The organism is Kitasatospora sp. NPDC059973 (genome assembly GCF_042737525.1).
Lineage (GTDB): Bacteria > Actinomycetota > Actinomycetes > Streptomycetales > Streptomycetaceae > Kitasatospora.
Genome location: NZ_JBHWUI010000010.1, coordinates 1 through 51,467 on the forward strand (window position 1 = coordinate 1; position 51,467 = coordinate 51,467).

Genomic DNA, 51,467 nt, shown 5'->3' on the forward strand with positions numbered 1-51,467 from the left:
CCCTACGGGCCTTCGGCCCTCCGTTCGCCACCGCCCTTCGGGCGGTGGACGGACCCGCTCCGCGTGTCCGTTGACCTGACCTTCGGTCAGGTCGGCCCGTGCTCCGCACGGGCCGGCACCACTCCGCTTCGCTCCATGATGCCGGTGGGCTGATGCCAGATCACACAGTTGAACTGGGTTTTTGGCTGAACTCAAGACAGGCTGACTGGGAGGGGGGGTGGCCGGCGGGGGGCGCGTGCGGGTCGGCTTCACTCCCGCCAGATTGGTCTAGACCTTGCTCCAGGCCATGGAATCGCCACCACGAAGCGCCCGGGTGCGCTACCGTGGTCTGGTGTCGCCGCGCCTGATGTATCAACTTGGATTGTCAGCGGATCCTGCCGGATCGGCCCTCCCGATCCGCCCCGAGGGGCAGTTTTCGAGAATTCGGGAACCGGCTGGTATTCGGGTTGGTATTTCGGGTGTGAGGCGAATTGGATTCACCGGCCGGTAACTCCCGGGTTTTCGGCTGCTGAATGTATCAGGGTCGCTGCGCCAGGGAATCCCGCGCGGTGCGGTGTGCGGGTTCGGAATTCGGGTGAGGGGAGAGGGTCCGTGGGTGCTGTAAAGCCGGGTCTGCTGGCGGTGGAGGCCTCGAAGGGGGTCAAGCTGCGGGGGCACCAGGAGGAGGCGGTGGCGGCGATCGTGCGGGGTCTGACGCTGCGGCCGGGGCAGGTGGCGCCGAACGGGCTGCGGGTGACGGTGCAGATGGCCACCGGCACCGGGAAGAGCTACGTGGGCGCGTTCGCAGCCCAGCGCCTGGCCCCGCAGGGCGTGGTCCTGGTGGTGGTGCCCACCCTGAACCTGCTGACCCAGATGGTCGGGTCCTGGCGGGCGGCGGGGCGCTCGGGTGAGATGCGGGCGGTGTGCTCCCTGGTTCAGGACGAGCTGCCGGTGGGGGTGCAGGCCTCAACCAACGGTCTGATGGTCGCCTCCTGGATCGCCGACGCGGTCCGGGGCCGGCGGCCGTTGACCCTGTTCGCCACCTACGCCTCGGTGGGCGCGGTGGCCGACGCCTACCAGTTCTGGGCCCGGGCCAAGGGGGAGCTGCTGGCGCCGCTGGACCTGATGGTCTGCGACGAGGCGCACCGCTCCTCCGGGCACGTCGAAAAGAGCTGGACGCTGGTGCACGACCAGGCGCTGATCCCGGCGGCCAGGCGCGCGTACTGCACGGCTACGCCGCGGATCTGGGCACCGCCCAAGAAGGCGCTCAAGGCCTCCACCGGCCGCAAGGGAGCGCACCAGCCGCTGCCGGAGGAGCTGGCGGTGTCGATGGATGACGTGCGGATCTACGGCCCGATGGTGTTCTCCATGGGCTTGGCCGAGGCAGTCGAAAAATCGCTGCTCGCCCCGTTCGAGGTGGTGGTGATCGAGCTGCGGGACCCGCGCTCGGACCGGGATGCCGCAAAGGCGCAGCCGGTCCCTTGGGGCGCCGGGGTCGGTGAGGCGGTGGACGGCAGTGAGGACGAGGTGCCGGCCGAGCAGCTCGCGGCGATGCAGGCCGGGCTGCTCAAGATCGCTGCCGAGCGGAACCTGAAGCGCACCATCACTTTCCACAACCGCACCTTGGAGGCCCGGTATTTCTCCGAGACGTTGAACCAGACGGTGGAGCGGCTTCACGAGCAGGATCCGGATAAATACCCGGCTGAGGTCTGGTCGCAGTGGCTCTCCGGGGAGCACTCGGTGGGTTTCCGGGAGGAGGTCATCGGGGAGTTCGGATTGACCGAGGAGGATGACGGTCTGGGGTACCGGGTGATCGCCCAGTGCAAGATCCTCGGCGAGGGAGTCGATATCCCGAATGCGGATTCGGTTCTGATTTCCGGCAGGGGCAGCATGGTCGATATCGTCCAGGCCGTCGGCCGGGCTCTTCGGATCAGGCCCGGGGAGAAGAAGACGGCGAGCCTTATCGTGCCCGTCTTCCTGAAGCCCGGGGAGAAGCCAGGGGATATTCTGGAGTCTGACAGCTATAACGGGCTCGTCAAAATTCTGGCCGCTTTGAGGTCACATGACGAACGCATGGTGGAGGCTCTCGCGGTGCCGCAGCGCAGCGGCCGCCGCACCACCGGGCGCAGCGCCGAGGCCGCTTATGCCCCTGGTGAGGGGCATGGTGGAGGCGATGGCGGTGTGGGTGGTGCGGGGGCGTTCACGCTGCCGGTCCGCTTCGAGTCCGCCCCCGAGGACGACGTCCTGGCTCTGTTCATCGCATCCCGTGTGTTGACCGGTGAAACGCAGTTGTGGCGTGAGGCGATCGGTCACGTGCGCAATTGGTACAAGGAGCACGGGCACCTGAACGTGCCCTATGCGGCCCTGGTCGGGGAGAACGGAAACTATCCGCTGGGGCGGTGGCTTTCGGACCGCCGGGTGGAGAATGCGGCCGGTGAACTGGCGCCATGGCGGGTGGACCAGCTCAACGGGTTCGGCATGATCTGGTCCGTGTCGGACGCCCGCTTCGAGGCCGGCCTCTCCTGGGCGAAGGTCTGGGCGAAGGACCACGGCGGGAGCTTGGCGGCCCCGGCCCGGGCCTCCATCGGCGGGTACGCCATCGGCACCTGGCTCGCTGAGCTGCGCTCCGCCGCGCAGGTCCCGGACGGGCAGCCGGGGTCGCTGGCGCCGGAGCGCAGGCGGGCGTTGGAGGAGATCGACCCGTGGTGGTGCCCGGCCTGGCCGATCGCCTGGCAGCGCGCCTACGCCGCGGCCAGGTCGTGGTGGCTGGAGTCCGACGGGAAGGTCGACTGGGCCGCGCTGCCCGAGGAGACCCTCTTCGAGGGTGAGCAGCTCGGCCGGTGGGTGCTCGCCCAGCGGGCCGGCCACCCCGGGCTGGAGGCGGAGCAGCGGGAGCTGCTGGCCGCGATCGGCATCGAAGCCGACCCCGAACTGGTCGCCGCGAAAGCCGCGGCCGACGCCCGGCCGCGCGTCTCCCGCACCGACCGGTTCGCGCTCGGCGTCGCGGCCTTGGCCGCGTTCGTCGCCGAGCACCGGCATCCGCGGGTTCCGCGCCCGCACCGCCAGGTGGTGGAGGTGGTGGAGGCCGGCCCCGACGGCGAGGAGAACGTGCTGGTCCAGGAGGTCGCCTTGGGCGCGTTCCTGAACAACGCCAAGGCCAGGCGGGGCAAGTTGACCCCGGATCAGCTCGCGCAGCTCGCCGCGCACGGCGTCGAATGGGCGGTGGCTGGGGCGTAGGACGACACGGATGGGCGGTGGCCGGCTGCTTCTGTCTTGGCGTCAGCTGTTGTTCGGAAGGCTGGGGTTGTGGGTTCTGGGATCTTCTGTGTGGCTCCGCTGGCTGGGGAGACGGTCTGGTCGCTGATGGGACGGGTCGCGGATCGGTACGGCGTGCCGGTGGCTGAGCTGCGGGCGTTGTGGGAGTGGAAGAACCAGCCGCCGCGCTCCCCCGGCGTCGGTGGGATCCGCCCTGACGCCGAGGTTCTCCTGTCCCCCGCCGGCCAGGACCTGCTGGCCGCGGTGTGCCGCGCTGAGCGGCGCAGTCTGGAGAGGGCGCTGCCCGCCTGGTCGGCCGGGCCAGAGGTTTTCGCTGGAGTGTCGTCGGGCGGGCAGCCTGAGGCTCGGTGGCAGTTGGGTGGGGCGGTGCATGGTCTGGTCGTGCACGCGTGCCGGTTGTGCACGGCTTGGCGCAGTGGTCGGGATGTGGCCGCCGCGCGGTACCGGGAGAGGTGGCAACGGGTCTGCTCGCGGCACGGGCGGTGGCTGTTGGGCGCGGGAGACGGTCACCGCCTGGAGCACCTCGGCATCGTCGGCTGCCCGGAGATCGCACTGGCGCAGCGGCGGTGGCCGGGGGTGGCTGCGCGGGCGGTGGCGGTGGGGGTGGAGCCGGCGGCGGTGTTCTCGGTGGCGTGGGCGGTGGTGTGCCAGTGGTGGGAGCTGGCGCTGGGGTGGGAGCGGGAGCGGGTGTGGCCGGGGCGTCTGCACGCGCTGGCCGGTGGGGATGCGGGGGCGGGCGAGGGGTTTTGGTGGTGGCGGGTGGTGGCGCGTGAGGCGGCTGTCTTTCCTGAGGTCGTCGCTGTGGCCGGGGCCTTGGTCGATCCTGGGGTCGCGGAGATGGTGTGGCGGGACAGCGGGGGTGAGCGCGTGCGTGCCTTCCCGGCTGACGGTGAGTTCGCCCAGGAGCTGGGGCGCAGGGTCGGGCGGCCGTGGCTGGGTGAGGTGGACGCGGTTGCCGGCAGTGGTGCTCTGGTGCGGTGGCGGGGTGCGGTGGTGCGTCGGCGCCGCGGCGGCGGGCAGGTCGGCGAGCGGGGGATGGATCCGTGGTGGCTTCCGCGCGAGGAGCAGCCGGTCTCCGTGGCCGCGCAGTTGAGGACGTTGGCGCAGCGCGCGGACGGCAGCATCAGCTGGCGGGCGAGCGTGCCCAGGGAGGAGCGCGGGTGGATTGGCGAGAAGGTCCGTGAGGCCGCCGATGTGTTGAGCTGGCTGGACGTGCACGGCACTGCGGCTGTGGCCGCCGGCGCGCGGGAGTTGATCGTCGGGCTGCTGCAGAGCGTTGCGGTGCTCGATGAGGCGGTCGTGGCGGTCGCGAGCGCGGCGCACCAGGCGGGTGTTCCGCTGGACAGCTTGAGTGGGTGGGCGGGTGTTCCTGTGGAGGAGCTCTCGCGGGATGTCGTGCGGCACCGGGCGGACTTGGAGCAGCGGTATGGCTGAGGGGTGGTGGTAGCACGGTGGTGGGGCTTGGTGGGGTGGTTTCGGCGGGTCGTCGCCCGTGCGGGTGGGGTGGTGGCTGTCTCGCTCTATGTGTGGTGTTCTCACGTACTTGACTGGCCGTCATGGCGGACATGAGCGTGCCGGGACTGGCTGTCGGGGCGGAGGGCTTCGAGGCGGTCTTCGCCGTTGACGGCAGCCTTGAGCAGGAGCGGTGGGAGCGGGCGGCGTCGCGGGTGCGGTTCGAGGAGCTGCGGCCGGTGTCGGCGTTCCCGGTCATTCCTGGCAAGCGGTGGGGGCCGGGCTGGTGGTGGTCGGCCACGGCGGGTGGTCATGTGGCACACGGGTCGGCGGCCATGGTCGTGCAGTTGATGCTGCTTGACCGCGACCCCCAAGTGGTGGGGATCTCCGGGCGTCCGCTGCGGGTGCTGTGGCGCGAGCGGGACGGCCGGGTGCGCTCCTGGGTGCCGCAGGTGTTCGCCCGGTACGCGGACGGGACGGCGATGCTGGCCGACTGCCCAGGTGTTCCTGGGGCCGGCGGGGTGGCGGCGCAGCGGGCGGGCGCGGCAGTGGGGCTGGCGTGTGCGCGGGTGGGGTGGGTGTACCGGCGGCTGCGGGCACCGGATCCGGTGGTGGTGGGCAATGTGCGGTGGCTGGCCGGGTACCGGCAGCCGCGCTTTCGTGGCGCGGCCGAGGTGGAGGAGGCGGTGTTGGAGGCGTTTGCGTGTCCGCGGCCGCTGGTGGAGGGGGTGCGGGCGGTGGGCAATCCACTGGTGGTGCTGCCGGTGGTCTATCACGCGTTGTGGGCTCACCGGCTGCGGGCGCCGTTGGACCGCCCTCTGCACGGCGGGACGGTCCTTCGCCCGGGGCCGGCTTGGGCCGTTCGTGGGCCGGGGCCGGCTGCTGCTGCCGGTTCTGAGGCTGGGGGTGTGGGCGGCAGCCGGGCCGCTGGGGGTCGGGCAGGCGGCTTTGGTGGTCTGGGCGCGGGTGCGGGGGTGGGGTGGTGAGCCGGGCTGCGGGGAGTCGGCCGGTGCTGGCGGTGGGCGCGCACGTGGTCTTCGAGGGCCGGAGCTGGCAGGTCGTCGGCGTGCTGGGGCAGCAGGTGCGGCTGGTCGACGGACAGGGAGGCGCGGTGACGCTGCTGGCGAACTACCTGTTCGCCGACGACGACTTCGCCCTGGTCGGCGAGACGCTGGCGGCGGTGCCGCAGTGGGGGCTGTTCGCGACGGTGCCGCTGCGCGAGCAGGAGCGGGCCCTGGCCTGGCAGCGCCACATCCGGGAAGTGGAGACCGGACAGCTCGAGGTGGCGGGCGAGCTCAGGCGGGAGCCGCGGCCGGAGTACGACCCGGTCACCCGCACCCTGGCCCAGCGTGAGCTGGCCAAGGCGCAGGAGCTGACCGCGGTCGGGTTCGGGAGGATCACGCGCACCAAGGTGCAGCGCATGCGCCTGGAATACCGCAAGAAGGGTCTGTGGGGGTTGGTGGACCATCGCTCCACCCGCACGCACAGTCCGACGGGGCGCGCGGACGACCAGGTCGTGGCGGCGGTCCTGGAGGCGATGCGGCGCCAGCGCGGCCGCTCCAAGGGAACGGTCAAGGGACTGCGGCAGCTGACCGCGCAGGTGTTGGAGGAACGGCACGGGTCCGGCGGTGTGCGTGTGCCGCCGATGGCGACGTTCTACCGGCTGGTGAACGCGCTGGCCGATCCGGGCGAGCGCCCGGGTAGCCCAGCGCGCACCGCCCGCGGGCCCGCACGCCCCTTCCATCCGACTCAGGTCCTGCGCCCCGGCGAACAGGTCATGCTCGACACCACCCGCCTGGACGTCTTCGCGGTCTTCGACAACGGCAGCGTCGGCCGGCCCGAACTCACGATCGCTTTGGATGTCGCGTCCCGTTCGATCCTGGCCGCCGTCCTGCGCCCGCACAGCACCAAGGGCGTGGACGCCGCGCTGCTGCTGGCCGAGATGGCCACCCCGCACCCCGCCCGCCCCACCTGGCCGCGGGCGCTGGAGATGTCGCGGGCACCGGTGCCCTACGACCTCATGGTCGACGCCGACGACCGGCTGCGGGACGTGGCGGCACGGCCGGTGGCGGTGCCCGAGACGGTGGTCATCGACCGCGGCCGGGTGTTCGTCTCCGAGGCGTTCTTGGCCGCCGCCCAGACGCTGGGCATCAGCGTGCAGCCCGCTCCCCCGCGCCAGCCTGCCGCCAAGGGCCCCGTCGAGCGCACCTTCGGCTCGGTGAACACCCTGTTCTGCCAGCACGTCGCCGGCCACACCGGCGCCAGCCCGGCTCGGCGCGGAGCCAACGCCGAGAGCGAGGCAAGGTGGAGCGTGGCGCAGCTGCAGGACCTGCTGGACGAGTGGATCGCCGTCGAGTGGCAGAACCGGCCGCACGAGGGGCTGCGGCATCCGTCGATGCCGGCCGTCGCACTGTCCCCGAACGAGATGTGGGGCGCGCTGCTGGCCGCCTGTGGCCACGTCCCGGTGCCGCTGGGCAAGGCCGACTACGTGGAGCTGCTGCCGGTGGTGTGGAAGCCGATCACCGAGCGCGGGATCCGAATCGACCACCGCACCTACGACGACCACTGGCTGAACCCGTTGCGGGGCGAGTCCTCCGGTGTGAGTGCGCAGCGGGGGCGGTGGGAGGTCCATCACAATCCGCACGATCTGCGGCAGGTGTGGGTGCGCCGTCCCGATGGGCGGTTCGAGGCGGTGCCGTGGATCCACGGTGAGTACGTCCACCGCCCACTCGGCGATGACCTGTGGCAGCACCTGAAGGAGACGGTTCAGCGCCGCGGCAGCAGGGAGCAGCACGAGGCCGACCTGGCGCAGGCCCTTGCCGATCTGCTGCTCAGGGTCCGCACCGGTGAAGCCACCGCCCGTGAGCAGCAGCTGGCCTCCCGGCAGGCGCCCCTGGCGATCCCCCATGACCTTGGTACGGGCACCGCAGCCGAGGTGCCGGCTGCGCGCCGGGGCGTGGAGGCCCGGGCGGGTGCGGAGGGAGCCCGCGGCGGCCGAGGGCGGCCCCGCCGGAGCGAACAGGACCCCGCCGCTGGTGAGTCTGGTGTGGGCGGTGAGGACTGGCGGGTAGCGGTGGTGCTTGCCGGCGGGCGGCCCGGGTCTGCGGGACCGCGGACCGTGTCGTTGCCAGGCGCGCCCGACGCTGGCGGCAGCGCTGGCTCGGCGTTGGCCGACTGGCCGGGTGAGGAGAGCTTGGAGGACCTCGGCGAGGACGAGGACGGGGAGGCTCTGGGCGACGCCGCGTGGCCGGATGAGGAGGAGGGCGGGTTCGCCCTGTACGACGCCCGTAAGGAGGCCGAGCTGTGGTGAACGACAACCCCGCCGAGCGGGCTGGGCAGGACCGGGATGCTTCCCCGACGACGTGGGAGTCGTTTCGCCGCTTCGCCGACGAGCCGCCCTTGGTGCCGCCCGCGCCCGGTGATCCGCCGCGCAGCGTGGAGGAGCGGCTGGCCTACCACTCCCGGTTCGTGACGGTGCGCACCCCCGCCGTCGTCAAGACGCTGGTGGAGGTGCGGACCCTGATGGCGCTGGGGCGCTACCAGCAGGCGACCGCGAGGCCCTCGCTGATCGTCACCGGGCCGCCGACCACGGGCAAGACCACCACGCTGCTGGAGGTCGGGCGCACCTGGCACCTCGCCGAGCAGGCGCAGGCCAGCCGTGGCGCGAGCCAGGTGCCCGTCGCCTACCTGCTGGTGCCGCCCGGCGCCAGCGCCAAAGCCCTCGCGCTGGAGTTCGCCCGCTACCTCGGCATCCCCGTCTCCTCCCGCATGACCCAGGCCCAGATCGCCGCGTCGGTGTGCCACACGTACAACACCGCGGGAGTGCGGCTGGTGATGATCGACGAGATCCACCGGCTCAACCCGCGCACCAGCACGGGGGCGGAGGCGGCCGACTTCCTCAAGGACCTCACGGAGCGGATCTCGGCGACGTTCGTGTACGCGGGTATCGATGTGACCGCCACCGCGCTGTTCAGCGGTACCGCGGGTGCCCAGCTCGCCGGGCGGGCGGAGTTGATCGACTGCGACCCCCTGCCGGTGGCGGCCCGCACCAGCATGGCCAGGGCCGGCGGCATGGGGCCCGGTGCGACAGGACGGGGCCGGCGCGGCGGCGACCGCAGCCGACCTGGTGACGGCCGGGGAAGGTCGGGTGACGATGGCGACGGCCGAGAAGCCGAGGGTGGTTCGGCCGGCAGCGGGCAGGGGACAGGCGCAAGAAGCTCGGGAGGCACCGTCGGCAGGAACAGTGCCGGAGGCGGCGGAAGGAGCGGAAGCAGTGCCGGCGCGAGCGGGGGCGCGGGGAAGGCAGGCGGCACGGTGCTGATCCGGCCCTTCCGTGAGACGGTCGCCGCGATGGAGATGGCCCTGGACCTGCAGCAGCACCGCCCCGGCACCCTCGTTCGGCTGGCTCCCTACCTGCACGAGCGCACCGCGGGGCGTATCGGCAGCCTCTCCCGCCTGCTTCGGCGGGCCGCGATCACCGCCATCCTCGACGGGCGCGAGAAGATCACCCGCGCCGGCCTGGACGCCATCGCCCTGGACCACCTCGCCGAAGAGCACTACCGGCCCCGCCACCCCGCCCGCCGAAGCCCCCGCGCCAACACGTCCGCGCGGCATACCCAGTGACGCCCCGTCGGATGAGACGCCCGGTCAGGCCGCACGACGGGCCCGGCGTCCTGGTCCTGGAAGCTCTCGCAGCGGCCGAGGCACGCTCACCCGGCACCGCCACCACCCCTCCCCCGGCGGCCCGGGAACAGCCCCGCACACCGCGGCCGCTCAGCCCTACCAACCCGCCGACGGCCGGAGCCCTGCGGGTGCGGCCGATCCCCCACGAGAGCACCGCTTCCTACCTGGAGCGCCTCGCCGGCGCCTACCGCACCACCACCGCCCACCTCCTCGACAGTCTCGGCATCGCCCTCACCCACCCCCGCAACAGCCGCGGCGGCTCCGCAGGCTCCGAGCTCCGCCTCGACCCTGCGGCCCAGCACCGGCTGGCAGTCTTCGCCCGCACCCCGCTCGAGGACCTCAGGCGAGCCCTGCCCCGCCTGACCGCCAACCCCACCCACCACCACTCCCCCGACGCCCGCGCCAATAGCGGCGCTCACCACACAACAGCCGCCGGCGAACCGCGGCCGCCCACCGCCACGTGGCAACGGTGCGAGCCCGACGAACACCCCGTCCTGGCCTGCCCCGCCTGCACCCTGCGCCACACCCGAGGAGCCACCAGCCGCGCCCACGTCCACCCACCCGCCCACCAGAGGCTGTGCCCGCTGCACCGGCACTGGAGCCTGGATCCGGACCACCACCTCACCACCGTGGCCCTGCCCGAACTCCACCGGGCCCACCGCGAGCACCAGTACCTGCTGCGCCACCCGCAGGCCGGCGACGCCACCACCTGGGCCAGGGCGATCACCACCCGCTGGTACGACCAGCAGAGCATCCTCGCCACCCGCTGGCAGCACCGCCTCAAGCGCCTGGCCGGCTCCAACCCCCACGCCGCACCGGCCGGAAAGTCCTGGGCCCTGCACGCACGCGCCCTGATCACCTACCCGGAGACGATCGTCCTCGCCCGGACCCTGGCCACCACCAACTTGCCCCAGCAATCACGGCAAGGCACCGACCCCGGCCCGCACCCCGCGATCACCGCTCTCTGCCGCACCACCGCTCACCGTCTGGGCATCGCCCGCCTCACACCCCCGCCCGGCGACCTGTGGTGGACCTGGATCCACCACACCACCACCCCCGCCACCAAACACCGATCCCGAACCACCTGGTAAACCCGGCCACCAGCCCACACGGGCGATGGCCCACGCTCATGGGCCATCCACTTCCCGCCGCACACCGCTACGGTGCTCCACCACCTCATGGCGCAGCGGAACCGTGAGCTGCGTCTTCTGGGCCCACGACCGGGCGTAGACGAGGGTGTGGAAGCCGCCGGCGTGGTACCCGCCGCTGGAGATCACCACCTCGGCATCGGTGACCGCCACGGTTAGCGTGCGCCGTGCTCCCCACTCGCCCACCAGGTAGTCGCTGCCCGCGGCCCGCACGTACCCGGCGGAATCCGGCCGCACCCGGAGGCTGCGGCTCCCCGGAGGCGGCCGGAGCAGCGGATGGGTATCCGAAGGGCCCGTCTGCGGGGCGGCCTCGTCGGCTGAAGGGCTCCTGAGCAGGGCAGCGCGCTCGGCGGCCCAGCGTGCTGCCCTGCCGGGAGCCCACGCGGTGTGGAAGTTCTCCATCCACGTCTGCAAGGCGGCGGCAAGGTCGTCCGGTGAGGTGAAGGGACGACCTGGCGGGCAGGCTGCCGCCAGGTGCTCGCGCACGACCGTCAGCAGAGCCGGCTCAGTGAGACCCTCGCGGAAGAACTCGACCGTGGTGCTGCCCAACTCGGCCTGCGCCTGGTAGGCGGACCAGCCAACACCCTCCTCCCAGCTCCATGACGGCGCATCGATGCCCTCAAGGTCCCATCGCACCGTATGCGGCACACCGTCCCACTCCTGGAAGAGGCGGTACTGAGCGGCCCACACATCCGACAGGCTCGAGGTGACTGCCACCCGAGCTGCCAGCCGCCCGGAATGGCCGGCAACCATCAGCACGACCGGGCAGCGGCGCTGCTGCCCTGCCCCCACCTCGACCGGAGCCTCGGGCAGCCACAGACCGCACTCCACCCAGCCAGGTGCTAGCTCTGGCAGAAGTCGTGGCTGCGCCGCAGGTGCCGGCACCTGGGGGCGAAGGCGTGCAACCTCGGCCCGTAGCAGGCTCGCCGAGCCCGGCCATCTGATTCTGCGGCCGATATCCGCAGCGGACCGGTAGGGCCGCTCCTGCAGCGCACTCAGAATCCTGGCTTCGAACCGGGCCGCGAGCGACGGGCGCGGCCGGCGCTGGTAGCGGGGGGCCTCCTCCGCCTTGAGAAGGCGGCGCACCGTGTTCGGCGCCATCCTCTCACTGCGGGCGATCTGCTTGATCGGCATGCCGCCCTCATGCAGACCGCGCACCCGGGCCCAGGTCTCAGGGGAGAACACGGCGCTCGCCCTCCTCGCCCTGATCCTCCGTTTCGATGACACGGCGCCCCGGCTCCCGCCAGGCCCGGCGCACCTCACTCCACGCGACGATGACAGGAACCACCGCCAGCAGCAGGGCCTCCAACCCCCTCAGCACCCGACGGCTCAGGTAGTACAAGGCCGCGAGAACGCCCCCGACAGCCGTCACTATCCCGGCAACCTCGCTCAGGGTCATGCGGCACCGCCACAGCGGCAAGTTACGACTGCAACCAGACGACCGGTAGATGCGGGTCCCACTGCGCACTCCTTCATGCAGCATCCACGCGGGCCCCACGTCAAAGGCCCGCCCTGCCAGCGCACATGGATCTCCATTAGCGCGAGCAGGACGGGCCATCACGTCCAACAACTACTCTCCCCAGCCGGTGTGACAAACCCCCGCACAACCGCCAACCGAAAACTGAACCCCTCTCCCACCGACAAGCCGACCAACACACCTTCCTCGGGCATGGATCAGGCCACAGGCGCCAAGCCCTCAAGTCCGACGGTGCGGTCCCGGATGGCCTCCTGCGGGGCTACCAGTGAACCCGTGAAAGGTCCCATCGGATCTCTACCAACCCGCGATTCCCAGTGCACCGGCCATATCCGCAGTTCAGAAGGCGGTCTCCTGGTTGTCCCCGACCAAGACGATCAAGCTTCCGGCACCCGACCTCACCTCACCAGGGCCATCACGTTCCCACACCACCCACAACACCCCACCCCCGCAACGAACCCGGACAACTAAAAAGACGAGCCGTCACAACAACAACAAGCCGCCAACAGCCCTGACGACCTCTCACTTAACCCGCAAAACACACCCAAAAACAAGATCAAAAATCAGAACCAGCGGGACCTCATAATGGCCGATCTGAAACGCGATCTCCGAAATCTGGTAGCACCTAGCAAATGGGCCCTAACCGCCGAGCATCAGGGCCCATTTGCTCGACCCGATAACTCCTACATGAACTGCCGTACTGCCTCCATCATAACTTCCCCAATCGGCTTAGCAACCCCCGAGATCAAAGCCGGGATGACATATTTAAGGACCAATTCCTGCACCTTTCTGGCGTAGGCATCTTTCGCTGGAACATAAGGCTTCTTCTTCGGCATGCCTCTACCGTGTCATCCAGGAACGGAAGCAGCCGTAAAGTACTCACTTCCAGCCGAACTCTGGCGGTATCTGACAAGCCCTTGCATCGCCTGTCTGGCATCTTTACGATTCCCGACAGTTGCTTACAGGGAGGGAACAGTGAGCGGTACCGCACTCAGCCTGCTGCAGGAGCGTCTGCGACGTGCACACTTGGAGGCAGGGGAGATCAGCACCCGAGAGATAGCTAAGCGGTCACATGGTGCGGTCAGCCACACCACGGCCAGCCAGGTACTGCGCGGTGGAGGCATGGCGCCCTCATGGCGGTCCCTGGGAGCAGTGGTGGCAGCCCTCGGGGCAGACCTCAGCGAGTTCAAATCTTTGTGGATGCGGGCGCGAAACGAAATCAGCGACACGAGTAAGGGCCCTGAGGAAGCTTCGATCAGGCACCATGAAGCTCTTCCGCCAAGTATCGCCGGCGCAATCAACCTGGCTGGGTATTACCGAATCAGAAGGGAAGTACAGAAAAGCTTTGACGTGCTTACTGCATCCATCAAAAACAACCCCTATGGCAAGATCGAGCTGGTCATAGAACTCCGCAGGCGCCACTATGACAAGTGGGAAGAAGCTAGTTCTCACTATGGCGAAGTTATAGATTTCTTTCTTGAGCGCGGGGATCTAACGGATATTTACCGCTCCAGCACGGCTGGCGACTTTGCCGAACGTTGTCTCCACAGGGGGGCGCCTTATAGGGCACTGCAATTCATCCACAAAGCTCTCAGCCTAAGCCCTCTCGACGCCCTACTCATGGAGACGCACGGGGACATTCTGCTGGCCCTAGGAAAGTATGAGGAAGCAGAAGAGGTACTCCTAAGGTCCCACGCCCTGCGTCCGGGTCTCTATATTTGTCGATACTCCCCCTTGGGAGCCGCGCTGAAAATCGGCGGAAAGTTCGAGAAACTAGAGAGTATCGTCTTTTCTGCCCTCGCGCAGGAAACTGACGAGCAGGACAGGTTCGCCCGCCTCGCGGACTACGTACACGTGCTCGTGCTGCGGGGAAAGCTCGCAGAAGCCGAGAAATTCCAGCGCGAATTGCTACAACTATCCGATGCCGGCGAGGAAGACTTCATCCAACTGGTCGAAATCTTGTCTTCCCAAGGCCGGCGAAGTGAGGCCATTGAAGAGCTGAAGAAACACGCGATATACGAGACTAGCCAAGCGCTTCAAACGGCTTATGCGAATCTGCTGCTCCATAATAACGAGACCCATGAGGCTGGCATCCGTATGCTGGCCGCCCAGATCCCGTGGTAGATGCGGCGCCGGCGTGGTTCGGTCCACTCCATTCCAGGTGGGCGATGGTGCCGCGCGCGTGGAGGTTAGGCGCTGGTGGCCGTGGTCGAGAAGGCACGGTAGTCGTCGCCGGGGGTTGCAGGCCGCGTCCAGGATGGGGAGCGGGGTCTAGGCAGGTCCGGGGGCCCGGTGGCCGGGCCGTCCACGGCAGCTGTTGCCGGGTCCGATGGCGCGGGCGGGGCATCCGCCAATCTGGGCACCCCCGGAGAGCCGATCGACACCACACCGCGTGCCTCACCCGCAGCCGGACCCGCCTTGCGCGGGCTGGTGAACCGTGGCGGTGCTGATAGATCGGCATCTCCATGGCCGCATGCTGCCCCCGCTGGCGGGCCGCTGTTCCGCCCGTTCTGGCGCGGCCTGGAGTGTCTAGAACGGCGGCGCCCCATTGCCGTCGATGCGCACCTGAGTACGGTCCCGGCCTCGGAACAGCACCTGTCCGACCTGTCCGTCGACGACGAGTTCCCTGTCGCTGGCGAACTCGAAGGCTTCAGCGTCGGTCTCGTCGGGGCTGACCCTGGGCCCTGCCCAGAGTCAGCCCCGAGTGTCGGCGAAGGTGATGGCGAAGGCGTCGGGGTCGTCGTCCTCGTCGAGGTGGTAGGTGGCGCTGGCGTAGGCGTCGGCGAGGCGGATGCGGCGGGCCTTGGGGTCGGCGGGGTCACCGGCGATCAGGATGACGTCCTGGTGGGTGCTGGTGGTGTCGCCGTCCTTCAGCGGTACGGGGTGGAAGTGATGCGGGGGCTGGGAGCCGGAGAGGAGCCACCGATCTCGTGGGTGTACGAGCGGCGCCAGGTGTCGGAGCTGCCTTCTGCGTGGCATTCGAGGGTGAACCGGACCGACGACGTGCGCCGCCTCGTGGGCCCGACCTTGACGATCACCTCGACCGTGCCTCCCTTGCTGACCGGGCCGACCTCCGTACCGGGCTGTAGCGAGAACCGCCCCTCGGCGTCAAGTGTCCGCCGGTCGTACACACCGCGGACCTCGTCGCCGGCTGCGCTGATGCGGATCGTCTGGAGTGCCGGACCGGATTCCTGGGTGAAGACGAAGTGCACCCTGCGCTCATCCCGGCCCAGGGCCAGCCGCCACCGATGGCTGAACTCGGGGCCGCGGGCCTCGTGGCGCTCGGTGTCCTCGGCGTCGAGCTGGCGGCGCAGGAGTACGACCTGGTCGTCGGCGGCGTCGGCCTGGCGGCGGGCTAGGTCCGCGGTGTGCTGGGCGATGGCGGCCTGGCGGCGGGCGATCAGGGCCTGCCAGACGGCGATGCCCGCCGCTCCTGCGCCGAGGATGCCCGTGGCGAGCGCGATCGTCTCCCCGATGTCCACCCTTGTTCTCCCCTCCGGTCCGCGGCGGTCGCGGACGCGCGGTGAGCCTAGCGGCAGGGAAGGGAAGGGAGGGTAGCCGTCATTATCCTTCCCTTTCCCCGGGGCCTCCTCTCGTCAGGTCAGCTGATCAGCTTGTGCAGCCCCATCACACTCGCGCCGAACGCCGCCAGGCCAGCCGCCGCCGCAGCGGCGCCGTGACCGGCGTCGAGGAAGATCAGCCCGGCGACGACCAGGCCAATGACGGCCGCGGCCAGGAGGATGAGGAGGGTGCGCGCCGGCAGGAAAGGCCTGGGCTCCGGCGCCGGGTTCTGGGCGGACGGATCGAACAAGGTCATGGTCTCCTCCATCAGGTGTGGGACGGGGGTGGGCTCGCCGGTTCGGCAGGCACCGGCTGACAGGAGGAGCATGCGGTTGTCCTGCGCAGTCCCAAAGCGACAGAGGCATTACTGCAGGTAAGGTCTGAACAACCAAGAGTTGTCCTGGGGGGTTCCAGGACAACAAGCCGTGCGCAAGACGGGGTGTGGGGGATGTTGAAGCGAAGCAAGGGCGGCAGGCCGTGGGGGGAAGTTCGGGCGGAGACGCCCGAGGGCAAGGCCTTGGTGGTCTTCCTTCGCGGGCTGGTCGATGCCAGCCCACTGACTGTGAGTCAAGTCGCCGAGGGAGTGGGCTACTCCTCCTCCCGGACCAGCGCGCTTCTGTCCGGCAATCCGCTGCCCATGTCCAGCTTCGTGACTGCCGTGGTGCGGGTGACGGTGCCCGAACCCCGGGCACGTGCCGCGCGCCAAACCGAAGCCGCACAGCTGCTTGAGAGGGCGAACAATCCCTCCTCGGTCCGCACCGTCGGCGTGCGGCCCCATGATGACGCCGCACTTCAGGTCGCACTCATCACGGCGGAGGCCGAGAAGCAGGCCACCATTCTCAGAGCTGAGGGCGAGGCCCAGGCGGCCGTGATTCGGGCGGACGGCGAGGCCTCTGCCCGGCGCACTCTGTGGGAGGCCGAGCAGGCTCTCCAGCCTCCTATGGCGTCCCAGCCATGGGCTGTTCCTCCCGAGGACCAGCCCGATTGGACCGAGTACGCCGACGAGGTCGCAAAGGACTCCCGTGCTCCCACCACCCAGGACAGGGAGGACCCGACAACGTTGGCCACTGCCGTTGTCCGGGCTGCCTACGAGGCGTACACGGCGTGGGTGGAACTCGACGATCACGATGCCGACTTTGCCGTCGACCCGTTTGCGCCGGCCGAGGAAGTCGAATTCGAAGCAATTTGCGACCCCGAGCTCGGACGTCGGCGGGTCTACCGGTACACCCTTCTTGAGCTTCAGCTCACGCTCAAGGCGCTTGCCCCCTACCAGCTGATCTTCATGAGCCGCTACCCGACACAGGAAGAACTGGCCTCGGTGACGGAGAAGGCCCAGCAGTTCCGCAGCCAGTGCAGCGACTAGACAGAGGCAGGTCGACAAGGGTCGGCTGATCCACGCTCATACCCGCCGACCCTAAGCGTTTCGTTGCACCGCCCCCGAAACCGGGCCTCTCTCGCCGGGACCATCGGGACCCGGCCGCCGGGCCGTGCAACACGGGGGCGGGTTTCGTTGCGGCAACGGAACCCGGGCGCTGCACCCGCAAACGTAGCCACCCGCCCCGAGGACGTCGCGGCTCTCCGGCACGACCTAGCCCCGACGATCCAGGTAGGCCGCTGCGGCTCTGAGGCGAGCCGGATCGTCGTCGAACATGCCTAGGGCTAGATTGCAGCGGTGGCACAGGACACCTCTGACGCACGCTCCACAGCTCTTCTTGCCCGGGCAGCAGGCGTGGTCGTGGTCGATGTGGGTGGTCTTGGTGCTCTCCAGTGCCAGCTTGCAGATCGCGCAGCCGCCTCCCTGTGCCTCGACCAGTGCGTCGAGCTGCGCGGGCGTGATGCCGTAGCGCTCGTTGAGGGCGTGCTCGCGTCGCTTCCAGGGGTGGGCTTCTCGCCAGAGCCGGGCGCGTTCGACGTTGGCGGCGCGGACGGCGGGGTCGGCCTGCCGTCGTTCGTACCGGCGCCGGTCTGCTTCCTGGACTGCGGGGTCCGCGCGGCGCGCCTGCTGGTAGGCGAGGGTCTTCTCCCGGTTGGCCTGGTAGTAGGCGCGCTGCTTCTCGGGGTCCCGCTTGGTGGCGCTCTCCGTGTTCCGGCACTCCTTGCAGATGGCGGTGCGTCCGTACTTGCCGCGGGGCGCTGCGTGGAAGTCCACGAGCTGCTTGAGGACGGCGCACCGGTTGCAGCGTTTCGCCAGAGGAACCGGGCCGCTGACGGACAGAGGCTTCCGCATGCATGCCTTGCACTCGGACCGGTAGGTGCCGGCGGCCTTGTCGCGGAAGGGGAAGTCCTCCAGCGGCTTGGTGGCTCTGCAGTTGGCGCACGTCTTCATGGTGTTGATCTCCACTGGTCCCCGGGGTGCGGTCACAGTGTGATCGGGGGTACTGACATCGTCGAACTCACTGGCCCCGAGGACGTCCTCGGGAGAGGGGGTGCCGCTCCCCGGCACGAGGGCCGGCCAGAGCCGTGACCGTCCTGGACCGGGAGCGGTTCACCGGCCATGACGACCCCCTCCTTTTCCCTCCCCCTGTCCCCACGACCCGTCTCGCAGCGCGTCGACCACTTTGCCCGGTTCGAGCCGGAGCCGGTGAGCGACGCCGTACTCGAGGCCGTCGCCGGCGCGGCCACCGTCGGCGAGCGGACCGCCGTCTGGGTCGAGACGCTCGCGGCCCGCCAGGATGACCAGCGCCACCGGCGGGTGCTCGAGCTGTTCGCCGAAGCGGTGCGGCAGGTGCTGGGCCGCGAGATCATCCCGAACGGCGAGGGCGAGGTCGGCGAGGAACTGCGCTACCGCCTGGACGCGCACGTGGTGCTCGGCGCCCCCGGCACGGGGTGCGCCCCGGAGCTGTCCACCGCCGAGCAGCTCGCCCTGGCCGTCGCCGGCGCCGCCGTCAGCGCACCGGCAACCATCCTGGGGGATATCGAGCTCGACCTGCCCGCACTGTGTTCCGTCATCGAGAGCGCCCTGGTCCTCGCCGAGGCGTAGCGGGCCGGGTCCCGCAGGCCGCGGCGTGCTCAGCCGTCGGAGCCGTCAGCCGGTCCGGCGAGGGCGCCTGGCCCCAGTCGGCGGCGCCCGCCCGGCGCGGCCTCGGACACGGCAATGTCGTCGAGGGCCGGCTCCAGGAACGGGGCCCGCTCGACAGCGAGCAGCCAGGCCCGCCCGTCGACAGGGGCGGGCGAGTCGGTGGCGGGCTCGGAGAACGGGCGGTACAGCGGGCAGCGGTCGGAAATCATGATCACAGTCTGGCAGCGCGGGCAGCCCGCCGGGCACAGTCCGGCAGGCCGGGCCCGGCCGGCTACGGCGGGGCCGCTCCACCGTCCGGTCGGGCCGGGTGCAGCCAGCGGACCGGGACGGTCATCGGGGTGGCGGTCATCAGCTCGACCGGGGTGCCGGTCAGGTCGGTCAGGGTGCCGGTGACGACGTAGCCGACGCCGGGCGGCAGGCCGAGCTCGACGGCCTGGTCGTCGGTGAGCTTCACCCGGACCCCGCAGTGCGGGGCGACCAGGACGCCAGCGACCATGTGCTCACCGTCCGGCTCGGGCAGGTCGGTCACGGTCAGCTCGAAGGCCTCGCCGGCGCGCAGCAGGCGTCGCCAGTGCAGCAGGACCGCCTCCGGGTCGGTGGTGTCCGGCGGGAACCGCTCGTACGGGAGGCGGGCCGGTACGCGCACCAGGTAGGTCTCTCCGACCCGCACCTGCGCCGCCCACGCCCTGACCGCCTCCTGGTCCGCTCACCTTTCATGGTGCGCCTGTCGGGACGTGAGCGTTGCGCGGCCTGACACCGTTCACCGCGGCGAGCCCGGCACCGCTTCGGGGCCGGGCTCACGACGCGTGCATCTGGTCAGACTGCTTCGGCCTCGCGGATGCGCTTGTGCACTGCGGTCAGGAATTTCGGGTACTGGCCGGCGGTGCGGGCATCGTCGAAGGCCTGGTGCTCGCCCGCTCTCTTCCACGCGGCGCCGGCCTCCTCCCGTAGCCGCCACAGCCGCTCGGTGAGCTCCGTCGGCCAGAACGAGGCGGCGGGCCCGTCCTGCAGGCCACCCGCCGGCGGATCAGCCGGCCAGCACAGACGCTCCAGCCACTGTTCTGGAGCGGGGAACTTCGCACGGGCCTCGGCCGCGATCTCGGCGGAAAACTCCTCGACCGCACGCTGCGCGGCCCGGGCCGCCACCACCACGACGCAAGGAAGCGCAGACGCGACCGGGCCCGGGAGCCGGGGGAGCGCTCCCGGGCCCGGCCGGCGGGAGGCGAGCCGCACCCGGGTCATGACGCGGCTGCTCTGCCCAGCGGCCCGGTGGAAACGGTGGTGGGACTGCCGTGCCGGGAACACCAAACCCGGTGCCCAACGAGCCGCTAGGGCTGTGCCCAGGTATTTGGTACGCCGCGGCTTCCTCTCCCTCGGCCATCGGTGGCCCACAGGGCGCCACTGCTGCCGGACCAGAACTAGTCTTCGCATCCGGCCTGGTCACAGGTGCGGGCCGATCAGCAGCACGGTCACCACGCCACCGTCGCGGCCGCCGTGGTCCTGGTCGTCGCCGTCGGCCGGGCCCCAGGTCCAGAACAGGCGCCAGGCGCCGGCGCCCTGGTCGACGTACGACGTCCACGCTCGGCAGCGCTCGTGTCCGGGCAGGGCCCGGTACGGGTGGGTGCGCAGGCCTGGGTGGCGGGGGTCGACGGCCAGGTGATCGAGGGCGCGGCGAATGCGGCGCAGCCGGGCGGGGTCGGCGCGGCGGCCCTGTTCCAGGCAGGCCAGGGTGCGGGTGGCGGCGTCGGTGAGGTGCAGCTTCGGCATAGGTCTCCCCTGGCATGCGAAAGGGCCCGACTCCCGGTATGGGAGGCGGGCCCCTGTTGGGTCCGGTGGCGCTGTTCGTCGGATGCGGTCCGGCCGGGCGGGAACTGTTCAGCGCGGAACGGTGTTCTGCGGCCGCGGTCAGCCGGTGCCAGCGGCTTCGGCGGCCTGGACGCAGGCGCTCGGGCCCTGTGTGCCAGTAGCGCAGCTGGCTGTCGCCGCTCTCACCGGGCGGCGGCAGGTCGGACAGCCACGCGCCGGTGATCGGTAGGTGGCAGTCCGCGCACTGCGGCAGGCCGGCCGAGGTCGTGCCGTGAGCCTGGTCGCAGCCGACGGCGGCGCAGACGAGGTCGGGGTGGGCGTTCTGGTGGCCGGTGAGCACGCAGGTATCGCAGTGGCCGGGCAGGCCAGCGGCGTGGCGCTCCGATGAGAGTGTGCCGGTGAAGCGGGGCGCAGACGAGGTCGGGGTGACCAGCCCGCCGTCCTTCCGGTAGGCCGGCAGCTGGAAGGGCTCACCGTCGTCGTCGAGCGGCTGGATGGGCTCGTTCTCCACCCTATTTCTCCGAATTCGCAGACTGCTGTTTATGCACCGTGTTTATGAGCCTCCCCCGGGTGCTATTTCTGGTGGTCCGGGGCAGGTATTTTGGCGACACCAGAGGTGCGGGGAGGGGTCAAAGCCCTTCCAGGTCCATCCAGGACACGTCGTTGAGTTCGACGTCGAGGCCGCGGGCGCGGTGGCCGCCGTCCTTGAAGTAGTGCTCGCGCAGGCCCTCGGCGAGGATCCGCTCCTGCTCGGCCTGGCCGGCTCCGGCGTCGCGGGCCTCGTAGAGGCGGCGGGCGACCTCGCCGGGCATCTTCTGGGTGATGGTGCGGGGGCGGGGGTCGTCGGTGGAGCCGGCCGCCGAGCTGTAGCCGAACGTGCCGGAGATGTGGAGCATGAAGCCATTGGTCTCGGCGGCGTTGCGCACGCGCTGCTTGACCTTGGGCTGCCACTTCGCGCGGACCCGCTCCTCGACCTTCTTCGCGGCGGCGGGCTTCGGGGCGGCCTGGCCCTTGAGCCAGCGCTGCACGGTGCGCTGGGATACGCCCAGCTCCTGGGCGAGCTGCTTGGTGGAGCCCTTGGCGCCCTTGAGCAGGAACCGCATCCGGGCGCTCACGGACTGCGGGATCGGGCGGGTGCGCTCGGCGCGCTCCAGGCCCTCGTCGATCTCGCTCAACGTAGGTCTCCTTCCGTGGTGGTGGCGGTGGTGGGGGCCGCCCGGCGGCCGGCGCCGGGCGGCCGGGGTTCAGCGGGTCCAGCCGATGAGGGTGAGGCGGTGGCCGCGGTCTTCGAGGTCGCGGCGGGAGACGGCTTCCTCGCGGGCGTGGACCAGCGGCAGCGCCAGGTCGCCGCCGTCGCTGGTCGGGACGTCGTTCCACACGCCGCCCTGGTCGTCCAGCCACAGGGCGGTGTGGTCCTCGCTCGGCGCGGCGGGCGGCGCCACGATGCCTGCCGCCTGCGCGGCGCGCAGCCAGGTGTCGGCCTGCTCGGTCAGCTCGGCCCGGATCTCCGGCTTCAGCCGCGCCCAGGCGACGGAGTCCGGCCGGGTGTGGTTCCAGTAGGCGGCGGCGAGCCGCTCCGCGCGCGGGTCGTGCTCCGTGTGCTCGTGCTCCATGAGTTCCTCCCCTGTGTTCCGGGCCGCCGGTCCTGGCGGCCCGCTGCTGATGGGTCGTGCGGTGCGTACCCCGGCCGGGCCCGCGTGGTGCGGGTCCGGCCGGGGCACCTGCGGCCGGGGTGCGGCTACTCGTCGGCGGACACCTGGCCGCCGGTCTTGATGTGGCGGGCCGGGTTCGCGTCGTCGGCGAGCAGCTCGGCGATCTCGGTCATCGGCCGGGAGCCTTCGAACTTCACCAGGCCGGGGCTGACGCCGAGGCGTAGCGAGGTGGTGAGGGTGCCGTCGGGCTTGGTGAGGACGTCGAGTGCGCCGGGGCCGGGTGAGGCGAAGACGGCGCAGTCGGAGAGGATCGCGAAGCAGTGGAGGCCGGTGTCGCCGGCCATGCGGCGGAGCTTGCGGTGGAGGTTGACGGTGGCGGTGTCGATGACCAGGGCGCGCATCAGCGGGTCCCAGGTCGGGCGGTCGAGTGCGGCCCAGCGCTCGCCGGGCTTGTAGCCGTGACCGCGGGGGCGCTCGCGCATCTTGCCGATGGCCCCCTTCGCGGTCTGCTTGATCGCGGTCAGCACCGCCAGCTCCGCCGGGTCACCGGCCTTCAGTCCCGCCATGGCGTCCAGGAACGCGAGCGGGTCGGCGTTGAGCGGGACGCCGAGGGCGGCCATCGTCTCCAGGTACGCGGCGCGCAGGTGCTTGTGCCAGGGGTCCAGATAGGGGCCGCTCTCGTGGCGCAGCCAGCCCTCGGTGGGCTGCACCTTGGCGCCGAGCTCGATGGCGTAGGCGACCTTGGCCGTCGAGTACCAGGCCGGCCCGGTCGGCCGGGAGCCGTCGGGGGTGAACGGCGACGGGAGGAGCGGGTTGGTGTCGACACCGGACAGGTCAACCAGCCAGGAGCCCGGGATCTTCGGGTCGAACACCGGGTTCAGCTCGTGGACCGGCCCGGACAGCGGCAGCACCAGACGACCCGCGGCGGCGAGGAACGCCATGTTGACGTCCAGGCCGACCGCGAACGGCGCCGCGGCTTCCTGCTCGGTGAGCGGGCGGTGCCAGTCCCAGGCCTCGGTGACCAGCTCGCCGCCTACCTCGCGGTCCTCGGCGAGCGGGTGGATGTCTGGGACCTCCGGCGGCGCCGGGTCGAAGGCGTCCTTCGGCCGGGAGCCCTCCACGGGGCCGGAGGTCCAGCCCGTGTCGGTGCGCACCGCGCGGGTCGGCGGGCGCAGCGCGGTGACGAGCTCCAGGCCGGAGACGGCGGTGGAGCCGCGCGGGGTGAGGACGCGGGTGGCGTAGGTGCCGAGCAGGCGGGCCAGGCCGGGGGCGTCGAGGCTGTCCGGGACGGCGGACCAGTCGCGGGTGGGCAGTGCCCCCCATGCGGGGATGCACAGCTGCACGCACTGGCGTTTGCCGTCCTGGGGGGTGCGGTAGATCCGCGCCCACGGCCCGAGGCCGCGCTGGGTGAGCTGCCAGCCGGCCTTCTCCAGTGCCTTGACCGTCTTGTGGGTCTTCGGCAGCTGTCCGAGCCGGGGGACGAACTCCTTCTTCTCGTCCCGCCCGAGCGGGGGCAGGCCGAGCTCGGCGAGGGCGGCGTCGGTGAGGACGACCAGGGCGTCGCCGTCCTTGCCGTGCCGGTGCAGCCGCGGCGAGCCGAACTTCTGCTCCAGCGCCCACTCCACGACGGCAGCCAGGGTGTGCTTGGTCGGGACGGTGGCGGCCGCCGTGCCGTCGGCGAGGTAGGCCACCAGCGACCGACCGGACGGGACGACGTCCAGCACCGCCAGCGGCCCGGACGGGAAACGCGCGGCGGCGGCCTGCTCCCAATCAGCCGGCCCCTCGACGGCTGGCTTCTTCGCCGCCGCCTTCCGGGCCCGCGACGGCGCACCGACACCGGGACGGGACGAAGGCCCGCACCGAGCCGCAGCGGGCGCGGCGGCCGGGGCAGCCGGCTCGGCGGGCGCGGCCGCAGGGGCGGGCGTGACGCGCTCGCCGTCGACGACGGCCTGAACGAGCGCTGCCACCGCATCCGGAGCGGACCGGACGAGCTCGGCCACCCCGGTGTCGGCGGTGCACCAGCCGCCCATGTGCGTCGGACGGCCCTGCGCGCGGTACGGCGTCGGCCGCCCGCACCGCACACACGGCTCCGGCTGCCCGGCGACCAGGCCCCCGGCCGCGTCGCGGTCGAGCTCCACCACCTGGTCCCGCTGCTCGCCGCCGAACGCCGCCGGAACGGGAGAGGGCGCGGTCGGCGCCACGTCGACCGGGGCGGCCATCGAAGACGGCTCGGCCGCCGGGGCCGGCGCCTGGACGGCGGCGGGTGCGAGGCCCGCGGCCTGGGCCCGGCGCAGCCACTCGGTGGGCTCGACCGTGCCGTGGCGCAGCGCGAGCGCCGCCAGGAAGCGGATGTACACCTCGCGCTTGGGCGGGCGGGGCTCGGTCGTCCCGGCCTCCCAGCGCACGATCGACTCCCGGCGCGTCTTCAGCGCCTTCGCCAGCTCTTCCTGGGTGTACTCGCCCGCTGTGCGCAGCCGGGCCCGCTCGGCGGGCACCGGCAGGTCGTCCACCTGCTTCGGACGTTCCAGCAGAGCGTCGATCGACGCGAACAGGTCCTCACTCATGAACACACCTCCCCTTTCCACTCACAAGCATAGCGCGAAAGTCACTCTTGGATCGCACTCTTGGATCGCACATCACTCTTTTGAGGGATGCGCGCGGGCCAGGGGCTACAGCAACCGGGCGTCCCGCCTCAAATGATCTTGACCATTTGCCAAATGATTTTGGCGGGCCATGGGTTTCTGTCACTTGATCTTGATCGGTGGGGGCCCCGGGGCGTTCGCCGCGACGGCGACGTTGGTCGGTGGCATGACGTAGGGTCCGCGCATGATCATGCGTCCCACTGGTCAGGAAGACGGGCCATACAGTGTCGCCTTCCTCCCGCGGCAGCAGATGACCCTCAGGGCGGCCGAGCAGCCGATATCCGAACCGGTGGCCAAGCTCGGCGGTCAACCCGTGTGGCTGGACGGGCCCGCATGGCCGGTGGATCCGTCCACCGGCAGCCCGCTGGTGTTCATCGGTCAGTTCCCGGTCCCCGGAGACGCACGCCGCATGGCCTACCTCTTCGTCGACGAGGAAGACCGGATCATGGGAGGAACCAACCCGGAGGCTGGAGACGCGGTTCTGCTCGTGCAGCCCGGCGGCCGCATCCCGCCCTTCGCGGTCATCGGGCCACCGGGCACCCGGGGGCGGACGCTGTGGCGCTGGGGCCCGGACGAATCCGAAATCCCGGTCGAGTGGCATATCGACCTGCAGTCGGTAGCACCAGAGATCAACCGTTCGATCGACGACCAGGCAGCGTTCGAGCGGAGCCTGCGAGGCGAGGGACCGGCCGTCGAGGTGCCCGATGGAGAGGACCTCCACGACTACATGGGCGGCGCCGCCTGCTACCCCAACCTCTTCGCGCGAGTCGAGGCTCCGTGGCAGTTCCTCTTCAAGATCAGTGACGCACCCGATGACGAGGATCCGTACTTCCTCAACTTCGGATACGGCTACGGGTACGGCTTCGTCAGCCCCGACCACCGCGAAGGCCGCTTCTTCTGGGAGTGCTCATAGACACCCAGCCCCGCGAACCCATGGCACGTTGATCAGCCAGCCAACGCCCCACAACCCCACCAAGATCGTTTGACAATCGGTCAAGATCATCTGACACGGGACACCGGGCGGCGTTCTCCTTCGGCGCCGCACCCACCCCGCCGCCGGCCACCGCAGCTCTCCTCCTCCACCTCGCCGACCGCTGCCTCCAACTGGAGCCCGGCGCCTTCCGGGAGCGGCTGGCCGACCTCCTGGCGCACATCCCGGACCGCCGGCACCCCCGCTGGGGCAAGACCTGGAGGAACCAGCTGGCGACCTGCTCGACCATGGCCAGGGCCGAGGCCGGCGGCGTACGCCGACTTCCTGGCCCGATGACGACGGCGAGCAGGTCCGGGGCGATGAGCGTCAGCGGCGCAGGACGTTGACCTTCTCGGTGCCGAGGATCGGAGCGTCCGCGCAGCCGGCCGGGGTGACCAGGTACGGGCCCACCCAGCGGCGGGACTTGCCCTCGGGATGGTCCTTGTCGGGGTAGGTACGCCGGTGCGGCTTGACGAACCAGCGGTGCCGGTAGACCCGGCCGGCGGTCTCCTCGCTGCCGAAGTCGTCCCCGGGGGCGGGCCGGGCGGACTGGCGCAGCGTGATGTACCGCACCGTCGCGTCCAGACGTTCGGCGCCGGCACGGCGCAGGCGCTTGCGAGCGGCCGGGTCGGGCTGGATGTCCTCACTCTGCCACAAGTTGCGGCGTTCGTCGGCCGGCTGGCGGATCAGCAAGAGCGTTCCGAGCAGGGTCCTCAGCACGCGCAGCTGGTCCTCAGTGATGGTGCTGATCCCCGTGTCGCCCAGGCCGTACCGATCCTGGGCCGAGTTGCCGTTGCGGTCCAGGGACCACACTCGCTGGACCTGGTCCCAGTCGGTCTCGACGCCCAGCGGGATGACGGCGCCGAAGGCGACGGCCAAGTCTCCCGCGAGCGTGCTGGTGACCTGGTGGGCCCAGGTCGGATGAACCTGCCGACCTACCTCTTCCAGCGCCCGCCGGTACGGGCCGGCGTCGTCCAGGACCAGCACCCGCAGGGTCGTCGCGACCCGGGACCACAGCACCGCCCGGGGCCGGCCGAGGGTAGCCGTGTGCGCGCTCGGGTCGTCGGACCACAGCAGCAGGCCGATCGGATCCGGCAAGTCGTCCGCGTCGAACGCGCAGACCGGCAAGCCCTCGCCCACGGTGCGGGCCAGCCAGGTCATGTCGTCGTTGACGAAGTACAACTCCGCGCCGCGAACCGCCGACTGCACCAGGCGAGGGTCGGTGAACCCGTGCATCAGCACCGGCCCCGTGCCGCGATCGGCGCGCAGCACGTTCTCGTCCGCCCAGCGGACCAGGTCCTGTCGCAGCTCGGGAACGTCGCAGGCTCGTAGATGGGTCGTGGCCACGACTCAACGTAACGGGCCATCAGCGAGCCCGGCGCCGTACTCGGGCGGATGACCGCAACTGGCCGGGATCGACTGAACCTGATCGATCGACGAGGCTGGGTCCTTCGTCCTCAACGGCGTTGGGGTTCTCGTAGAGGGCGAGCTCGGCGTCGCCGCCGCAGTCGCCGAGGTTCGCGCCCGCCCCGACGTCCCGGCAGCCGAGCTGGAGGCCGGCCCCGTCCCGGACGGCATCACCGCCGAGGAGATCCTCGCCTGCCGCCGCTACGCGATCTCCGGGGACGTCCGGGCGATGGACGGCTGGTAGAACCCGCAGGTCAGCGGCGGGGCTTCTACTTTTGGGCCCTCATTTGAGGGCCGATTTTTGAACCCTCCGCAGGTCACAGAGCTGCGGTGCGGCGACCCGAAGCGGTCAGATCTGGCAGTCCGGGTCGGAGAAGGTCAGGCCGCCTGCGGCGAGCGGGCGGCGGGCCGGGGCGGGTACGGCCGCGGTCTCACCGGGCGGCTGGCGGAAGTCTGCGCCCTGCTCCACCGGCAGCAGCCGACGCTTACCGGACTGGGCAGACACGGGGGCGTCGACGGCGGGCTCGGAGAAGGCGGGCAGCGACAGGGCTCGACGGTCAGTCATGATCACAGTCTGGCAGCTCCGAGTCGCCAGGCGGGGCCGGTGCGCACGGTCCGATCCCTTCCCAGCGCATCACCGAAGCGCTCCAACCGTGCAAAACGGGGTGGGACGGTCCTGAGAGCGTCCCACCCCGTTCCCCGGGCGGCGGGGTCAGGCGGCCGGCTGGGGATCGGGGTCGCGGGTGCACAGGTGGGCGGCAGGCCGGGACGGCTCCGCGCTCCCGGCGCGGCTTGCCCGGCTTCATGTCCGGGTGTCAGCTGTACAGGCCCGCGCCGAGTTCGACGAGCTGCCAGCTCACGTGGGGGCAAGGTCGGCAGCCCCTTCTGGTACTCCCAGCTCTGGTCGTCGTGCCATGGCGCATCGACGACGAGTCGGCCGCTCGGTATGCGGATCGTCGTCAGCTCCTCGATGCCCGTCACGACCACCGGTGTGGTCGGGTCGTCGTACACCGTCCCCAGGTGAGCACCGGGTGTGAAAGCTGCCTCCAAGTACCAGGTGGCCTCAGGCCCGGCTGCCAGCCGCGGGTCCCCGACCCACTCCACGTCCCGCTCCCTCCTCGCCACCCGGCCGGGCGGTCAGCCGAAAGCTACACGGGCCCGCTGACATCGGCACTTCTTGCATCGTTGCGATTCGTGATCACTTCCCAAGACCAGTGCCATGAACCGGCTTTCGCAAATTGAGCCAGTCAAGCGCCGACCCTGATTAGCGGTGTGGTGGTGGAGGCGAAAGCGAGCTGTTCATCGAACGGTCGGCGGCTCCGCGCGTCGAGCGGGCGGCAGCGGCCGGGCAGGGCGCGGCGAGCCCGCACCGTGGGCAGGGAGGGGGTGGTGGTTCGCCACGACCTGCTCGCTGGTCACTTGGTGGCGGTGGTCGCGCTCGGCGCACCGGACGTCCCCGGCGAGCCGATCCAGTCCGGCTCGCCGGGACGTCCAGGTGTAGCGAGGTGTTGGGCTGCGAGGCCAGGCAGCGGAGGGACAGGTCCGTCGGGACGGGAGAGAACAGCTGCACAGGTCCTTCGGGGAGCTGCGGCAGTGCGGGCCCTGATCGTGCCAGGCACAGGACTCGCAGCCCGTGGATCAGAGGCTGCGGGAGATCCACGGCGGGGGTGGCCAGGCAGCGTGTGCGGTCTCGACGGAGGGCGATGCGGCCTCGACGGCCGCGCACTCGTCGCGTCCCCGGCGACGGTGCCTCGGGGGCTCCACTCGCCAGGTCCGCAGCACGGAGTGAAACAGCACCGTCGAGGGGGGGCAGGCTCGATGGTCAGGAGGTGGGGGCGCCTGCTCCGTGCTGTGAACGGCTGGTCTTGTGACCGACTCCGCGCGGGTGGACCGTCCGGGGGTCGACCGCCTCTCCGGGGGCGCCGGCGGCGTAGAGGCCGTCGGGGTCGAGGTCCCGGTCGTGGGGCAGGAGGAAGAAGACGCGGCGGCGGTAGAGGCCGCTGTCAGGGTCGGCCTCGGCGGCGTCATCGAGTTCCGCGTAGCCGACCATCCGCCCGTACCGGGCCCAGCGGGGCTTGTTGCGGCGGCGGCTGGTCTTGTCGATGGTCTGACGGACGTAGTCGAGGGGGTCGAGGGCTTCGAGCCATACGACGCTGGCCTCGTGGGAGAGATCGCCCTCTGCCAGTAGCGAACTCATGACCCGTGTCTCTCCTTCGATGTGTGCGTGCCAGGGGGCGTGGTCGTGGGGCGGCCCTTGTGTGCATGGTAGAGCGGTGGGGTGGCACTTCGGCAGTGCGCGCCCGGCGTTGTGGATCTCGATGCGGGTGGCGGGCTTGGTGGTGACGGCTGTGCGGGTACCGATCGCGTCGGAGGTGCCGGCTGGCCGGGTCCGGGTCTACTCGGCAAGGAGACCGATCCCTGGGTAGAACTTGCGACCGTTGCTCTTGATCATATCGGCGGGTGAAGCGAGTCCGAGTTCGAGGCGGACGCGGGTGGCGAAGGCGCGGGCGGTGGCGGGGCGCAGGCCTTCCTCGGTGTGGCACCAGGCCGCGTAGGCGGTGTAGAGCTGGCCCTGTTCGACGCGCAGGTCGGCGGGTTCGGGGGCGTCGCGGGTGCAGCGTTCGGTGAGGAAGCGTCCCATGTGGTCCTCGGTGACGGCGTAGGCGTCGGTGGCGACGCGGACGCGGTTGGGGCCGATGAGGGGGTCGGGGAGGCTGGCGCCCAGGTTTCGCTGGTCCTGGATGTGGCGGTAGCGGCGGGCGCCCTGGATGAGCCAGTGCAGGATGCCCGGGCCCTCGTCTCGGACGAGTTCGAGGGCGAGGTTGTCGATCTTGCGGGCGTCGGGGACGGTCCGTTCGAAGGGGATGAGGCGGATACGGCGCCAGAAGGCCATGCCGCCGGTGCTGACCTCGGGGCGGTGGTTGCCCAGGAGCCAGAGGTGGTGGGTGGGCGTGAAGGAGAAGAAGTCCTGCCGCATGCGGCGGGCCTTGAGCTTGTCGCCGCCGGTGAGGAGCTTGACGCGGGCCTCGTCGAAGCGGTCGCTCGGCTTGAGCTCGCTGCACACGACGATGCGTCGGCCGTGGAGTTCGGTGAGTTCGGTGGAGTGCTCGGCGAAGGCTCCGCGGTCCATGAGGAATCCCGGTGGGGCCGCGTCGGCGTAGTCTCCGAGGATCTGGATCATTGTGTCGAGCAGGACGCTCTTGCCGTTCTTGCCGAGCCCGTAGAGGAACGGCAGGACCTGGCCGCCGACATCGCCGGTGATGGAGTAGCCCAGCATGATGTGCAGGAAGTCGATCATCTGGCGGCCGTCGGCGTCGTCACCGAACGTGTCGGTGAGGAACCGCTCCCACCGGGGGGTGGGCATGTCGCACGGGCCGACGGTGGTGGCGCGGGAGTGGCTGCCGTTGGAGGGGTCCGGCTTGTGAAGCTCGCCGGTGCGCAGGTCGACGACGCCTTCCGGGGTGCAGAGGGCGTACGGGTCACCGTCGAGGTCGTCAGCGGCGAGTGAAAGGTCGGGTGATGCCTTGGCCTGCTCGAGCAGGGCCTTCATTCCGGCGGTGGACATGGTGCGCTTGCGGTGGAGGTAGATCTCGCGGTCGCTGGCGAAGCCGTCCGGGTCGCTGTCGGGCATCTGCTCGGCCATCTCGCCCGCGGCCCACAGCGCTGCCTTCTCCCCGCCCGCGCGCTTCCACCGGTACTGGTCCCACCGGTACCAGCCCAGGCCGTCGACGTGCCGGAACTCATCCCCGTGCAGGCGGATGAACAGCTTGGCGTTGCCACGGTCTGTGAGCATCATCGGGAGCTGCCCGTGGCCGTCCGTTCCCGGGCGCGCCGGCCCCGGCCGCTGGCTGCTCTTCTGCGCGGGAAGCGGGGCCGACGCGAGTTGCTCCTCGAACTCGATCATCTGCTGGGCCGCGGCGACCGGGTCGAAGCCGCTGGTGCTCTCGGCGGCACTCATGGGCGTCCTTTGAGGTGGAGCGGGCGGCGTGCGCCAGCCGCGAGGGCGTCGGCGATGATGTGGTCGTTCCGGGCGCGCTGGCCGGGTCTGGCCTCGTGCGCGGCGGCGTCCAGCAGGGAGAGGACGTCGTGCTCGCGCAGGTGCCCTGCCGCGACGAGGCCTCCTGCGGTGAACGCGGCCCGGTTGAGCTTCTCGGTGAAGCTGGCGCCCTGCTGCACCGCGGCGCAGGCCCGGACCTGGTCCAGGAGCGGGGCCAGGGTCCGGCCTGCGGCCGTGGGACTTCGGCGGTGCTTTGGAACGGGGAGCTCGGGCGCCGGCTCGGTGGCGGCCTGGTGGCCGGTGCGCTTCAGTTCTGCGGCGAGCCAGGTCGGCAGGGGCGCTGGCTGTCGGACATCGTCGACGGGCAGGTAGGTACCGTGCGGGGTGCGGGTGAGCGGCGCGACGATGTACCCGCCGTGGGCGCGGACGTCGTTCTGCCAGGCGAGGGCCACCTTGGTGCTGGAGCCGGTGGAGGAGCGGAACTCCTCGTTCGTGCGGTACCAGATGTGCAGGCCCCCGGAGGGCGTTCTCACTCGCAGGGTGGACGTGTCGGTGCAGGGGTTGGGCTGGCCCCGGTAGGCGGCGAGCAGTGCGAGCGTGTCGAACCCGGACGTGAGGCCGTTGAGGTCCACCTTGTCGTGGATGCGGATTCCCGGCAGGAGGCGGTCACGCGCGGGGACTTGATCGCTGTGCGCGTCGACATCGATGACGAGGAGGCCGGCAGGCCCGCAGGACACGCCGACACCGAAGCCATGGTCGGTGCCCCACCACGCGTCGAGGCGCTCGGAATCGGTGGTCGCCGCGTGGAAGCCGTGGCACCAGCGGCCGGCCGGAAGGCAGCTGCAAGCGTGCGGGTCATGTCGTTGGTCCCTGCAGTCCGCGCAGTTCGCGGCCGGCGTCTTGCGGCCGGCCGCGAGGGGGTGCACGGGCCAGCCCTGGGCGGCGCACCAGCGGGCGACGTCGTACGGGCGTACCTGTCCCGAGGTCAGCGGTGACCTGGTGTCGGCGGGGCGCGGCACGGTGGTGTCCTCGAGAGCGGTGTCGGCGGTCCGGTAGGGACCGAAGGGACTGGGTTTTCGATTTGTTCTCGGCGAGCCTAGCTGGGCGGGCGCTGTGGCCGGACCGCAGCCGGTTGTCCACTTTGCGAGTGACCGAAGGGACTGAACCTCGGAACTCTATCCCGGCAGGGGGGCGCGGGCGGGGATCTTCGCCGCTTGCTTCGGGATATCCAGAACTTGGTCCCTTCGGTCACTGACCGCGGCGCGTCCTGCGGGGTACGGGGGTGGGGGCGGCGAAGCGGTCACGCCTGGAGGCAGGGACGAGGGACTGAGGCGGCAATGGACCCTCGCGCTGGTCAGTCCCTGGACATCTTTGCAGGTCAGCGGCATTCGACTGCTGGATGCAGGGACTGGAGGGACCCAAATCCCGAGTTATGACGGGAACCGAGTATGGATCTTTTCGCGCGTACATGCACGCAAGACTCCCGCCCAGGTAGCTCATAACTGGGAAGTTTGGTCCCTTCAGTCCCTGCATCGGCCCTCACAACCCGTCTGACCTGGGAAAATACCAAGGGACTGAAAGACAGGGACTGTTCCGCCCCCAGGCCCTCGTCACCCCCCACGACCCCTCCGCCCCCTGAAGCCCCCCTTCCAGCCGGCCTCGCCGACAAGCTCCCCAGTCCCTGACCTCAGCAGCAGTCCCTGCCCAGCTGAGGTCCCGCCGCCCGCCCCCAGCCAGACAGTCCCTGTCCCTCCAAGCAGCGCCTCCGACGCGAGCCAGCTGCCGACCGTCGAAAGGATCCGCACATTCGGTCCCTTCGGTCACTCCCCCACCCGCTCCCTCGGCAAGGCGACACCGTGACCGACCAGTCCTCTGTCTGCTCTCTGGCCGACCAGCAGTCACTTCAGTCCCTGACGTGGCCCGCCCTGCCGGGCCCTCCCCTCTCCCCGACCAGGAGGAAGCTGCGATTGCAGACGCAGCGCATGCCCTGCCGAGGACTCACTACCCCCGTCGGCCGCTTCCAGGTACCACTCCAGGGCCTGCTCGGGCCTCCCGGCCTCCCGAAGAAGATCGGCCATCTCCCGCACAGCCCGCTGGTCGTAAGCCTTCACGCGCTGCCGAAGCCAGGCGATGGCCGCCTCCAGGCCCCGGTACTTCCACAGCAGCCACGCCGCCTCCCGGTGCGCATGCCGTTCCCCCACGCCGGCAGCCTGCGTGAACGCGGCGACGGCACTGTCCACCAGCTCCAGGTCGACGCCCTGCGCACTCGCGTCGCACTGGCCCCGCAAGATCAACCCGATCTGCATGAACGCCGTCCGGTCCCCCAGCTCGGCCGCCCGCCGGTACCACCGCAGCGCGTCGTCACCGCGATCGGTCATCCGATACAGCGCCGCCGCCCGCCGGATCGCCGCCAGGTCCGGCTTCGCCGCCGCCTGCAGGTAGATCGCCAGCGCTTCCTCCTGCCGTCCCTCCGTCGCCAGCAGGTCCGCCAGCGGCAGCACACTCAGGTCATCCCCCTTCAGGGCCGCCGCTCGGTACATGAAGACCGCCTCGTCGTCGCGCCCGAGCCCCTGCAGGCGCTCGGCGGCCTCCCGCCAGGCCTCCAGGTCCCCGGCCGACCCGGCGTCCGCGTAGAACCTCAGGGCCCTGGTGGTATCCCCCGACTCCCACAGCAGGTGCGCGGCCTCCCGCAACGCGATCGCGCTGCCCTCCGCGGACCGGGCCCGCAGCCACCCCACCGCCTCCTCGGTCCGGCCGTTGCGCCGCATGAGCGAGGCCACCGCCCGAAGCGCGTCCTCGGTGCCGCTGGCCACGGCCGCCCGCTGGTAGACCGCGATCGCCTCGTCGTCCCGGCCCTCGCGCAGGAGCCGTCGCGCGGCCGCGACCGCGGCGACGTCGTCCCCGGCCTCCGCGAGGGTCCGCAGCCAATCGACCGCCTCGTTCGGTGCGCCGCTCTGGCTCAGCAGCGTGGCCGCCGGTTCGAGGGCCTGTGTGTCACCCGCCTCGGCGGCCCGCTGGTACCAGGTGGCGGCCTCCTCCAGCCGCCCCGACTGCTGCAGGAGCGCCCCGCCCATCACCAGCGTGTCCGTGTCGCCCTGTTCGACGGCCGTGTGGAACGTCTGCACCTTCAGCAGCGGGTCGGTGTCGCGGCTCGTAGACAGGAACCGGGGCACCAGACCGCGGGCGTTGGCCTCCGCGAGGGCGAGCCGCGGATCCCGGCCGGCCGCCTCTGCCAGCAGGGCCAGCTCGGCCCCGGTGAACCGTTCGCGGACGTCGACCGCCGAGTCCCTGATCAGGGTGCGCACCGCAGCGTCAGCCTCCGGAGTGGACCCGCCCGACCGCGTCAGCACGCTCGCCTTGGCCGCGACGGTACCGACCACCAGCACCGGCGCCCGGCGCGGATCGTGCAGCGCCTCCAGGATCTCGGCGTGGACCGTGCCGGCGACATGGCACAGGGCACGGTCCAGATACTGGTCGATACGATCGAGCCACACCACCGTACGGGGCCCGGCCTGGGACAGCGCCTCGACCACCAGCTCGCCCTTCGACGGATCCGCGGGGAACCAGAGACGCCAGTTCCCGGGCAGCGCCTGCAGGGCCTCCCAGCAACTGCGCGTCTTACCGGCTGCCCGTTCCCCGCGGGCGACGACCATCGCGCTGTGGCCCTCGACGGCCCGGTGCACGACCGCGCCGATGACCTGGTCGTGCTGACGCCGGATGTACGGCACCAGGACCGGCAGCTCCTCATCCGAGTCCGGCAGCGCGAAGGTCTCCCGGACCCCCAGGACCAGCGGATCCGCCTCGCTCACCGCGTGCCCGTACGGCCGGACCGCGGCCGCGCGGATCCACAGCTCCCTCGCCTGCCCACAGGCCACCACCGGGTCCACCCCCGCCAGACCGGCGAGAGCCACCGCCACCGCCACCGCGTCCGCCTGCCCCCCGGGATGGGACGACCGCAGCAACCTGCGCACACCGTCCCGCTTGGGAGCCGAGTCGAGCGAGTCGTCCAGCCGGACAGCGGCGGTGATGTCCGCCAACGACGGCACCCCGGCCTCCACGTACAACGTGTTCAACCAGTCCTTGAAGTCCTTCACCGGCCCCGGCCGAACCCAGTCCTGAGGCGGCGCCAGCCGGGGCCGACGTGCTCCCCGACCGCTCTCGGCCGCCGCCTTCACCGGCGCCGCCGCTCGTCCGGCTGGCACCGCGGCGCCAGCCGGCAGCACACCACGACCCCGTGACCGCCGCCCGGCCGCGACACGCATCCACAACTCCTCCCAGATGCCGGCCTCGTACCTCCCGGCAGGAGAACCGTCGAAGCCCGAGATCACCCGCATGAACACGCAGAACACCTGCAACGTGGGCACCTCACCAGGCCGCAGCGCATCCCCCAACGTGCTCCGCGACAGAGTCAGCCCCATGGCCTTCGCCCGTTCCTCGACTTTACGCAGCGACGGGCCGCCGCTCAGCGCCCGCGCAGCGCGCATCACCTCCCTGAGGTGGTGTACCTCCCCCAGTGACTCGGGCTCACGCCAGCGAACGCCGGCCTGTCCGCGCCCCGCCACCGCGGTGGCCGGCGTCCCGCGCCAGAGCCGTTCCGCCTTCCGCAGCTCCGACGCGGTGCCACCGCACGCACGGACGAAGGCCTGCACGACGTGCAGCTGCGGACGTCGCCGGCCGGACGCAGCCCGGGAGAGCGTCGACACGGAGACACGCGGCGACGTCTCGGCGGACATCTGCGCGTACGTCCTCCCGCTCCGCGTGCACAGGGCCTGCAGGTACTCGGCTAGATGCCCGGCGACCGCCCCTTCAGCGACCGCCCTCTTGGGCCTCCCCATCGCTCTCACTCACCCGCGCCGGCGTCCCGTGGCGGCGGCTTTCACCAGGCGCCTCACCAACTCGGCAGCCGTCACCACGGCAGCGCTCGACAACGCGATGATCGTCTCGACCGAGAGGCCCATCGCCGCCAGCACGACGAACACGGCCAGCACCGCCACCGCCAGGACGACAACGGCAGCGGACACAGGACCGCCACCGCTCTCTGCCCGGCCGCGCCTACGCGGTACGCCCATCAGAATCCCTCCCACCAGTACTGCAGCCCTCACAACAGGTTGGACCCGGAGGGGAGTTGCAGCCCCCTACCGACCCGTACGGACAAGTCTTGAACACTCGCAACCCTTCGGACGAACCGCTGGACAGCCGTCTCCACCGGATCTTGAAACAACCCCGGCCAGGCGCCTGGAATCTCCGCAGATCACAGAGATCCGGTGCCGCACCGGCCGATGACGAAGGGCTGCGCCTGTCCGGCCATCAACCCGGAGATCGCGCCACCCTTGAGTTTTTGCATGATTGTCCGGACATCAGTGCAAAAACGTCCCTTCCATCCGGACCATTCAGGCTGGTCACCGCGCCTCTTCCGGCGAACGTCGGCAACCGGATCGGCCCCCGCGTCCGGCCCGAGTCCATCGCGACTCGTCGCACCGCCCCGGAAGAGCCGACAGATTGGTATCTGCTCTCCCGGTCGCAGCCCACGAACAACCCGGGACCACGGCCGTGCACCGTTGCAGCGGAGCCGGCCCGCCGGCCGACAGGCCGGCCGCGGTGTGGGGGACACCGCAGGAGGTGTCCCCCACACCGCGGACACGCCGACAGTCGGCGGCCGCCTCCAGCAGCTCACGGAGTCCTCTCCGGCGCCGACGCGGCGAGCCGGCTCCAGTACCCACACCAGTTCCTCCACCACCAGTTCCTCCACGCCCTTGTTCACGGCCAGGTCCAACCTCGTTCCTCCGGTCCTTCGCCCCGGCCGAGATGGTCGAGGTGCTGCCGCGGGCGGCTACCGCTTCAGCCAGGCGTGGAGTGCCCGGTAGGCGGCTCCGCCAGCGGTGACGGTGAGGGCCACAGTCAGGCCTCCGAGAAATCCGAGGGCGCGGCGTAAAGGAGCCCGTTCACCGGGTCACCCCCACGCAGGCGGGGTTCAGCCGGAGCTCGGGATCTACGCCTGGGGTGCGGAGGGGTCGTCCCCGCACCTGCTGGCGATCGGGCGTGGCAGGATGCCGGTACTCCTTCGCAAGTCCTGCGGTGTGGAGGAAGTAGTCGTACCACTCGCCGTGCGCACTGGCTGGTCGACTCGGTGTCAGGACATCCGGACCGCGCGGTCGTACAGCGGGCAGACCCGCTCCGCAGGGTCTCACCACGACGTTGACCTCCTCCCCCGCGCCCGCAGGGATGGTCCCCCCGCGCAGTTCGGTCGGACCGGCCCCACCTTCTGCTCGCCGCGTCCGCATCAGCCGATGTGGGCGTTCGCGGAGGCCGAGGTGACCTTGTACTTGTACCGGTTCCCGATAACTTCCCATCCCCCCGCTCGGCTCCAGCGGCAGCGCCTACGATCTCGGTGTGACTGAACCCTCGAACTACGAGCTTGAAGCGTGGCGTGACATCCAGCGTTTCAAGGACCGCCCGCTGTCCCGGAGAATGGGCGAGGCCGGCGAACAACTGGCCGTCGGCGCAGCCAACCTTGGCAGGCACGCGGCTAAGAGGCTGGAAAGCCACCCACGGGCCCTCGCTGCGGTGACACGCGGGCAGGAGATCGTCGCCAAAGGTGCCCAGAAGGCGGGTACGGCCGCGCGCAGTGCCACCGACGCGCTGCCCGACTGGAGCGGCATGGTCGTCCAGTCCACCCAGCAGACGGTGGGGCGGTTGTCGCGTGCGGGGCTGACCCCCGCGCGGGTGGTGAAGCGGCATCAGAAGCGCGGCCACGAGGTGTCGTCGCTGGCCGACCTTCGCCGGCTCGATCTAGAGCAGATCGACGCGGTGCGGGGCCGCGCGGCGAGTTGGTACTACCCGGCTGCTGCAGCGCTATCGGGGGCGACAGCGGGGCTAATGATTTCGGGTGGGGAGATGGCCGTCGCAGCCTCCGCAGGAGTTGCGGCAGCGCCCTCGGGAGGCGTGATCGCGGGCGCCCTCGCTGGCGACGCGGCGATTGTCCTCGGATTGGCGTCCCGCGTGGTCGGCCATGTGTCGCTGTTCTATGGCTACGACCCCGAGTCGGCCGCTGAGAAGCTGTTCGGGATGTCCGTGGTCAACGCCGGCACAGCGGTGTCGGCCTCCGCAAAAGTCGCAGCGATGGGCGACATATCCCGGCTCACCCAGGCACTTGTACGAGGTAAGGCGTGGGATGTCCTGAGCGAGTCCGTGGTCACCAGGGTCTCTTCGGCGTTCGCTGCAGCATTCGGCATACGCCTTACGAAGAAAGGCCTCGGCAAGGTCGTTCCCGGAGTCGGAATTCTTGTGGGCAGCACCCTCAACTGGACCATGCTGGAGCGGATTGTCGACACCGCTGACATGGCCTACCGGCGCCGCTTTCTCATCGAGAAGTACCCGCATCTCGGCGACGAGGAGGCGACCGGTTCATTCCCCGACACCGCCGAGGACGGCGTGGACTCGGCTGACAGGCCGATCAGCGTCCTCGCTGAACTCGCCAAGGCAGGCGGACCCGACCTTCCCTGACGGTTATCTCCGCATGCGTGGGGATAACCCACCGTGCAGTTGGCGGCGAGAGCCACGCGCACTGCTCCCCGCGCCCGCGGGGGCTCTGCAACTGCGGGCCGCAGTAACCTCCCACAAGTGCTTCCTTCTCGCACCCGGAGCGAGGCAGCCGAATCGATCTGGCCGGACAGCAGGCTCTCATCCTCCCTACGCCCCCAGGGGGCCGGGCATCCGGTGGGGCAGTGAATCACGTGATGCGCTGTCCACCTCCCTCCGCCCGCGGGCTTCAGCTGGTGATGACTCGCCGGACCGGGGCCACCCCTGCGTCGTCTCCGCAGCCGCGGGAGCAGCTGAGTTGTCTCGCCGAAGCCTGCCCGAGGCGGTAGAGGTCGTTGGCCTCACCGGCGTCCCGGCGGTGGGTGCTCAGGATGTCGGTGGTGGTGTGACCTGGCAGACGATGACGAGGTCCAGGCGCGGGACCACGTAGTAGGCGAGCATGCCGCCGGCGACGTCGAGGTAGCGCATCGGTTCGCCACTGCCCTGGTAGGTGGCGCCGTCGAGGTAGAGCGCTTCCGCGGCGCGGACGAGTTCGCCAGCCCGCTGTTCGACGGCGGCGAGGAAGTCGGCTGGTGCTCCAGCGGTGACGTGCTGCTTGCTGGGGACGTACTCCCAGCTCCAGGTCACTCGTTCACCGCCGCGTAGGCGGCGCGATAGAGCTCGGCGACGGTGGTGGCGTGCTCGCGACACTCGGCAATGCTGGCGGCATGGTTCGCGAGGTAGTTTGCCCGGTGGTAGGCCTGCGCGGTGGCTGGGAAGCGTTCGATCTCGACGACGGCGGCCCAGTGGGTGACGAACGAGCGGATCGGCTGGACGCTGCCCGTGGCGATGGCCTCGGCCATCGCCCTTGTCTGCCCGTCGATCATCTCCGGGAGGCGGTCTGCAGCTACGACGGCTAGCGCGGCCTTGAGCGCGGCCGGACTCCGCTCGGGCCGCGGGATGAGCTCGACGCCGTCCTGGACAGGCTGACTCATGGCGGCACTCCTCTCCTCGGGTGCGAGGCTACCTCCTCTCCCTCGGCGTGTCGTCCAGCCGCATCCGGTCTTGAGGCGGCGCCTTCTCGCCTCTATGCGCCGGTGGAGGTCACGGCCACCGACTTTGCCGAAGTCCGCGCCCTTCACCAAAATTCCTTCTCCTGGAATTAAAAGCCGACGTAGCGACGAATCGACGCGAAGAGCGATGATACCAAAGTTCTCGTATCGAGAGCCTCGTCAATGGCGGCGTGTCGACGGACAAAACAGCCCTCTGAACCTCCCTACTAGAAGCTTTGGAGATCAGTTCGGAATATAGTATGCCCAGCTGGTTTTGTGAATTTATGGACGGCTTGCAATGTATATACTTTGCATTCCCGTGTGAGCGGGGGTCAGCCGCCTCTAGTTGGCAGGTTGGAGGGTTGTTGTGCCGACTTCCCCGCGTGAGCGGGGGTCAGCCGGCGCTTCACCCTGCGCTGGAGGACTGATGACGGTCCTCCAGCGCAGGCGGGGGTCAGCCGCGCGCCGCCGTCGGCACCGCGAGCGGGGGTCAGCCAGCCTCGTTCACCAGCCCGATCGACCCCTACCGGCCCTCCCCGCAGGCGGACCTCCCCACCACCGATCATGATCACGGGGTACTGAAAGGAACCAGCTGACGCAGTCGCGCTTGGGTTTCTGGGTCGGTGGAGTACAGGAGGGTTCCGGACATGCCGCGGGTGAGGAGGACCTTGTAGGTGTTGCGGACCAGGCGGAGGAAGGTGGTGGGGTCGGTGCGGCTGAGCGCGGGGTCCCTGCTGGCCCGAGGGTTGGGGATCCAGCGGTCCTGGCGCCAGACGAGGTCGTCTCCGAGGATGACGCCGTTCCAGTCGTACTCGAAGCCCTGGGCGGTGTAGATGCAGCCGACCTGGCCGAAGCCGTCGGGGTCGGTGGCCCACAGCCAGGACGGGGGGACGCCGTCGAGGCGGGACTCACCGCGCAGGTTCCACGGCTTGCGCCAGGAGCCGATCGTGATGTCGTCGACGAGACGGCCGCGGTGCGGGTCGCTCCATGGCCAGCAGAAGCCGGCCGTGATGCGAGCGGTGAGGTACTGCGCCTCCTTGGCCTCCAGGAGGTCTTCCATCTGCTGGGGAGAGTCGACCACTCGGACATGGAAGGTCCGCTCGTCGGCCCATTCGGTGGCGGGCTCGTCGATGAGCTGCAGAAGGCGCAGGACCCACTGTTCGTAGGCGCGGCTGCCGCCGTTGCGGAACTGTTCGTTGAGGTCGATGTGGCGTGGGCGCAGGCCTCGGGCGGCGGCGGCCTGGTCGATCGCGTTGCGGCTGCCCATCTCTTCGGGGCGTACGACTTGGTGGTCGTCCAGGAGGAAGACGGGGACGCGGGCGGCGTCGAGGAGTTCGTCGATCTGGCGTACCCCGCGGTGGCGCACGGAGTGGGCGCGGATGCGGTGGGCCTCGTCGCAGATCAGCGCGTCCAGTCCGTTCTTGGGGGCGTCGGCGAAGTTCATGAAGTAGCCGAAGAGCTTGCGGACGCGGGGGTCTTCGGTGCCGACGGCGTGGTGGAGGGTGCGGGTGAAGGACCTGGATCCGGTGGCGTGGACCACGGTGTGGCGGTCGTGGGCAAGGTGGCGCATCAGGTGCAGGGCGATGACGCTTTTGCCGGAGCCGGGGCCGCCGGTGACGATGAGGACTTCTTTGCTGTCCGCTTCGCGGGCCTTCTTCACCGCGCGGCGGACCAGGGAGACAGCGACCTGCTGTTGGTCGAGCAGCACGAACCGGTCGGCGTGCAGGATCTCTTCCGCGGTCGCGCGCAGCAGGGGGCGGCTGGGTGCCAGGGGGCTGTCGACGAGTTCGTCGGCGGCCGCGGTGCCGTGGGCGGGTGAGAGGCGCGACTGCAGAAAGGTGATCAGCTGATCGCGGGTGCTGTGCGTGAACAGGCGCCCGTGGCGGTCGGGTTCCAGGGCGAGGAGGTCGGCCACATCGGTGGTACTGGCGTTGTGGAGGTAGGCGACGCCGGCCACGGCGTCGGGTTCCGCGTCCAGGACGGTGGTGAAGTCCTGCAGGTACTGGCAGTAGCGCCGTACCTGGGCGACCGGATGCAGGAAGGCCCGGTTGTTGTTGCCGGCCCCTGGCAGGCAGAGGTCCTCGGCGTCGGGCAGAGCCCGGGCATGGGTCCACTGCTTGAGCTCGACGACGACGTAGGACGGCTGGGACGTTTGGGGGTGCCAGCCGGCCAGCACCACGTCGGCCCGCAGACTGGACAGGGCAAGCCGGTACTCGATCAGTACCTCGACATTCTGCAGCCCGGCCTCGTCGAGCACTCGGGCCAGAACGGGGAGACTGTTGCGCCAGGACCGTATCTCCCCGTCCTCGAGTCGGCCCAGTCGCGCCTGCCGGTGACACTGGGCCAGGTCGTCGGCCAACGTTTTCTGGTGACAGCGGTCGACGAACTCACGCGCGGGCATGCGTAGTAGCGGCATCGTCGTCTCCTCGGTCGAGTGCGTTTCATGAAGGAGCGCGGGTGGTCCCCCGCGCGGATTGCGCCAGGACACTCCACAGGCGGCGCCTCGCGGAGAGGTGGGTTGGTCCCGGCCCGGCTGTGCGCGCCGCAGCGGCCCCCAAGCGGTGGCCATCTGCGCGGCTTGGATCTGTTTCCCGCTCGGGGACCGCTACGGCAGCCCCCGCCTGCGCGGGAGGGCGAACACCTCCGCCCCGAGCCGGGCCGCGATGACGCTTACCGTCGTGCTGCCCGCCGTCACCACGGTTAGCACAGCATGTGTCGTCCTGCTCTGACGAGCGAAGGGTCGAGTTTCTGGCGGCAGACCCTGCAGAGCAACGGGTCCCGCTGTCGTGGTGCGGGTGGGCTGCTCCGGGTCGAACGCCACTGATCTTGCCCGCCGACAGCGCGGAGGCGGCCCTCCTGGGCAGCTGCTCCGCAGACCTCTTGGAGAGCCTGGTGAAGGGAGGCCCTGAGCGGCTCCGGCAGAACAAGGCCCGTCCGATCGAGTCCAAGGTCGTTGAGGCGAAGGTGATGCGGCTCGAGGACGTCCCCGGGGCACGGCGGATGGTGGCTCGCGTAGACGGACAGATCGTCCTGGTCCCACCATCGCACCGGACGGGGCTGGTGCGGCTTCCCGAACAGGGCACCGACCATACCGGTGAACACGTCGAGCGACCAGATCGGCACGGCCTTCTCGAGAAGCGCTCGCGGTACGGGCGTTCCCGGTCGCCAGAACCAGATGTCGCGGGCGCCGGCTGTCCGGTGGCTCCGGTGACGGTCCCGCCAGGCGAGGTCGGTCAGGACCGTGCGCGGGAGTTCGACGGCAACGGCGGTGCCGTCCGTCAGGCGCACGGTGACGTCCGCCCGCGGGCTGTCGCCGGAGTTCCAGAGTTCGGCACGTACCGAGTGAACAGTGTGCCGGCTTCGGGCCCACCGGGTCAGAAGGTGCTTCGCCGAGACCTGCCACACCAGCTCGCGGTGATGACCCCCCTCCGGCCCGGTGTCCGCGGGATGGACGAAATGACCGGCGCCCCGCCCTGCGAGGCTGTGACCCACCCGTAGCGGGACCCTGGTGCCGACCGGGGCGTCGACCCCGTGGAAGCAGAAGAAGCACACCAGCGACTCCGCCCGGCCGGCGCCCATCGCACGCCATGCCTCCAGCGGCCGATCCGTCACGTGCACCTCCCGCCAGCTGTCGAGGTCGAAGCCGATGACCTGCGGATCGTCCTGCATCTGAACCTCCCTGTCGCCTCGTGGTCCCCGCAGCGAGGGCCGGCACCCGTCCGGGCGCCCGCCCGATGGCCGGTGCCAAGGGCGTTGCCGGCACCGCACCGCCCGCGCGGTGGCACCGTCACGTTCCGGCCTCCCGCGAATTCACCGGCCGCCCTGCGGGCACGGAACACCCGGGCCCGGCACGACGGCAACTACACGGGTGTTCCCGCCTTGAACGTGTGGGCGCGGTGCCAGCGGAAATGGGGCTCGCGGTCCGCGGTCCACCACGGCACCGCCCGCCCGGCGAGCTGCTCGACATGCTCATGGAGGGCGGGCACAGTGTGCGCGAGAGGGCTGACCTGGAGGACGCCGCCCGCGACGACGGTGACGTAACCGCGCTCGTAGAGGCTGTCGCACCCGAGGCTGCAGGCGAGCATGGCGATGTTCGCGAAGTCCCGCTTCTCCTCGTCGGTGCACACAGCACGCTTCTTTATGTGCGCGGCGACCAGCAACGCCGCCGGCAGGACGCGCCCGCACAGGGCGCACTGCCCGGTGTGGCCGGGCAGCAGGTGGCGCTTGAGAGCGGCCTGCTCACCGCGGTACGCGCGCAGCGCGGTGCGCTCCAGTTCGCCGTCGAAGCCGACGGCGGCCGCCGCTTCCGCCTGCGGGTCCGGGGCCGGAGCGCTGCTGGTGTCGGCGGTGGAGGGTTCGAGGCTGAGGTAGGTCTGGAGGGCCTCGCTGTCGCTGTGGTCGAGGATGTAGATGCCCTGGATGTTGCGGTTGGGCTTCCACGAGAGCAACTGGCGGATTTCCTCGACGGTGATGTCCAGGCCCTGGGTGCCGGAGAGGGCGTACATGTACTCCCAGGTCTGGTCGTTGTGGTTGCGCCCCCAGAGGCGCTCGGCGAGCTTCTCGTCGCGCCACAGCAGCGCGATCGTGCCGGCGAAGTAGATCTTCTTGTCCCCGCTGAAGAGCGCGAAGTCCCCCGCGCTCATCTTCTGGACCTTGGAGACGTTCACGTTCTTCTTGCCCGGCACGACACCCCACATCCGGGCCGTCCCCTCCGGAAACAGCTGCCCCAGGCGGTCGCGGACGTCGGGAGCGAGGAGGTCCGCGTGGTCGGCGAAGGTCACCGGGGAGGCGATGGTGTCGAGGTAGTGCTGGTTGACGTCCTTGTCCGACCTGGCGGCCGGTTGCAGCACGATGCGCATGTGGTGGTCATCCCCCCAGTTCCGTGTACTTGTCGGCGCGTCCGTAAGCGAGGTGGACCGGGTACTTCGCACGGTTGGCCGCGATCTTCTCGGTGAGCGCCTGCTCGAGGTCGATACCGAGGACGTCCGCCAGCCTCAGCAGGTAGGCGAACACGTCCGCGACTTCCTTCCGGACCCGCTGACCACGCTCCGGATCATTCATGACCACGGACGACTGCTTCGGCGTCAGCCACTGGAACAGCTCCAGCAGTTCTCCCGCCTCCCCGCCGAGGGCCATCGCCAGGTTCTTCGGCGTATGGAACTGCTCCCAGTCCCGTTCGGCCGCGAACGCGGCCAGCTCCCGCTGCAGTGAGCCGATCGTCATGGGGATGATCTATAGCAGCCGCCTCCGACAGTACGCCAACGGCCCGCACCCGCCCGCGGTAGCGGACCGTCACATACGGCTGCCACAGATCGTCCCCACGTATCGGTTCGAAGGAATCGTCGACGAAGCGGCCGCCGCCGTCGCCCGCCCCGGCTTCTTCCCGGCATGCGAGCAGCGCTTCACCTCCCTGTACGAACACCACCCGGCGAACAGGAAGCACGCAGCTGGCGGCGGAGTTGCCGTCCACGATGAGCACGGGTGTCCTTGGCGAACCGCTTGGGGGCTGGAGCGAGACGCCACCGGCCCCGGGAACGGGGCCGGTGGCGTGCTCGATCGGTAGACCGGCCACTTCACCGCCCGGCCAACTGGGCCCTGCATGGGGCGCAGGCGTGGATGCCGTTGTCGCCGTAGCGGTTGATCGGGGCTCCGCAGCCGGCGCACGGTCCGATCTGCCAGGGCTGGCAGCCGTGTGCGAAGGCGGCGTCGAGGCGCTCGGCCTGGGTAGCGGCGAGTCGGCGGTCCTGGCGGGGTACGGTGAACAGCCGTCTGGGGACGTCGTCGAAGGTGTGCAGGCCGGTGCCGGCGGAGTTGCCGCGTCGCGGGCGGGGGTCGTTGAAGGTGAAGGTTTCCTCGCCGTAGCGGCAGGTGGCGTCGAGCTCTTGGTGGGTGTAGGTGATGTCGGCGTCCCGGGCCTGGGGTTCGGCGGGAGCGTCTTCGTCCTTGTCGGGGCCGAACATGTCGTGCCAGCTGTCGCGATCCGCGGCGGGGACCCACATCCGGGAGACGTGGCGCGGGTCGCGCTGACTTGGGATCCGCATGGGGACGAAGTCTCCGCTGGCGCTGTCGACGACGAGCCGGTCGACCTCGGTGGGCGGCTTCGCGGGCAGGCACAGGGCGGGCAGGAACCACTCGGCGTGGAACCGGCCGCAGGCGCTGCCGTTCTCGGGGCAGGGCCGGAGGCTGCTCGGCAGGCACTTCCACTGCTGCAGGTGACGGACGCCGGCGCGGACCACCATCGCGAGTGGGGAGGCGATCTCCTTCCAGCTGAAGTCGTCGACGCGGGCCCACGGCGCGCGTTCGATCACCGCCGAGCGGTCGGTGTTGGTCACCCACAGCGGGACGATGCCGTGTTCGGCGGCCGTGCGGGAGCGGCGGCGGACGGTGTCGGCGCTGATCGGCGAGTACTGGGCCTCCCAGCCGATCCTGCGGCCTCCGTCACCGGTGACGAGGACGTCGGTGCGGATCCGGCCGTCGCTCGCGCGGGCCTCGACCTGCGCGTCGAGGCCGTGGCGTTCGGCGGCGCGCGCGATCCGTTCCTTCATCGCCTTGTGCTTCGCGCTCTCCTCCGCGGTGGGGGTGTGGCGCACAGGCAGGTGGGCGGCCACCCAGGTGGTGTGGCCGCCGACTGTCCTTCGGCGGATCGTCATCCAGGGGGAGCGGCCGTCCTCCTCGGCCTGGCAGGCTCCTTCGCGGTGGTGTTCCAGACATTCCAGGAGTTCCCGCTCGCGCCGGTCGATCGGTGCGGTGATCTCTTCGAGGAGGCCGGGACGGTTCGGATGGTCGAGGTCGGGCAGGGTCAGGTTGATCTCGATGCCGTACCCGGTGTGAAAAACGCCGTTCGCCATCTTCGGAGAATAGAAACGAAATCTGGCAATTTAAACACCGCTGCGAATGTTTGGAATCGTCGAAGGTATTCTCGAACAACAGGCGCCCCACTATCAACAATCCCGCGAATGCGTTCGATAACTGCCATGGCCGCCTGTCCGCCGCCCACCGGACGGAACCGGCCACAAGCAGCCGACCGGCCCCCGTTCGTCCGTCCTCCCCGCGCAGGCGGGGATGGTCGCTCCAGCTGGTTGACCTCTGGACGCTCAGTGGGGCCCAGCCAAGGGACGTGTAAAAGGGGCCATGACGTGATCTTGGAAGTGTCGGTCGGCCTGTAGCGTCCCTGCCCCGACGCCCCGTGGGGTGGCTACCATCTGCTTATGGTCGATCACGAGACGGCGTTCCAGTCCCTGGACGGTACCGCGTTGTTCGGCACCGTCTGCGCGGCGGAGGCGCCGGGCGGGATGGCGGTGCTGGTCCACGGGTCGGGGGTGACCCGGGAGGAGGGCGGCTTCTTCACGCGCCTGGCCGCCGGGCTGGCCGCCTCCGGGGTGACCAGTCTGCGGTTCGACCTGCGGGCGCACGGGGCCAGTGGCGGGCGGGAGGCCGAGCTGACGATCGCCTCGGTGACCAACGACATCCGCGCGGCCGGCGACCACCTGCGCGAGCGGACCGGCCAGCAGGGTCCGGTGCACATGATCGCCGCCTCGTTCTCGGGTGGTGCCGCCGCACTGCACGCCGCCCACCGGCCGGGCGACGTCGACAAGCTGGTACTGCTGAACCCGCGGCTGGACTACAAGGAGCGGTACGTCACCTCCCGGCCGGGCTGGTCGCACGACTACCTGGCCGGGGACATGGCGGTCCGGTTGGAGGAGCAGGGTTTTACCGAGAAGTCGCCGTTCGAGCTGAACCGGGCCCTGCTGAACGAGGTCTTCTACCTGGACACCCCGGCGATCCTGGCTGCGGTCCGGTCGCCGGTGCTGATGGTGCACGGCACCGCGGACACCTTCGTGCCCATCGAGTCGTCCCGCTGGCACCGGCCGATGTTCGGCGGGCGGGTGGAGCTGGTGGAACTGGACGGCGCCCAGCACGGCTTCGCCGTCCACGACGATCCGCAGTACCTCCACCCGAAGTCGCAGGCGTGGCAGCGCGAGGTCATCGAGAAGGTGAGCACCTTCCTGGCCGGTTAGGCCACCGCCGGCTCGTCGAGCCGTTGGCGGAACTCGGCTACGGCCGGGCCCTCGGCGTACGGCGCGAGGTGGTCGGCGGTGCGGTGCAGCTCGGTGAGGGCCTGCCCGAAGCGGGCGTCGGCGGCGAGTGCCAGAGCCTGGAGCGCGGCCGTGGCGGCCTCGTCCGGTTCACCGGCTGCCACCAGGGCGCCGGAGTACTGGGCGATGAAGAACGCGCGGTCGCGCGGCGCGAACTCCCCGGTGACCAGGTGCTGGCGGAACAGGCCGACCGCACGGTGGCTCTGCCCGGCCTCCCGGTAGCAGATCGCGCTCTGCACCATCAGGCGCTCTGATCCAGACCGGCAACGGGCTGCGCGTCCAGGGCGGCAACGTTGACGTGGGCTACGGCCTTGTGAAGGACAGCAGCAGTTGGACGCCGATCACGTTCAAGCGCGGTTGCTCGCAGCTTGGCGGCTGGCAGTCCGCCACGGTGAAGAAGCGGCCCGACGGGATGGTTGCCCTGCGCGGCATCGTGTTCGGTTCCGGTGGGCGTAACCGACAACGTGATCGGCATCGACGACCCCAACCTCCGCCCGAAGGCTGGCGAAGTCTTCCCCCGTCGCCCCCCAAACAACGTTGGCGCCAATCTGTACGTCCAGCCCAACGGCGCCCTGGAAATGGAACACCATCGGCCCGCTCGGCGGCTGGCTGTCTTTCGGCAGCGTGGAGTGGAGCAGCGTCAACTGATCCGCTTCGCGCACAAGGCACGCGGCATGCTCCCGAAGCTGCGAGGTGCACGCGTAGTGGTTTCGCCCGCGGAGCGCGTTCGGTTCCGCCTACTCTGTTGAGGGGGTTGGCTGTTGACGGTTGTGCCGCAGCGACCGCTGGTCGTGTCCGTGCTGCGGTAGCGGGTGCTTCGGGAAGCAACAGAACAGGGGAATCGTGATGGGTGTTGGACGAGCGGGAACAGTCCTGCTGGCACTCGGTGGGGTTCTGGTGGCAGCAGGCGGGGTCACTGCGGTGGCTCTTGCGAGGGACACGGGAGGAGTGGCGGTCCAGGAGAACGTTCCTCTCTCTCCGGAGATGCAGAGGTACGTTGATAACCCAAAGGCGTTCGAGGAATACCTGCGGTCGCATCCGCCTCAGCCACTGATGGGCGAGGTCTCTACAGGCAGGTAGAACACTGAGGCGGGGCTGCGCTGTGTGAGCGCGCAGCCCCGCTGGTGTTCTGCGCGGGTGTCAGTGTGAGTTGAGCCAGTTGATCACGCCGGTGGCGTTTCCTCCGTGATTGGAGGAGTACAGGTAGTTGTCCGTCCAGTTGTTGTTCGCGTCTACCATGCGGTGGCTATTGGCGCCGACGATCTGGCTGTTTCCGCCGAAGTTGATGACGATAGGGCCGCCACTCGCGCCATGGCCCATGTCGCAAGTGAGCCTTAGACGATCGTCAAAGGGGTTCCAGTTTCCTGCGTCGACGGCGTTTCCTTGGCAGTACATGGCCTTCGCTGCGTCGTGGAAGTCCGAGTCGGGCCGACCGTATCCGTTCGCGGGGTAGCCGAGAGAGGTGACGCCGCCGATGTCGGCGGCACCGTTGAAGCGGTACCCGTAGGCGCCGAGCCAGTCCTGCAAGTTCCCGTAGTCGGAGTGCGCATTGACGATCCCGCCGCCGATGTCCCCCCAGAGCCAGTCAGTGTCGTCGGCCCAGGAGGAGGAGACGATGATGGAACGCAGGGGCCAGTATCCCCACGGAGCGGTTTCGTCGTATCCCGGAGCGAAGAGGAAGTTGGAATAGAATCCTCCGCCCTTCCCACTGTGCAGGCAGTGGCCGGCGGTCCAGATTGAGTTCTTGTTACTGGCGACGATGCCAGCAGCAGTGCATGACCCGAGCCTGTCGCTGCCGACGAGGAAGAAGAGTCGGCCAGTGATGTTGATGTCGGGGCCGAGGGGCGAGGCTAGGTCGGAGCGCGAGAGGTCCGTGACCCGGGCTGCGGATGCGAGCGGCGAAGTCTGAGTTCTCTTCGTGTGGGTCCTGAGCGGTGCGACGGCGCTTGCTGCAGCCGTTGCGGCGCCCTGTGGGTTCTTCGTACCGCGTTGCGTCGCCTTCTCGTGTGCCTTGATCGCGGCCTGCTCGGTCACTGCTGGGGCCGGCAGGGGGTTCGCCGATGCTTGGCTGATCCGTTCGGGTGTCCAGAAGTTGAGGACGGTCTGGTCGGACACGGGCGAAGTCCAGGAGGTGACATCGTCTGCAGTGCTAACTACGGCGGTCGACGGTTGAGGAGCAGCCTGGGCAAGACTTGCTCCGGCCAACGACATAGCAAGGACGGTGGCCGCCACGAAGGCACGGCGGATTAACAACTGAAACTCCACTCTCTGTAGAAAGTCTCCAAAGTGCCGTGCGTCCACGGCGCAGTTCAGACCGTAGTAGCGGCCCCTTGATCAAATTGCAACGGAGCTCGCCTTGGCTAGATGGATAGCCGATGTGTCTGAAATCCGCCGGGGGTAGCTATGCATAGAGGCGGGCCTTTGGCTTCTAAGGCCACTTAGCGGTGATCCGGTTGATGTGAGGAATGTGGACAAATCTCGCCCAAATGTCGGATGCATCCAGCCGATTGCACGCGAAGTCGCCGGGCTGGGGTACTGCTTTACCCGGGGACGTCCATTCTGGGGAGGTATGTGCCCTCGTGGCACGGATCGACGAGTGGCCAGGCGTCTCGGCGCCGGCCGCGAGGAATCCCACATGGGCCTGGGGTGCAGGCGTGGAAGTCCGTAGCACAGGAAGCGGCGCGGGGAACGCCCTTTCGGAGTTGCAGTGAGCGCCGACGTTGTGGCAGCTCCAGCGCGCCATCCTCCAGATTCGCGAGGCCAGCGCGACGGCATCGCCGGGCTCCGCGAGAACCTGCGCGCTGACCTCCAGGTCCTGGCCGGCCGGATCGAGCAGGCCGTCGACCAAGGATGTCTGCGTCGCGCATCAGCGCCTGACCGAGCAGCGGCTCGCTGTCCTCGAACGTGATCTCGCAGCCGAGGTCCGGGCCCGGCCAGCAGCCGAGGACTCAGCGGCCGCCGCGAGGCGGTGGCTCCTCGGCGCGTTCGCGGCCCCCTGGTCGTCGCGGCGCTGCAGCTGTGGATGCTGTCGAAGGGCGGCCACCCGTGAACTGCGGCCCGCCCCAGGCCGTAAGCCCGGGCAAGCCGACTCGACGGCCGCCCCGGCCCGCAGGCGCGGGCCGGGGCGGGCCGGCGAACGGTCAGCTCGGGGTTCGCTCGACGCCACCCGTCCAGTCGTCGTCGAAGACGGTCAGGCTTGTCACGGCGAACTTGATCAAGTGTCCGGACCGGTTCAACCTGCTCTTCTCCAACTGGATCACCTCACCGCGAACCACCCGGACCCGTCGCGCGCCTCCGCCAGGCAGACGGCCCCGACCCGGGCGACATCGCCCGGCGCGCGGGCCTCAACCAGACGGGCGATCAGGTCGTCAGACTGCGGAGAATTCTCCCCGCGCATGATGCCGCACGAAGATCCACCAGCCAGGACCAGGCGGCGGGACCATCCCCGCAGGCGCGGGGAGGACCGCCGCATGTGTGGATCTGGGGGGCCTACGTACGGCTGACCCCCGCGCCTGCGGGGAGGACTTCGAGACCGGCAGCTGGTTCTCCCTGCACCACGGCTGACCCCCGCGCCTGCGGGGAGGACCGCTTGGGCCACCATGTCGTCGACGGTGTCGCCGGCTGACCCCCGCGCCTGCGGGGAGGACGGCGGCCGGCCGTTCTCGTAGTTACTGATCGACGGCTGACCCCCGCGCCTGCGGGGAGGACCGGCTGGACGGAGGGCTGACGCCGCCC

The 51,467-nt window shown here is 70.2% G+C and carries 42 protein-coding genes and 1 CRISPR repeat array; of the genes, 12 read left to right on the plus strand and 30 right to left on the minus strand.

Annotation, left to right across the window (positions count from 1 at the left end; all coding sequences use genetic code 11):
- Nucleotides 1-591 precede the first annotated feature (591 nt).
- From ACFWA9_RS04670 to ACFWA9_RS04695, 6 genes are all read left to right on the plus strand, one after another.
- Nucleotides 592-3,216 carry a Helicase associated domain protein gene (locus ACFWA9_RS04670; protein WP_380383087.1) on the plus strand — a complete coding sequence of 875 codons (2,625 nt, stop codon included), beginning with the start codon at nt 592-594 and terminating at the stop codon, nt 3,214-3,216.
- A gap of 69 nt (nt 3,217-3,285) precedes the next feature.
- On the plus strand, nt 3,286-4,689 hold the full coding sequence (locus tag ACFWA9_RS04675; RefSeq protein WP_380383089.1) for a DNA-binding protein: 1,404 nt from the start codon (nt 3,286-3,288) through the stop codon (nt 4,687-4,689).
- Nucleotides 4,690-4,811: 122 nt separating this feature from the next.
- Nucleotides 4,812-5,693 carry a TnsA-like heteromeric transposase endonuclease subunit gene (locus ACFWA9_RS04680; protein ID WP_380383091.1) on the plus strand — a complete coding sequence of 294 codons (882 nt, stop codon included), beginning with the start codon at nt 4,812-4,814 and terminating at the stop codon, nt 5,691-5,693.
- A gap of 23 nt (nt 5,694-5,716) precedes the next feature.
- Entirely contained in the window at nt 5,717-8,017 is a 2,301-nt protein-coding gene (locus tag ACFWA9_RS04685) for a Mu transposase C-terminal domain-containing protein (protein ID WP_380383093.1), read from the plus strand.
- A complete protein-coding gene (locus ACFWA9_RS04690) occupies nt 8,014-9,330 on the plus strand; it encodes a TniB family NTP-binding protein (RefSeq protein ID WP_380383095.1) in 1,317 nt (438 codons plus the stop codon). Before ACFWA9_RS04685 ends, ACFWA9_RS04690 begins: the two co-directional genes overlap by 4 nt.
- A 188-nt stretch (nt 9,331-9,518) precedes the next feature.
- A complete protein-coding gene (locus ACFWA9_RS04695) occupies nt 9,519-10,481 on the plus strand; it encodes a hypothetical protein (protein ID WP_380383097.1) in 963 nt (320 codons plus the stop codon).
- Nucleotides 10,482-10,517: 36 nt separating this feature from the next.
- Here the strand turns inward: ACFWA9_RS04695 and ACFWA9_RS04700 are convergent, their stop codons facing one another.
- The 3 genes from ACFWA9_RS04700 to ACFWA9_RS04710 form a co-directional block, all read right to left on the minus strand.
- Nucleotides 10,518-11,672 carry a hypothetical protein gene (locus ACFWA9_RS04700; protein WP_380383099.1) on the minus strand — a complete coding sequence of 385 codons (1,155 nt, stop codon included), beginning with the start codon at nt 11,670-11,672 and terminating at the stop codon, nt 10,518-10,520.
- A gap of 37 nt (nt 11,673-11,709) precedes the next feature.
- Nucleotides 11,710-11,937 (minus strand): hypothetical protein, encoded by a 228-nt coding sequence (locus ACFWA9_RS04705; protein WP_380383101.1) that lies wholly within the window; start codon nt 11,935-11,937, stop codon nt 11,710-11,712.
- A gap of 758 nt (nt 11,938-12,695) precedes the next feature.
- Nucleotides 12,696-12,848 (minus strand): hypothetical protein, encoded by a 153-nt coding sequence (locus tag ACFWA9_RS04710; RefSeq protein ID WP_380383103.1) that lies wholly within the window; start codon nt 12,846-12,848, stop codon nt 12,696-12,698.
- 139 nt (nt 12,849-12,987) lie between these two features.
- On the opposite strand from ACFWA9_RS04710, the gene ACFWA9_RS04715 reads away from it, so the two are divergent.
- Nucleotides 12,988-14,136 carry a hypothetical protein gene (locus ACFWA9_RS04715; RefSeq protein ID WP_380383105.1) on the plus strand — a complete coding sequence of 383 codons (1,149 nt, stop codon included), beginning with the start codon at nt 12,988-12,990 and terminating at the stop codon, nt 14,134-14,136.
- 570 nt (nt 14,137-14,706) lie between these two features.
- Here the strand turns inward: ACFWA9_RS04715 and ACFWA9_RS04720 are convergent.
- The gene (locus ACFWA9_RS04720; RefSeq protein WP_380383107.1) at nt 14,707-14,991 is read right to left on the minus strand and encodes a hypothetical protein; all 285 of its coding nucleotides are present in this window, start codon (nt 14,989-14,991) and stop codon (nt 14,707-14,709) included.
- 622 nt (nt 14,992-15,613) lie between these two features.
- Entirely contained in the window at nt 15,614-15,829 is a 216-nt protein-coding gene (locus ACFWA9_RS04725; protein ID WP_380383109.1) for a hypothetical protein, read from the minus strand.
- 192 nt (nt 15,830-16,021) lie between these two features.
- Between ACFWA9_RS04725 and ACFWA9_RS04730 the strand changes: the two genes are divergently transcribed.
- The gene (locus ACFWA9_RS04730) at nt 16,022-16,936 is read left to right on the plus strand and encodes a hypothetical protein (RefSeq protein ID WP_380383111.1); all 915 of its coding nucleotides are present in this window, start codon (nt 16,022-16,024) and stop codon (nt 16,934-16,936) included.
- Between the two features lie 225 nt (nt 16,937-17,161).
- Here the strand turns inward: ACFWA9_RS04730 and ACFWA9_RS04735 are convergent, their stop codons facing one another.
- Nucleotides 17,162-17,899, minus strand: a complete 738-nt coding sequence (locus ACFWA9_RS04735; protein ID WP_380383112.1) for an endonuclease domain-containing protein — start codon at nt 17,897-17,899, stop codon at nt 17,162-17,164.
- Between the two features lie 255 nt (nt 17,900-18,154).
- Here ACFWA9_RS04735 and ACFWA9_RS04740 point away from each other — a divergent pair, with 255 nt between their 5' ends.
- Nucleotides 18,155-18,553, plus strand: coding sequence for a hypothetical protein (locus ACFWA9_RS04740; RefSeq protein ID WP_380383114.1), 399 nt, complete (start codon nt 18,155-18,157; stop codon nt 18,551-18,553).
- A gap of 29 nt (nt 18,554-18,582) precedes the next feature.
- On the opposite strand, the gene ACFWA9_RS04745 is transcribed toward ACFWA9_RS04740, so the two are convergent.
- The 7 genes from ACFWA9_RS04745 to tap all read right to left on the minus strand — a co-directional run bounded on the left by ACFWA9_RS04745 (nt 18,583) and on the right by tap (nt 24,614).
- Nucleotides 18,583-18,801, minus strand: a complete 219-nt coding sequence (locus ACFWA9_RS04745; RefSeq protein WP_380383116.1) for a hypothetical protein — start codon at nt 18,799-18,801, stop codon at nt 18,583-18,585.
- A gap of 62 nt (nt 18,802-18,863) precedes the next feature.
- Nucleotides 18,864-19,262: a hypothetical protein gene (locus tag ACFWA9_RS04750; protein ID WP_380383118.1), complete on the minus strand. Its 399-nt coding sequence runs from the start codon at nt 19,260-19,262 to the stop codon at nt 18,864-18,866.
- A gap of 146 nt (nt 19,263-19,408) precedes the next feature.
- Nucleotides 19,409-19,744 carry a hypothetical protein gene (locus tag ACFWA9_RS04755; protein WP_380383120.1) on the minus strand — a complete coding sequence of 112 codons (336 nt, stop codon included), beginning with the start codon at nt 19,742-19,744 and terminating at the stop codon, nt 19,409-19,411.
- 288 nt (nt 19,745-20,032) lie between these two features.
- Nucleotides 20,033-20,359, minus strand: a complete 327-nt coding sequence (locus ACFWA9_RS04760; protein ID WP_380383122.1) for a hypothetical protein — start codon at nt 20,357-20,359, stop codon at nt 20,033-20,035.
- Between the two features lie 668 nt (nt 20,360-21,027).
- Nucleotides 21,028-21,573 (minus strand): telomere-protecting terminal protein Tpg, encoded by a 546-nt coding sequence (gene tpg, locus ACFWA9_RS04765; RefSeq protein WP_380383124.1) that lies wholly within the window; start codon nt 21,571-21,573, stop codon nt 21,028-21,030.
- A 69-nt stretch (nt 21,574-21,642) separates the two neighbouring features.
- Complete coding sequence (locus ACFWA9_RS04770; RefSeq protein ID WP_380383126.1) at nt 21,643-22,011, minus strand: hypothetical protein; 369 nt, start codon at nt 22,009-22,011, stop codon at nt 21,643-21,645.
- A gap of 125 nt (nt 22,012-22,136) precedes the next feature.
- Entirely contained in the window at nt 22,137-24,614 is a 2,478-nt protein-coding gene (gene tap, locus ACFWA9_RS04775; RefSeq protein WP_380383128.1) for a telomere-associated protein Tap, read from the minus strand.
- 262 nt (nt 24,615-24,876) lie between these two features.
- On the opposite strand from tap, the gene ACFWA9_RS04780 reads away from it, so the two are divergent.
- A complete protein-coding gene (locus ACFWA9_RS04780; RefSeq protein WP_380383130.1) occupies nt 24,877-25,605 on the plus strand; it encodes a hypothetical protein in 729 nt (242 codons plus the stop codon).
- A 384-nt stretch (nt 25,606-25,989) separates the two neighbouring features.
- On the opposite strand, the gene ACFWA9_RS04785 is transcribed toward ACFWA9_RS04780, so the two are convergent.
- The 7 genes from ACFWA9_RS04785 to ACFWA9_RS04815 form a co-directional block, all read right to left on the minus strand.
- Nucleotides 25,990-27,009 (minus strand): hypothetical protein, encoded by a 1,020-nt coding sequence (locus tag ACFWA9_RS04785; protein ID WP_380383131.1) that lies wholly within the window; start codon nt 27,007-27,009, stop codon nt 25,990-25,992.
- 409 nt (nt 27,010-27,418) lie between these two features.
- Nucleotides 27,419-27,634 (minus strand): hypothetical protein, encoded by a 216-nt coding sequence (locus ACFWA9_RS04790; protein ID WP_380383133.1) that lies wholly within the window; start codon nt 27,632-27,634, stop codon nt 27,419-27,421.
- A gap of 1,257 nt (nt 27,635-28,891) precedes the next feature.
- Nucleotides 28,892-29,266: a DUF6009 family protein gene (locus ACFWA9_RS04795; protein ID WP_380383135.1), complete on the minus strand. Its 375-nt coding sequence runs from the start codon at nt 29,264-29,266 to the stop codon at nt 28,892-28,894.
- Nucleotides 29,267-29,464: 198 nt separating this feature from the next.
- Nucleotides 29,465-31,027: a phage/plasmid primase, P4 family gene (locus ACFWA9_RS04800; RefSeq protein ID WP_380383137.1), complete on the minus strand. Its 1,563-nt coding sequence runs from the start codon at nt 31,025-31,027 to the stop codon at nt 29,465-29,467.
- The gene (locus tag ACFWA9_RS04805) at nt 31,024-32,085 is read right to left on the minus strand and encodes a bifunctional DNA primase/polymerase (RefSeq protein WP_380383139.1); all 1,062 of its coding nucleotides are present in this window, start codon (nt 32,083-32,085) and stop codon (nt 31,024-31,026) included. Before ACFWA9_RS04805 ends, ACFWA9_RS04800 begins: the two co-directional genes overlap by 4 nt.
- An 879-nt stretch (nt 32,086-32,964) precedes the next feature.
- On the minus strand, nt 32,965-35,799 hold the full coding sequence (locus tag ACFWA9_RS04810; protein ID WP_380383141.1) for a tetratricopeptide repeat protein: 2,835 nt from the start codon (nt 35,797-35,799) through the stop codon (nt 32,965-32,967).
- A 111-nt stretch (nt 35,800-35,910) separates the two neighbouring features.
- A complete protein-coding gene (locus ACFWA9_RS04815) occupies nt 35,911-36,087 on the minus strand; it encodes a hypothetical protein (RefSeq protein WP_380383143.1) in 177 nt (58 codons plus the stop codon).
- Nucleotides 36,088-37,456: 1,369 nt separating this feature from the next.
- On the opposite strand from ACFWA9_RS04815, the gene ACFWA9_RS04820 reads away from it, so the two are divergent.
- On the plus strand, nt 37,457-38,569 hold the full coding sequence (locus ACFWA9_RS04820) for an EcsC family protein (protein ID WP_380383144.1): 1,113 nt from the start codon (nt 37,457-37,459) through the stop codon (nt 38,567-38,569).
- Between the two features lie 402 nt (nt 38,570-38,971).
- Here ACFWA9_RS04820 and ACFWA9_RS04825 read toward each other — a convergent pair whose 3' ends face one another.
- The 7 genes from ACFWA9_RS04825 to ACFWA9_RS04855 all read right to left on the minus strand — a co-directional run bounded on the left by ACFWA9_RS04825 (nt 38,972) and on the right by ACFWA9_RS04855 (nt 46,484).
- Nucleotides 38,972-39,232: a hypothetical protein gene (locus tag ACFWA9_RS04825; protein WP_380383146.1), complete on the minus strand. Its 261-nt coding sequence runs from the start codon at nt 39,230-39,232 to the stop codon at nt 38,972-38,974.
- Nucleotides 39,229-39,579 carry a hypothetical protein gene (locus ACFWA9_RS04830; protein ID WP_380383148.1) on the minus strand — a complete coding sequence of 117 codons (351 nt, stop codon included), beginning with the start codon at nt 39,577-39,579 and terminating at the stop codon, nt 39,229-39,231. Before ACFWA9_RS04830 ends, ACFWA9_RS04825 begins: the two co-directional genes overlap by 4 nt.
- Nucleotides 39,580-40,204: 625 nt before the next feature.
- Nucleotides 40,205-41,893 (minus strand): DNA/RNA helicase domain-containing protein, encoded by a 1,689-nt coding sequence (locus tag ACFWA9_RS04835; protein WP_380383149.1) that lies wholly within the window; start codon nt 41,891-41,893, stop codon nt 40,205-40,207.
- Between the two features lie 443 nt (nt 41,894-42,336).
- Entirely contained in the window at nt 42,337-43,305 is a 969-nt protein-coding gene (locus ACFWA9_RS04840; protein WP_380383151.1) for a hypothetical protein, read from the minus strand.
- Between the two features lie 191 nt (nt 43,306-43,496).
- On the minus strand, nt 43,497-44,495 hold the full coding sequence (locus ACFWA9_RS04845) for a hypothetical protein (RefSeq protein WP_380383153.1): 999 nt from the start codon (nt 44,493-44,495) through the stop codon (nt 43,497-43,499).
- Nucleotides 44,496-44,502: 7 nt separating this feature from the next.
- A complete protein-coding gene (locus tag ACFWA9_RS04850) occupies nt 44,503-44,859 on the minus strand; it encodes a nucleotide pyrophosphohydrolase (RefSeq protein ID WP_380383155.1) in 357 nt (118 codons plus the stop codon).
- Nucleotides 44,860-45,209: 350 nt separating this feature from the next.
- On the minus strand, nt 45,210-46,484 hold the full coding sequence (locus ACFWA9_RS04855) for a hypothetical protein (protein WP_380383156.1): 1,275 nt from the start codon (nt 46,482-46,484) through the stop codon (nt 45,210-45,212).
- 360 nt (nt 46,485-46,844) lie between these two features.
- Between ACFWA9_RS04855 and ACFWA9_RS04860 the strand changes: the two genes are divergently transcribed.
- Nucleotides 46,845-47,654: an alpha/beta hydrolase gene (locus tag ACFWA9_RS04860; RefSeq protein ID WP_380383158.1), complete on the plus strand. Its 810-nt coding sequence runs from the start codon at nt 46,845-46,847 to the stop codon at nt 47,652-47,654.
- Here ACFWA9_RS04860 and ACFWA9_RS04865 read toward each other — a convergent pair.
- The 3 genes from ACFWA9_RS04865 to ACFWA9_RS04875 all read right to left on the minus strand — a co-directional run bounded on the left by ACFWA9_RS04865 (nt 47,651) and on the right by ACFWA9_RS04875 (nt 49,847).
- Complete coding sequence (locus ACFWA9_RS04865) at nt 47,651-47,974, minus strand: hypothetical protein (protein ID WP_380383160.1); 324 nt, start codon at nt 47,972-47,974, stop codon at nt 47,651-47,653. The genes ACFWA9_RS04860 and ACFWA9_RS04865 overlap by 4 nt on opposite strands.
- Nucleotides 47,974-48,207: a hypothetical protein gene (locus tag ACFWA9_RS04870; protein ID WP_380383162.1), complete on the minus strand. Its 234-nt coding sequence runs from the start codon at nt 48,205-48,207 to the stop codon at nt 47,974-47,976. Before ACFWA9_RS04870 ends, ACFWA9_RS04865 begins: the two co-directional genes overlap by 1 nt.
- A gap of 665 nt (nt 48,208-48,872) precedes the next feature.
- Nucleotides 48,873-49,847 carry a trypsin-like serine peptidase gene (locus ACFWA9_RS04875; RefSeq protein ID WP_380383164.1) on the minus strand — a complete coding sequence of 325 codons (975 nt, stop codon included), beginning with the start codon at nt 49,845-49,847 and terminating at the stop codon, nt 48,873-48,875.
- Nucleotides 49,848-51,167: 1,320 nt separating this feature from the next.
- A CRISPR array of direct repeats spans nt 51,168-51,440; the repeat unit is 29 nt; unit sequence CGGCTGACCCCCGCGCCTGCGGGGAGGAC.
- The last annotated feature ends 27 nt before the right edge of the window (nt 51,441-51,467 follow it).

Bases quoted from the DNA above. Each gene is read 5' to 3' on its own strand.
- ACFWA9_RS04680 (WP_380383091.1), top strand. From the start codon at position 4,812: ATGGCGGACATGAGCGTGCCGGGACTGGCTGTCGGGGCGGAGGGCTTC.
- ACFWA9_RS04700 (WP_380383099.1), bottom strand. From the start codon at position 11,672: ATGCCGATCAAGCAGATCGCCCGCAGTGAGAGGATGGCGCCGAACACG.
- ACFWA9_RS04705 (WP_380383101.1), bottom strand. From the start codon at position 11,937: ATGACCCTGAGCGAGGTTGCCGGGATAGTGACGGCTGTCGGGGGCGTT.
- ACFWA9_RS04710 (WP_380383103.1), bottom strand. From the start codon at position 12,848: ATGCCGAAGAAGAAGCCTTATGTTCCAGCGAAAGATGCCTACGCCAGA.
- ACFWA9_RS04720 (WP_380383107.1), bottom strand. From the start codon at position 14,991: ATGCCACGCAGAAGGCAGCTCCGACACCTGGCGCCGCTCGTACACCCA.
- ACFWA9_RS04725 (WP_380383109.1), bottom strand. From the start codon at position 15,829: ATGACCTTGTTCGATCCGTCCGCCCAGAACCCGGCGCCGGAGCCCAGG.
- ACFWA9_RS04730 (WP_380383111.1), top strand. From the start codon at position 16,022: ATGTTGAAGCGAAGCAAGGGCGGCAGGCCGTGGGGGGAAGTTCGGGCG.
- ACFWA9_RS04735 (WP_380383112.1), bottom strand. From the start codon at position 17,899: ATGAAGACGTGCGCCAACTGCAGAGCCACCAAGCCGCTGGAGGACTTC.
- ACFWA9_RS04745 (WP_380383116.1), bottom strand. From the start codon at position 18,801: ATGATTTCCGACCGCTGCCCGCTGTACCGCCCGTTCTCCGAGCCCGCC.
- ACFWA9_RS04760 (WP_380383122.1), bottom strand. From the start codon at position 20,359: ATGCCGAAGCTGCACCTCACCGACGCCGCCACCCGCACCCTGGCCTGC.
- ACFWA9_RS04770 (WP_380383126.1), bottom strand. From the start codon at position 22,011: ATGGAGCACGAGCACACGGAGCACGACCCGCGCGCGGAGCGGCTCGCC.
- tap (WP_380383128.1), bottom strand. From the start codon at position 24,614: ATGAGTGAGGACCTGTTCGCGTCGATCGACGCTCTGCTGGAACGTCCG.
- ACFWA9_RS04780 (WP_380383130.1), top strand. From the start codon at position 24,877: ATGATCATGCGTCCCACTGGTCAGGAAGACGGGCCATACAGTGTCGCC.
- ACFWA9_RS04790 (WP_380383133.1), bottom strand. From the start codon at position 27,634: ATGACTGACCGTCGAGCCCTGTCGCTGCCCGCCTTCTCCGAGCCCGCC.
- ACFWA9_RS04795 (WP_380383135.1), bottom strand. From the start codon at position 29,266: ATGAGTTCGCTACTGGCAGAGGGCGATCTCTCCCACGAGGCCAGCGTC.
- ACFWA9_RS04800 (WP_380383137.1), bottom strand. From the start codon at position 31,027: ATGAGTGCCGCCGAGAGCACCAGCGGCTTCGACCCGGTCGCCGCGGCC.
- ACFWA9_RS04810 (WP_380383141.1), bottom strand. From the start codon at position 35,799: ATGTCCGCCGAGACGTCGCCGCGTGTCTCCGTGTCGACGCTCTCCCGG.
- ACFWA9_RS04830 (WP_380383148.1), bottom strand. From the start codon at position 39,579: ATGAGTCAGCCTGTCCAGGACGGCGTCGAGCTCATCCCGCGGCCCGAG.
- ACFWA9_RS04840 (WP_380383151.1), bottom strand. From the start codon at position 43,305: ATGCAGGACGATCCGCAGGTCATCGGCTTCGACCTCGACAGCTGGCGG.
- ACFWA9_RS04845 (WP_380383153.1), bottom strand. From the start codon at position 44,495: ATGCGCATCGTGCTGCAACCGGCCGCCAGGTCGGACAAGGACGTCAAC.
- ACFWA9_RS04850 (WP_380383155.1), bottom strand. From the start codon at position 44,859: ATGACGATCGGCTCACTGCAGCGGGAGCTGGCCGCGTTCGCGGCCGAA.
- ACFWA9_RS04855 (WP_380383156.1), bottom strand. From the start codon at position 46,484: ATGGCGAACGGCGTTTTTCACACCGGGTACGGCATCGAGATCAACCTG.
- ACFWA9_RS04860 (WP_380383158.1), top strand. From the start codon at position 46,845: ATGGTCGATCACGAGACGGCGTTCCAGTCCCTGGACGGTACCGCGTTG.
- ACFWA9_RS04865 (WP_380383160.1), bottom strand. From the start codon at position 47,974: ATGGTGCAGAGCGCGATCTGCTACCGGGAGGCCGGGCAGAGCCACCGT.
- ACFWA9_RS04870 (WP_380383162.1), bottom strand. From the start codon at position 48,207: ATGCCGATCACGTTGTCGGTTACGCCCACCGGAACCGAACACGATGCC.